Source organism: Streptomyces sp. ISL-11 (genome assembly GCF_018614525.1).
Classification (GTDB): Bacteria; Actinomycetota; Actinomycetes; order Streptomycetales; family Streptomycetaceae; genus Streptomyces.
Window position 1 is genome coordinate 1 of the sequence record NZ_JAGGOL010000029.1, and the last position, 56,145, is coordinate 56,145.

Here is a 56,145-nt window from a genome sequence, read left to right on the forward strand (position 1 = left end):
GGGCCGGTGGCCTGGCGCTGGCCGCGCTCACCGCGGCCGCCGCGCTCGCCGCCGGGAAAGTGCTCCGCCGCCCCTGGGTGTGCGGGGGCTGCGCGCTGATCCTGCTGGTCGCGGTCCTCCGCCCGGTCCCGCTGACCCGGGCCGTCACCGGCTGGCCGCCGCCCGGCTGGCGCTTCGCGGCATGCGCGGTGGGGCAGGGAGACGCCCTGGTGCTCGCGGCGGGCGACGGGACGGGCGTGGTCGTGGACGCGGGCCCGGAGCCGCGCGCGGTCGACCGCTGCCTGCGGACCCTGGGCGTCGAGCGGGTGCCGCTGCTGGTGCTCAGCCACTTCCACGCCGATCACGTCGACGGGCTGCCCGGTGTCCTGCGCGGCCGCGCGGTCGGGGCGATCGAGACGACGCCCTTCGCCGAACCGCCGGGCCAGGCCGCGTTCGTGCACCGCGAGGCGCGGCGCGCACACGTACCGGTCATCGAGGCCGTACCGGGGGAGCGGCGCGCCCTGGGAGACCTGTCCTGGGAGGTGCTGTGGCCGCCGCCCGCGGGCACGTCCGTCCTGGCCGAGGAGAGCCCCAACGACGCCAGTGTCACGCTCCTGGTGCACACCGCCGGTCTGACCCTCCTGCTCCTCGGCGACCTCGAACCCCCGGCCCAGCAGGCCCTGCTGGAGGCCCACCCCGCGCTGCCCCCGGTGGACGTGCTCAAGGTCGCCCACCACGGATCCGCCTATCAGGACCCCCAGTTGATACGGAAGCTCCACCCCCGGCTGGCCGTTGTCTCGGTCGGCGCCGACAACCCCTACGGCCACCCCTCGCCCCGTACGGTCGCCGCGCTCACGGCGCAAGCGGCGACGGTCCTGCGCACCGACACCGACGGCCCCGTCGCCGTGACCGACGACGCGGTGGCCGTCACGAACAGCCCCTGAAGGCACGTCATGTGAGGGATAACTGACTCATGAACGAGATCAACATCGATGCCTATCTCCGGCGTATCGACGCCGACCGCCCCACCGCCCCCGACCTGGAGGCACTCCGGGAGCTCCAGCTCCGCCACAGCCGCGCCGTTCCCTTCGAGAACCTGTCGATCCACCTCGGCGAGGAGATCGTGCTGGACGGCGAGGCACTCGTCCACAAGATCGTCGATCGCCGGCGCGGCGGCTTCTGCTACGAACTCAACGGCGCCTTCGCGGAGCTGTTGACGGCCCTCGGCTACCGGGTGACGCCGCTCGCGGGCCGGGTGCTGCTGCCGGAGGGATTCGGTGTGCCCTTCGACCATCTGGCGCTGCGAGTCGACCTGGACGACGAGCCCTGGCTGGTGGACGTCGGGTTCGGGCAGCAGAGCCACTATCCGCTGCGCCTCGCCGAGCGCGGCGACCAGGCCGATCCCGCCGGTACCTTCCGCATCGCCGAGGCGGACGAAGGCGACCTGGAGGTGATCCGCGACGGCAAGGTGCAGTACCGCCTCGAACAGCGCCCGCGGACCCTGGCGGACTTCGAGACCGGCTGCTGGTGGCACACCACCTCGCCGCGGTCCCTCTTCACCCGCTCGCTGATCTGCTCCCGCCCGACCGGGACCGGCCGGGTCACCCTCAGCGGCCGTACGCTCGCGACCACCGACGCGACGGGCCGGCGGGAACGGGAGCTGACCGAGGAAGAGATCCTGCCGGCCTACCGGACCCACTTCGGCATCGAGCTCGACCGCATACCCGAGGTCCGCGCCACGGCCACAGCCACAGCCACAGCCACGGCTACGGTTACGGCTATGGCTACGGAGGCGGCAGAGCCGGACGCGGAAGCGGCCAAGCCGGAGGCAGAGGCGGAAGCGACCAAGGCGTAGGCGGCAGAAGCGGAGACGGCGGCCACGACCACGGAAGCGGAGAAGGCCGAGAGTCCCCGCTGACTCATTCGGTCTCCAGCCAGCCCTCGTACTCCTCGGCGAGCTCGCGCAGCGCGTCCGCATCGAGGGTCCCGCGAGGGTCCTCCACGACCACGAGCCACTGGGCGTCCTCGGCGTCGTCCTCGCCCGCGAGCGCCTCGCGCACGATTTGCGGCTGTTCGCCGAGCCCGAACCGCTCGGCGGCCTCGTCCGCCGCCTCGCCGGCGGCGTCGCGGTCGGGGAGCACCAGCAGGTGCCGCACGGAATCGCCGACGTCGGAGGCGGGCGAGGAGGCCGGGTGCGGGGCCGGGTAGGAGGAGGAAGAGCTGCTCACCCGATCATTGTGCGGTACGCGTGGACGGCCGGGGGAAGGGGAGTGTCAGCGGGGCGTGGGATGCTGGACGCGATGGCCAGGAAGACTGCAACAGACGACCCGCTCGCTCCCCTCACGCTCGCCGTCGGCCAGGAGGATCTGCTCCTGGACCGTGCCGTGCGGGACGTGGTCGCGGCCGCCCGCGCCGCCGACGCGGACACCGACGTCCGCGACCTCACCCCGGACGCGCTCCAGCCGGGCACGCTCGCCCAGCTGACCAGCCCGTCGTTGTTCGCCGAGCGCAAGGTCGTGATCGTGCGCAACGCCCAGGATCTGTCCGCGGACACGATCAAGGACGTGAAGGGGTATCTCAGCGCGCCCGTCGAGGAGATCACCCTCGTCCTGCTGCACGCCGGTGGTGCCAAGGGCAAGGGGCTGCTGGACGCGGCGCGCAAGGCCGGCGCCCGGGAGGTCGCCTGCCCCAAGATGACCAAGCCGGCCGACCGCCTCACGTTCGTACGCCAGGAGTTCCGCGCGACCGGCCGGTCCGCGACTCCCGAGGCGTGCCAGGCCCTGGTCGACGCGATCGGCAGCGACCTGCGGGAGCTGGCGAGCGCCTGCACGCAGCTCGTCGCCGATGTCGAGGGCACGATCGACGAGTCCGTCGTTGCCCGCTACTACACGGGTCGCGCCGAGGCGTCCAGCTTCACCGTCGCCGACCGGGCCGTGGAGGGCCGGGCGGCCGAGGCCCTGGAGGCGCTGCGCTGGTCGATGTCGACCGGCGTCGCCCCCGTATTGATCACCAGCGCACTCGCCCAGGGCGTCCGCGCCATCGGCAAGCTCGCCTCCGCGCCGAGGGGCGCCCGCCCCGGGGACCTGGCCCGTGACCTCGGCATGCCGCCGTGGAAGATCGACCGGGTCCGGCAGCAGATGCGCGGCTGGTCGGCGGACGGCGTCGCGACGGCACTGCGGGCCATCGCGGAGGCCGACGCGGGTGTGAAGGGCGGCGGTGACGACCCGGAGTACGCCTTGGAGAAGGCGGTCGTGGCGGTGGCTCGGGCGGCTCGTAGTAGATCTTGATTCACCCCTGCCCGCCCTGTTCACCCCTGCCCCGCCCTGGTGGCCGGACGGCCCCTATCGAGCCCGGCCGGCGATTGAGGCCAGAGGGGGCCCGGGGGCCCGGGGGCCTGCCCCCAGCTGCGGGAAGGGGCGGGTCAGGGCAAACACAAAGGCCCCGCATCCACCCTGGGGAAGGGCAGGCACGGGGCCTTCGAGGTGATTCTGTGAGCCGTCAGGCTCATGCCGCACCCGCGTGGCGAACGACCGAGTGCGGCGAGGGGTGCCGGTCAGGAGCGGTAGAGAGGGTCCGCTGGGTCCTCACCGGCGAGGCCCGGGGCTCATGGCCCCGGAAACGCTTCAGCCCTTGAGGGCCGCGGCCTGCTTGGCCAGCGACGACTTCTTGTTGGCGGCAGCGTTCTTGTGCAGGACACCCTTGCTGGCGGCCTTGTCGAGCTTCTTGCCGGCCGCGGCGACGGCGGCGGTGGCCTTCTCGACGTCGCCGGCGAGCAGGGCGGCGCGGGCCGCGCGGACAGCGGTCTTGACCGAGGACTTGACGGCCTTGTTACGCAGGCGCGCCTTCTCGTTGGTCTTGTTCCGCTTGATCTGGGACTTGATGTTCGCCACGAAAGAGCCTTTTCAGGTTCGTTGGATTTCGATGAGTGCGCTCATACCGACTCGTACTCGCGACCTCGTACACGAGACACGCATACGAGAGGGCAGGAGGCACAGTGGACCAGGTTACCAGTAGCCACTCCGGCCGCCCAAACCGTACCGATGCCGCCGCTCGTGGGACGATGGGGGAGTCGTATACCCGACTCCCGCCGAGACCAGCGTTCAAACGCCGAAGTCACCGAATGGATCCTGCGTGCCCGCGACCCCTACCAACGTGCCGGAGCCGAGCCGTACCGACCCGGCTCTGATCCGTAACTTCTGCATCATCGCGCACATCGACCATGGCAAGTCGACGCTCGCCGACCGGATGCTTCAGCTGACCGGTGTGGTCGACTCGCGGCAGATGCGTGCGCAGTACCTCGACCGCATGGACATCGAGCGCGAGCGCGGCATCACGATCAAGTCCCAGGCGGTCCGTCTGCCCTGGGCGCCCACCGAGGACAAGAGCAACACCCACATCCTCAACATGATCGACACCCCCGGGCACGTCGACTTCACCTACGAGGTCTCCCGCTCCCTCGCCGCGTGCGAGGGTTGCGTCCTCCTGGTGGACGCCGCCCAGGGCATCGAGGCCCAGACCCTCGCCAACCTCTACCTGGCGATGGAGAACGACCTCACGATCATCCCGGTCCTCAACAAGATCGACCTGCCGGCCGCCCAGCCCGAGAAGTTCGCCGCCGAGCTGGCGCACCTGATCGGCTGCGACCCCTCCGAGGTCCTCAAGGTCTCCGCGAAGACCGGCGTCGGCGTGGACGCGCTGCTCGACAAGGTCGTCGCCGAGGTCCCGGCCCCGGTCGGCGTCAAGGACGCCCCGGCCCGCGCGATGATCTTCGACTCGGTCTATGACTCCTACCGCGGCGTGGTCACCTACGTCAGGGTCGTGGACGGCGAGCTGAAGAAGCGCGAGCGCATCAAGATGATGTCGACCGGCGCCACGCACGAGCTGCTGGAGATCGGCGTCTCCTCGCCCGAGATGACGCCCTCCGACGGCCTCGGCGTCGGCGAGGTGGGCTACATCATCACCGGTGTGAAGGACGTCCGGCAGTCCAAGGTCGGTGACACGATCACCTCGTTCGCCAAGGGCGCCACCGAGGCGCTGGGCGGCTACAAGGACCCCAAGCCGATGGTGTTCTCGGGCCTGTACCCGCTGGACGGCTCGGACTACCCCGAGCTCCGCGAGGCCCTCGACAAGCTCCAGCTCAACGACGCCGCGCTCGTCTACGAGCCGGAGACCTCGGCCGCCCTCGGCTTCGGCTTCCGCGTCGGCTTCCTGGGCCTGCTGCACCTGGACGTCATCCGCGAGCGCCTGGAGCGGGAGTTCGGCCTCGACCTCATCGCCACCGCGCCCAACGTGGTCTACCGGGTGAAGATGGAGGACGGTGTCGAGCACATCGTCACCAACCCGAGCGAGTTCCCCGAGGGCAAGATCGCCGAGGTGCACGAGCCGGTCGTGAAGTCGACGATCCTCGCGCCGAACGAGTTCGTCGGTTCGATCATGGAGCTCTGCCAGTCCCGCCGCGGCTCGCTGCTGGGCATGGACTACCTCTCCGAGGACCGCGTCGAGCTGCGCTACACCCTCCCGCTCGCCGAGATCGTCTTCGACTTCTTCGACCAGCTGAAGTCCAAGACCCGCGGCTACGCCTCCCTCGACTACGAGCCCACCGGCGAGCAGCAGGCCAGCCTGGTCAAGGTCGACATCCTGCTGCACGGCGACAAGGTGGACGCGTTCTCCGCGATCACGCACAAGGACAAGGCGTACGCGTACGGCGTGCGGCTCGTCGCCAAGCTGCGCGAGCTCATCCCGCGGCAGAACTTCGAGGTGCCGATCCAGGCGGCGATCGGCTCGCGGGTCATCGCCCGTGAGACGGTCCGCGCGATCCGCAAGGACGTCCTCGCCAAGTGCTACGGCGGTGACATCTCCCGTAAGCGGAAGCTGCTGGAGAAGCAGAAGGAAGGCAAGAAGCGGATGAAGATGGTCGGCAACGTGGAGGTCCCGCAGGAGGCCTTCATCGCGGTGCTGTCCTCGGACACCGACGCCGCCGACAAGAAGAAGTAGCACCGCCGGAAAGCAGTGGCGCCGCGGAGAACACAGCAGCGAACGAAGCGGCGAACGAGCGGCGCCACCGCGAGCGGCAAGCCCCGGGTAGATCCACAAGAGCGGGAAGTGGCCGCGTAGATCCACCCCGTACGGCCACCAGCGCCCGTCCCCGTCCCGGGGGCGGGCGCTCGCCGTTGGCGGAACGCCCAGCTCCGCCCGGGTATGTGTACTCGACACCTACGGTTCGGGTCACAGCTTCGACAAGGCAACTACAGACTCTTACGCAAGGGCCTCATGGGCCCTAGTCTGATCAAAGCTTCAAGGTTACTCGCGAGTCACCAGCAACGATCGGGCCCCGGAGGACGCCGTGACCGACACACAGGCTTTGATCGAGAACCGGCCGCCCTCCGTGGCGACCATCCTCCTGGAACGGGTCGAGGAGACGCCGGACGCCGACGCGTACCTCTATCCGGTCCCCCCGGCCTCCGGCCAGGGCCCCGACGACTGGGCCGCCCTGACCTGGCGCCAGGCGGCCGACCGCATCTTCGCCATCGCCGCCGGCCTCATCACGCTCGGGGTGCGCCCGGAGGAACGCGTCTCCCTGGCCTCCTCCACCCGCGTGGACTGGATCCTCTCCGACCTCGGAGTGCTGTGTTCCGGTGCCGCGACGACCACCATCTACTCCAGCACCAACGCGGAGGAGACGGCCTTCATCCTCGCCGACTCCGAGAGCCGGGTGCTGATCGCCGAGGACGCCGAGCAGCTCGCCAAGGCCCGTGAGCACCGCGCCGAGCTGCCCGGTCTCGTCCACGTCGTCGTGATAGACGCCGAGGGCGCCGTCCCCGCCGAGGACGACCCGGAGGGCTGGGTGCTCTCCCTCGCGGAGCTGGAGCGGCGCGGCGCCGAGCACCTGAAGGCCCACCCCGACGCCGTACGGGACCGGATCGGCGCCCTGCGCGCCGATCAGCTCGCGACCCTGATCTACACCTCCGGCACCACCGGCCGCCCCAAGGGCGTCCGGCTGCCCCAGGACGCCTGGTCCTACATCGCGCGCGCCGTCCAGGTGCAGGGTCTGGTGCTCTCCAGCGATGTGCAGTACCTCTGGCTGCCGCTCGCGCACGTCTTCGGCAAGGTGCTGACCGTCAGCCACATCAGCACCGGACACGTCACCGCCGTGGACGGCCGCCCCGACAAGATCATCGAGAACCTCCCGGTCGTCCGGCCCACCTACATGGCCGCGGTGCCCCGCATCTTCGAGAAGGTCTACAACGGCGTCGCCGCCAAGGCGCGCGAGGGCGGCAACGCCAAGTGCAAGATCTTCCACTGGGCCGCCGAGGTGGCCCGCGAGTACGCCAAGGTCTCCCAGGACAACTTCCACCGCACCGGCAACAAGTCCGTGCCGTTCGGCCTGGCCACCAAGCACAGGATCGCCGACGCGCTCGTCTACGCCAAGATCCGCGAGGCGTTCGGCGGCCGGCTGCGCGCCTGCGTCTCCGGCGCGTCCGCCCTCGCCCCCGACCTCGGCTTCTTCTTCTCCGGCGCCGGCATCCACATCCTGGAGGGCTACGGCCTCACCGAGACCAGCGCCGCCAGCTTCGTCAACCCCGGCGAGGCGTACCGCACCGGCACCGTCGGCAAGCCGCTGCCCGGCACCGAGGTCCGCATCGCCGACGACGGCGAGATCCTGCTCCGCGGCCCCGCCATCATGGCCGGCTACCACAAGCTGCCCGAGAAGACGGCCGAGGTCCTCGAACCGGACGGCTGGTTCCACACCGGCGACATCGGCGAGCTGTCCTCCGACGGCTATCTGCGCATCACCGACCGCAAGAAGGACCTGATCAAGACCTCGGGCGGCAAGTACGTCGCCCCGGCGGAGGTCGAGGGCCAGTTCAAGGTCGTGTGCCCCTTCGCCTCCAACGTCCTGGTGCACGGCGCGGACCGGAACTTCTGCACGGCCCTGATCGCGCTGGACGAGCCGAGCATCATGGTCTGGGCCGAGGAGCACGGCCTGGGCGGCAGGTCCTACGCCGAGGTCGTCGCCGCCAAGGAGACCGAGGAGCTCATCGAGGGGTACGTACAGCGGCTCAACGAGGGCCTCCAGCGCTGGCAGACGATCAAGAAGTTCCGGCTGCTGCCGCGCGACCTGGACGTCGAGCACGGCGAGCTCACGCCGAGCCTCAAGCTGAAGCGGCCGGTCGTGGAGCGCGAGTACAAGAACCTGATCGAGGAGATGTACGCGGGCACCCGGGAGGCCTGAGCAGGCCCGGGGCGGCAGGGAGGCGACGGCTCCGGGCGGCCGCCGCCGACGGGGGCGCGGGTTCCACCCGGCGATGCCGGACAATGGACCCATGCCTTCCGTACTGCCTGACGGCGAACCCATGCCCGAGGACGGGGCCCTGCCCCTCCACGCCCTGCGGGGCGCCGGGCAGCGGCCGCTCGGGTTCTACCTGCACGTGCCGTACTGCGCGACACGCTGCGGGTACTGCGACTTCAACACCTACACCGCGACCGAGCTGCGCGGCTCCGGCGGCGCCCTCGCCTCCCGGGACAACTACGCCGCGACCCTCGTCGAGGAGATCCGCCTCGCACGGAAGGTGCTGGGCGACGACCCGCGGCCCGTGGAGACCGTCTTCGTCGGCGGCGGCACGCCCACGCTGCTGCCCGCCGCCGACCTCGTACGGATGCTCGCCGCGATCCGCGACGAATTCGGCTTCGCCGAGGGCGCGGAGATCACCACCGAGGCCAATCCGGAATCGGTCGACCCGCGCTATCTGGCGGAGCTGCGGGAAGGCGGCTTCAACCGGATCTCCTTCGGCATGCAGAGCGCGCGACAGCACGTCCTGAAGATCCTCGACCGCACGCACACCCCGGGCCGCCCCGAGGCGTGCGTCGCGGAGGCACGGGCCGCCGGCTTCGAGCACGTCAACCTCGACCTGATCTACGGCACGCCCGGGGAGTCGGACGACGACTGGCGCGCCTCCCTGGAGGCGGCGATCGGCGCCGGCCCGGACCACGTCTCGGCGTACGCGCTGATCGTCGAGGAAGGCACCCAGCTCGCCCGCCGCATCCGCCGCGGCGAGGTCCCCATGACCGACGACGACGTCCACGCCGACCGCTACCTCATCGCCGAGGACATGCTCACGGCCGCGGGCTTCGGCTGGTACGAGGTCTCCAACTGGGCCACCACCGACGCCGGCCGCTGCCGCCACAACGAGCTCTACTGGCGCGGCGCCGACTGGTGGGGCGCCGGCCCGGGGGCGCACTCGCACGTCGGGGGCGTGCGGTGGTGGAACGTCAAGCACCCGGGCGCCTACGCGCAGGCTCTGGCCGAGGGCCGCTCCCCGGGCGCGGGCCGCGAGATCCTGCCGGAGGAGGACCGGCGGGTCGAGCGGATCCTTCTGGAGCTGCGGTTGGTGGACGGGTGCCCGCTGTCCCTGCTGAAGCCGGCGGGCGCGGCGGCGGCCGCGCGCGCCTTGGCGGACGGCTTGCTTCAGCCGGGGCCGTACGAGGCGGGACGCGCCGTGCTGACCCTGCGGGGGCGGCTGCTCGCCGATGCCGTGGTGCGGGACCTGGTGGACTGAGGCCCCGCCCCGGACCCCGCCCACCGGGTGGCTTTTTGGCTGCGGGCCGTCCGTGCCGCCTGCGGCGGCGGGCGCCCTTCGGGCGCGTCCTCAATCTCCCCCAGCTACCGCTGGGAGGTGCCCCCAGACGGGCTTGATGGGGCTGATCCGCCGGAACGGCCTAGGACACCGTCACGAAGTCGATCAGTTCCTCGACCCGCCCCAGAAGCTCCGGCTCCAGGTCCTTGTACGACCGCACCGACCCCAGGATCCGCTGCCACGCGGCCCCCGTGTTCTCCGGCCATCCCAGGGACCGGCACACCCCCGTCTTCCAGTCCTGCCCGCGCGGGACCCGCGGCCACCCGGCGATGCCCACCGAGGACGGCTTCACCGCCTCCCACACGTCGATGTACGGGTGCCCGACCACCAGCACGTCCTCGCCCGTCACCTCCGCCGCGATCCGCGATTCCTTCGAGCCCGGCACGAGGTGGTCGACCAGGACCCCCAGCCGCGCGTCCGGGCCCGGGGCGAAGGAGCGCACGATGGCCGGCAGGTCGTCGATGCCCTCCAGGTACTCCACGACCACGCCCTCGATGCGCAGGTCGTCGCCCCACACCCGCTCCACCAGCTCCGCGTCGTGACGCCCCTCCACATAGACGCGCCCGGCGCGCGCCACACGCGCCCGCGCACCGGGCAGCGCGATGGAGCCGGACGCGGTCCGCTGCGACGTGCGCGGCCCCTGCGCGCTCGGGCGTACGAGCGTGACGACGCGCCCCTCCAGCAGAAACCCGCGCGGCTCCATCGGGAACACCCGGTGCTTGCCGAAGCGGTCCTCCAGCGTGACGGCCGGTCCCTGCGCCGTCTTCTCGCAGCGGATCACCGCCCCGCAGAAGCCCGTGGTGACCTCCTCGACCACGAGATCCGGTTCGGCCGCGACCTCGGGAGCGGGGGCGTTCTTCTTCCAGGGCGGGGTGAGATCGGGCCCGTACTGTCTGCTGCGCATGCGAGCCATTGTGGATCACGACGGCCCGGCCGGGGGCGGCCTCACGACACGCCGAACCGCCTCGCCAGCGCGTCCCGCTGCGCCCGTACGAAGGCGGCGTCCACCACTGCCCCGTGCCCCGGCACGTACACCGCGTCCTCGCCGCCCAGCGCCAGCAGCCGGTCCAGGGCCGCCGGCCACTGGCGCGGGAGCGCGTCCGGACCCGCCTGCGGTTCGCCGGACTCCTCGACCAGGTCGCCGCAGAAGACGACCTCGGGTGCCCCACCCGCTCCCGTGACGAACACGGCCAGGTCGTGCGCGGTGTGGCCGGGCCCCAGGTTGGCCAGCAGCGCCTGCCGGCCGCCGCCCAGGTCGAGGGTGAGCTCGCCGGAGACGAGGTGGTGCGGACGGACGAGCAGTTCGGCGGCCTCGCCGGCGGCCGCGGGGTCCACCCCGTGCCGCACCGCGTCCCCGCACAGTTCCTCGCGCCCGCGCGTCAGCACGTCGTCGAGCCCCACGGCCCCGTACACCTCCACACCCGCGAACGCGGCCGTGCCGAAGACATGATCGAAATGGGGATGTGTGAGAGCGATATGCGTCACTGCGCGCCCGAAGACGCCGCGCACCTCCCGCCGTACCTCCGCGCCCTCCCGTACGGTCGATCCGGTGTCCACGAGCAGGACCCCCGTCGCACCCTCGACCACCCCGATCGTCGCGTCCCACACGGGCATTCTGCGGCGTGCGACCCCGGGCGCGAGCCGTTCCCAACGCGCGGTCGCCTCATGGTTTTCCATACCGGGACGCTAGCCGTGGCGCGGTACGGTTGCCCGCTCGGCGGGCATACGCCAGGTATGCGTCGGGCGCACGGCGGGGACGGCTCTTGCCGTCGGCGTGGTGCACGGCCGTACACTGGCTGGAGGGATCTGGCACTCGTGACCTTTGAGTGCCAGGGAAGGACCCCGTAAGACGGCTGGACTGGAGGTGCGCGCGGTGCTGAGCGAACGCAGGCTCGAAGTGTTGCGCGCCATCGTCCAGGACTATGTGGGCACCGAGGAGCCCGTCGGCTCCAAGGCCCTCACCGAGCGGCACCGCCTGGGCGTGTCCCCGGCCACGGTGCGCAATGACATGGCCGCGCTGGAGGACGAGGGCTTCATCGCCCAGCCCCACACGAGCGCCGGCCGCATCCCGACCGACAAGGGCTACCGCCTTTTCGTCGACAAGCTCGCGGGCGTCAAGCCCCTGTCGACGCCGGAGCGGCGCGCGATCCAGAACTTCCTCGACGGCGCGGTCGACCTCGACGACGTCGTCGGCCGCACGGTCCGGCTGCTCGCGCAGCTGACCCGGCAGGTCGCGGTGGTGCAGTATCCGTCGCTGACCCGCTCGACCGTGCGTCACGTGGAGCTGCTCTCGCTCGCACCCGCCCGCGTCATGCTCGTGCTGATCACGGACACCGGCCGGGTCGAGCAGCGCATGGTCGACTGCCCGGCGCCCATTGGTGAGACCTCGCTCGCGGATCTGCGGGCGCGGCTCAACAGCCGGGTGGTCGGGCGGCGGTTCGCGGATGTGCCGCAGCTGGTGGCGGACCTCGCCGAGTCCTTCGTGCAGGAGGACCGAGGAACCGTTTCGACGGTCCTCGCCACCCTGCTGGAGACCTTGGTCGAGGAGACCGAGGAGCGGCTGATGATCGGCGGCACCGCCAATCTCACCCGCTTCGGTCACGACTTCCCCCTGACGATCCGGCCCGTGCTGGAGGCGTTGGAGGAGCAGGTCGTCCTGCTGAAGCTGCTCGGCGAGGCCACTGATTCGGGCATGACGGTACGAATCGGTCATGAGAACGCTCATGAGGGGCTGAACTCCACATCGGTCGTCGCCGTCGGCTACGGTTCGGGCGACGAGGCAGTCGCCAAACTCGGCGTGGTCGGACCGACCCGCATGGACTACCCCGGAACGATGGGAGCGGTACGCGCAGTGGCACGTTACGTCGGACAGATCCTGGCGGAGTCGTAAGTGGCCACGGACTACTACGCGGTCCTGGGCGTACGGCGTGATGCCTCGCAGGACGAGATCAAGAAGGCATTCCGCCGCCTCGCCCGCGAGCTGCACCCGGACGTCAATCCGGACCCCAAGACGCAGGAGCGGTTCAAGGAGATCAACGCCGCTTACGAGGTGCTCTCGGACCCGCAGAAGAAGCAGGTCTACGACCTCGGTGGCGACCCGCTCTCCGCTTCCGGCGGCGGCGGTGGCGGTGGCGGCGCCGGTGGCTTCGGCGCGGGCTTCGGCAACTTCTCCGACATCATGGACGCGTTCTTCGGCCAGGCGTCGCAGCGCGGACCGCGCTCGCGCACCCGCCGCGGCCAGGACGCCATGATCCGTCTCGAAGTGACCCTCGACGAGGCCGCGTTCGGCACGACGAAGGAGATCCAGGTCGACACCGCCGTCGTCTGCACCACGTGCAGCGGCGAGGGCGCGGCCCCCGGCACCTCCGCGCAGACCTGTGACATGTGCCGCGGCCGCGGTGAGGTCTCGCAGGTCACGCGCTCCTTCCTGGGCCAGGTCATGACGTCCCGGCCGTGCCCGCAGTGCCAGGGCTTCGGCACGGTCGTGCCGACCCCGTGCCCGGAGTGCGCCGGCGACGGCCGCGTCCGCTCGCGCCGCACGCTGACCGTCAAGATCCCGGCCGGTGTCGACAACGGCACCCGCATCCAGCTCGCGGGCGAGGGCGAGGTCGGCCCCGGCGGCGGCCCCGCCGGCGACCTCTACGTCGAGATCCACGAGACCCCGCACCCGACCTTCCAGCGGCGCGGCGACGACCTGCACTGCACGGTCACCATCCCGATGACGGCCGCGTCCCTGGGCACCAAGGTGCCGCTGGAGACCCTGGACGGCGTCGAGGAGATCGACATCCGGCCGGGCACGCAGTCGGGCCAGTCGATCCCGCTGCACCAGCGCGGCGTCACGCACCTGCGCGGCGGCGGGCGCGGTGACCTCGTCGTCCACGTCGAGGTGCTCACCCCCAGCAAGCTCGACCCGCAGCAGGAGGACCTCCTGCGCCAGCTCGCGAAGCTGCGCGGCGAGGAGCGGCCGATGGGCGAGTTCAAGCCGGGGCAGCAGGGGCTGTTCTCGCGGCTGAAGGACGCGTTCAACGGGCGGTAGGCGTCGCTTGTTCCGACCGGATCGCCGGGTGGGCCGGATCATCGGCCCACCCGGCGATCCGTCGTTGGGAGCCGAGGGGCCATCCGGCGTTCGGGGTTACTGGCCCGCCGCCCGGCGATCTGCCGTCGGGGGCGTTCCCCGTCCGGTGGCCCGGTGGCCCGGCGGTCCGGCGGTCCGGCTCCACCGCCCCGGCAGCACCGCGCGAGCGATCTCCTCACAACAGCAAGCCCGACATCGTCTTGTGACACGATGTGGTCATGGCTTTTGAATCCAAGGGGGCCGCCGCGCTGAGGGGCCTTCACCGGCACCCGATCGTGCAGGCCCCCATGGCCGGCGGCGCCTCCGGCCCGCCGCTCGCCGCGGCCGTGTCCGAGGCGGGCGGCCTGGGCTGCCTGGCCGCCGGGTACAAGACGCCCGCGGCGATGTACGAGGAGATCAAGCAGCTCCGCGCCCGTACCGCCGCACCCTTCGGTGTGAATCTCTTCATGCCGCAGCCCCCGGCCGCCGACCCGGCCGCCGTCGAGGTGTACGCCGAGCAGCTGGCCGGCGAGGCCGCCTGGTACGAGACGCCGCTCGGCGACCCCGACCAGGGCTGCGACGACGCCTACGACACCAAGCTGGCGATCCTCCTCGACGACCCGGTCCCGCTGGTCTCCTTCACCTTCGGCTGCCCGTCCGCCGAGTCCCTCGCCTCGCTCGCCGAGGCCGGCACGCTGACGGTGGTGACGGTCACGTCGGCCGCCGAGGCGCTGGCCGCCGAGCAGGCGGGCGCGGACGCGGTCTGCGTCCAGGGCGTCGAGGCCGGCGGCCACCAGGGCACCCACCACGACGATCCGCACCTGGACGGCGCCGGCGCGGGCGTCGGCCTGCTGGCCCTGCTCGCCGAGGTCCGCGAGTCCGTACGGATCCCCATGATCGCGGCGGGCGGCCTGATGCGCGGCGCCCAGATCGCGGCCGTACTCGCAGCCGGCGCGTCCGCCGCGCAGCTCGGCACCGCCTTCCTGGTCTGCCCCGAGTCGGGCGCGCACGCCCTGCACAAGCAGGCCATGACCGACCCGCTGTTCGTCGGCACCGAGCTGACGCGCGCCTTCTCCGGCCGCCCCGCCCGTGGCCTGGTGAACCGTTTCATCCGAGAGCACGGTCCGTACGCGCCCGCCGCGTACCCCCAGGTCCACTACCTCACCTCCGGCCTGCGCAAGGCGGCCGCGGCGCTGGGCGACCCGCAGGCCATGAGCCTGTGGGCGGGCCAGGGCCACCGGCTGGCGCGGGCCCTGCCGGCCGGACGGCTGGTCGAGGTGCTGGCGGGAGAACTGGCCGCGGCGCGGGCATCGTTGACGTCCGGGCGGGACGAGTCTTCGACGCCGGTCATCCAGGATCAGTCATCGACGCCGGCCCAGGACCGGTCGTCGATGCCGGCGGTCCAGGATCAGTCGTCGATGCCGGTCCAGGACCAGTCTTCGACGCCGGCCCGGGACCAGTCGTCGGCGCCGGTCCGGGACCAGTCGTCGGCGCCGGTCCAGGACCGGCAGAGCAGTGAGCACCGAGGGAGCGAGTCATGACAGCGCCGGTCTTCCTGGTCGAGGAGGACGCCCTCACCGGCGTCTTCCCCGGCACCGTCTTCCCGCTCGCCGGCCCGGAGGGACGCCACGCGGTGTCCGTCCGCCGCTTGCGGGTGGGTGAGGAGATCGTCCTGACGGACGGCGCGGGCACCGGCGCGTTCGGCACCGTGGCCATGGTCGAGGGCAAGGACCGCCTCGACGTCGCGGTCACCTCCGTCCGCTCCGAGCCGCTGCCGGAACCTCACATCACCGTCGTCCAGGCCCTGCCCAAGGGTGACCGTGGCGAGCTCGCGGTCGAGACCATGACCGAGACGGGCGTCGACGCGATCGTCCCCTGGGCGGCGTCGCGCTGCATCACGCAGTGGAAGGGCGAGCGGGGCGCGAAGGCGCTGAGCAAGTGGCGTGCCACGGCCCGCGAGGCGGGCAAGCAGTCCCGCCGCCTGAGATTCCCCCCGGTCTCCGACCCGCTGACGACCAAACAGGTCACCACGCTGCTGGCCGACGCCGCCTTCGCGGCGATTCTCCACGAGGAGGGTTCCAGCACGCCCCTCGCCACCGCCGAACTCCCGCTGACCGGCAACATCGTCCTGGTCGTCGGCCCCGAGGGCGGCGTCTCCCCGGAGGAGCTCACGGCCTTCGCCGAGGCGGGCGCCAAGCCGTACCGCCTGGGCCCGAGCGTCCTGCGGACGTCGACCGCGGGCACGGCGGCGACGGCGCTGCTGCTGGGACGGACGGGACGATGGTCGTAGCAGTGGTGTGAGGGTGGCCGCGGTTGCGACCGTGGCGGGACTCATCGCAAGAAAGGGCCTGAACGGGGCGGGCGCCGGATCAAGGTATGCCGTTGTGGGGATGCACTGTTCATGTCGCACCTTCGTGCCCGGGACTACGAGCGCATGCTCGACCTCGCCGTCGCCGTCCTCGAAAGCGACGACCCCGACTCACTGCGGCAGCTGATCGCCGCGCACCTGCTGGAGACCTTCGGCTGCACCACGGTGATCCAGGTGAGGATCGACGCCCAGCGGCCGACGAGCGGCCGGGCCGACGGCTGGGCACCCGACTCGATCGGCCCGTCCGTGGAGACCCTCGTCCAGCGCCGCCGACGCCAGCGCCATCCGCTGCTCGACTACCTCCGCGTCGGCGGCGCCGAGCCGGTGACGATGAACCAGATCTGCGACGACTGGCGCAACACCGAGTGCTACAGCGAAGCGCGCCACGACTTCGGTACGACGCGACAGCTCGGCCTGCCACTGCCCCTGCCCACGGCCGATGGCGGCATACGGGCCATTTCGCTGGGCCGCAAGGGAAGGGACTTCAGCGCCCGCGAACTCGCCTTCGCTGCCCGCATCCAGCCGCTGCTGCTGAGCGCGGACAATCACGCGGAGGAACTGACGCGCCTGCGGGCCCCGGCCGCGGCCGGCACCGGCCTGGTGACCGCCACGGAACACGGCCTGACCCCGCGCGAGCAGACGGTGCTGGGCCTCGTCGCCCAGGGGCTGACGGCCGATGTCATCGGCCGCCGCCTCACGATCTCCCCGCACACGGTCAACCGTCACCTGGAGAAGATCTACCGCAAGCTCGGCACGAACAACCGGGTCTCGACGGTGGTCCAGGCCCGGCACGCGGGGCTGGTGCCGTAGGAAGTTCTTCCTATGGCGGCGCAGGGGGCTGATGGCGATGCTGTTCAGGAGACGACGCGCCGGCGCCGACCACGGGGGTGTGGGCGTCGGCGCGTGGCCTCAGCGCTGAATCTCCTGGTAGCAGAGGACGAGTGAGCCTCCACCGGTCTGCGTGACCGCGCCCGTGGCGCCCTCGACGCCCATGCACGCCAGGCTGGTGAGCCCGTCGTCGACCCTCTTCAGCACCTTGTACTCCGCCTGCGCGTCACCGCAGTCGCGCTTCTTGACGCGCGGCTTATCGGCGGACCCGGTGTTCTGGAAGCACTCACCGGCCACCAGATCGGTGTGGTCGTCCTTCTCCGGCAGGAACTGCTGGTTGATGACGAAGGCGGCACCGCAGCACACGATCAGCAATCCCATGATCACCCACCACCGCCGCAGCTGCTTGGCGGGCTGAACCGGGTCGCCCAGGGGCGGCAGCGTGTCCAAGGCGGGATCCCCGAATCGTTGTGCGAATATCTGATGTTGGCGTCGTACGGTAACCGATGACGTGACGTGAGATTGCGGTGGGGGAGGCGCGCGGCATGGGTGACAGCCGTGACAGTGGCAAGGTCCTGGACATCAAGACGGCCGACATCAAGTCGGCGGCGCCGACTTTTCACGAACAGAGCATCAAGCTGGGGGAAGCGCTCACCACGCTCATCACGACCCTGGACGGCCTGGGCAAGCCGTGGGGCAAGGACGACGCCGTCAAGGATTTCGCCAAGGAGTACCCCGAGCAGCAGAAGCTGATCGAGCGGTCGACCGGCACGCTCGTCCTGGGCCTGGTCAGCATCCATGAGGCGTTGACCGATATGGCGGACGGTCATGTCGACAACGAGACGCTGATCGCGGGCATGTTCACCAAGGAAAAGAACGGCAAGCACGAGGACAAGGGCCACAAGTGAGCGTCGCCGACGAGGCCAAGAACATCCTCGAAAAGCTGGGCCTCGACTGGCCGGACGGCGACCCGGACAAGCTCCGCCAGGCCGCCAAGGCGTGGAAAACCTTCGCCGACAGCGTCGACAAGGTGCGCATACCCGTGGACAAGACGGCGCGCACTCTCATCCACAACAACAAGGGTGAGGCGATCGAGGCATTCGAGACCTTCTGGCACCGCTACGTCAACGGCGACAAGGGCTGGCTCCACGACATCCCCAACGCGGCGCGCAAGATGGCGACGGCGCTGGAAGACGTCGCGAAGGCCATCGAGGACGCGGTCGACAAGCTGGAGAAGCAGCTCTGGATCGAAGCCGGCGTCATTGTCGCGGGCGTCGGCCTGGGCTTCCTCACCTTCGGCCTCACGACAGCGGCGTCCACGGCTGCCGCCACGGCGATGATCGAGCTCGGCGCCACCGTGGGCATCACCATCTCCACCGTGGTCGCCGAGGTCGCTGCCACCACCCTGGTCACGGCGGCGTTCGCCGGCGTGGAATCCGTCACCGTCGACCTGGCCGTGGCCCAGAACCTCAAAATCGCCACCGGTCTCCAGAAGGGAATCAGCCTCGACGACATCAACGCCGCCGCCAAGAACGGCATGGTCTACGGCGGTATCTTCGGCGGTTTCGGGTCTCTGGCGAAGAACGGCGCGAAGGTCGGGGGCATCGGCCCCCTCCTCAAGGGCGCGCGGCCCAACCTCCTTGAGGAGGGCCTGGTTGCCCGGCCCAAGGCGAACATCAAGGAATGCCAGGACCCGATCGACGTCGCGACCGGCACGATGATGCTGCCGCAGACCGACATCACCCTGCCCGGGGCCCTGCCGCTGGTCGTCGAGCGCACGCACCTCTCCTCGTTCCGGGCGGGCGGCTGGTTCGGGTCCACGTGGGCGTCCACCCTCGACGAGCGCGTACAGCTCGACGCCGAGGGCGTGGTGTTCGTAGCGGCCGACGGCATGCGGCTCGTCTACCCCGTACCGAAGCCGGGCGAGCCGACCCTGCCCGTCAAGGGCCCGCGCATGCCCTTGGAGTGGGACGGCCGTCCCGACGGCGTCATGACCGTCACGGATCCCCAGACCGGTGTCGTACGAACCTTCGGCAGCCCCGTGCCGACGGACGTGCCGGGCGCCGTCCAACTCCCCCTGGACAGCCTCCACGACCGCAACGGCGCGCGCATCGACATCGAGCGCACGGCGGGCGGCGTGCCCACCGCGATACGTCACTCCGCCGGCTACTACGTGGCGATCGACACGGAGGGCCCGCGCGTCAAAGCCCTGCGCCTCCTGGACGAGGCCCCGTCACCGTACGAGAAGCCCTGGTCGGCCGCCGTCGGCGGAACGGTCATCGTCCGCTACGGCTACGACGAGGCCGGCAACCTCACCGAGGTCGTCAACTCCCGCGGCGAGCCCCTGCGCTTCACGTACGACGCCGAGGAGCGAATAACCTCCTGGACCGACCGCAACGGCATGTCGTACGCCTACGTGTACGACGCGCGCGGCCGCGTCATCCGCACCGAGGGCCGCGACGGCTACCTGACGGGTGACCTGGCCTACGACGACGAGACCCGGACCACGACCGTCACGGACTCGTTCGGCCACGACCGCACGTTCCGGCACAACGCGGACGGCCTGGTGACGGAGGAGACCGACCAGCTCGGCAACGTCACGCTCACCCGCTGGGACGACCGAGGCGAGCACCCGTTGGCGGTCACGGACCCCCTGGGCCGCACGACCTCCTACGCGTACGACGACGCGGGCAACCTCACGGAGGTCACCCTCCCGGACGGCACGACCGGCCGGGCCGCGTACACCCCGCTGTGCCGCCCGGCGGAGGTCACGGAGCCGGGCGGGGCGACGTGGCGCCATACGTACGACGAGCGCGGCAACCTCCTCACGACGACGGACCCGGCGGGCGCGGAGACGCGCTACGCGTACGACGATCTCGGCCACCTGACATCGGTGACGGACGCACTGGGCCACACGAGCCTGATCACCTGCGACCCGGCCGGCCTGCCACTCGTCCTCACCGATCAGCTGGGCCACAGCACCACTGTCAGTCGGGACACCTTCGGTCGCATCGTCGAAGCGGTCGATCCGTTGGGCCACACGTCCCGCATGGGCTGGACGACGGAGGGCAAGCCGAGCTGGCGGGAACACCCGGACGGCACGTGGGAGACGTGGACGTGGGACGGCGAGGGGAACCTCCTGAACCACACGGACGCGGCGGGCAACGTCACCAGCCACGAGGTCACCGGCTTCGACCTGCCCGCGTCGAGCACGGGCCCCGACGGCACGACGTACACCTTCGCGTACGACACAGAACTGCGCCTGACCGGGGTCACGAACCCGCAGGGGCTGACGTGGTCGTACGGCTACGACGCTGCGGGTCGCCTCACGTCGGAGACGGACTTCAACGGGCGCGAGCTCGTGTACGCGATCGACGCGGCGGGTGAGCTGGTCTCCCGGACGAATGGAGCGGGAGAAACGATCCGCTTCATACGGGACCCGCTGGGTCGCACCACTGAGCTGCGTGACGATGCGGACGGTACGACGACCTTCGCGTACGACGTGACAGGTGCCCTGATCCGCGCGGCGAACGTGGACGCGGAGGTCGTCTACGAACGGGACGCCCTGGGCCGCGTCCTGTCGGAGACGGTCGACGGCCGGAGGATGACCTACGCGTACGACGTGCTGGGGCGCCGTACCCAGCGCATCACGCCGTCGGGGCTGACGACCGAGTGGACATACGACGCGGTGGGCCGTCCGACGGAGCTGCGCGGCGACGCGGGAGCGCTGGGCTTCAGTTACGACGCGGTCGGCCGGGAGACGGAGCGCCGCCTGGGCGAGGGCGTCAGCCTGACACAGGAGTGGAACGCGACCGATCGCCTCACGAAGCAGGTCGTGCGGGTTGGTGAACGCCTCCTCCAGCATCGCGAATACGCCTACCGCGAGGACGGTTACCTGCGGGAGATCCGCGAACTGACGTCGGGAACACGCCGCTTCGACCTCGACGAGACGGGGCGCGTCACGACGGTGAGCGCGCACGGCTGGACCGAACGGTACGCATACGACGCGGCGGGCAACCTCACCAGCGCGGTGGCCCCGGCACACGCCTCCGCCGGCCAGCGCGAGTTCGAGGGCACGGTGATCCGCCGCGCAGGTCGCACGACGTACGAACACGACGCGCAGGGCCGCATGACGCGCCGCACGCGCAAACTCCTCAACGGTCAGACGCAGACGTGGACGTACACCTGGGACGCGGATGACCGCCTGAGGGAGGCGGTGACGCCGGAGGGCGAGCGGTGGCGGTATGCGTATGACCCGCTGGGGCGCCGAATATCCAAGGGGCGGGTGGCGGATGACGATCAGATCGTCGAGGAGACGCTCTTCTCTTGGGACGGCACGCGCGTTGCCGAGCAGGTGGTGTCGAGCGGCAGAGTCACGACGTGGGATTACGCCCCGGGCACGCATCGTCCTTTGACGCAGACGGACCACAGACCGCTGGTCCGCGAGTCGGCCAAGTCATTGATCGAGGCATTCACCGATCAGGCGGCTGCCGATCACGCTACCCACTTCCACGCGATCATCACGGACGCGGTCGGCACCCCGACGGAATTGGTCACGTCAGGAGGGGCTCTGGCTTGGCAGCAGCGCACTTCACTGTGGGGGACGCGCCTTCCTGCTCCAGCCGATACTGCTGTCGACTGTCCCCTTCGTTTTCCCGGTCAATACCGTGACCTGGAGACAGGTCTGAATTACAATTATCAGCGCTACTACGACCCTGAGATTGCTCATTACCTCACTTCCGATCCGTTGGGCTTGGCGCCGGCGCCAAATTCAACTGCTTATGTTCATAACCCATTCGCATGGTCCGACCCCCTTGGGCTTTCCCCCTACGAGCGCTACAGGGCCGATGCACGTAGACCGGAACAGATATTCGAGGATGGATTCGCCCCGAAGGGGAATAATATGAGCCTCGAAGAGCATGTTTATGGCGTGGCCGGAGACTACACCCCACCGTCCGGATTTGTGGCTACGACGGACTCTTCCAATCACGCGTTCAGTCGCCTCAAGACTACTGATGGTCATGTGTATCTCATACGCGAGGGTGACAGTGGCATTGATGTGAATAAGGCCATACCGGATAACCCGTTGTCTCACGAGCGCGAGTTCGCCTACCCTCGGAAGATTGAGTCTGGGCAAATTGCTGGGGCGTGGGACAAGGATAAAAACTGGATTCCCAACCCGAATTATGGAGGGACGCCTTGAGCGGTTCTGTAGCAATTGACTGTGTGCGAGACGGAAGGGTTCTCGAGTCCATCGAGGTTAAAGCTTCTAGTGAACCGCCCTACGAGCTTGCGGTGCGTAGGGATGGGGGTGATGAAGTTGTGTACCCAGGTGACAACTTGTTTGCCTGCCTGATCAATCTCAGGCGTGATCTGGAGCGGGATGGGATCCTGCTGTGCTGTCAAGGGGCCCGGCGCGATGTAATCAACTCTGGATTGCAGGCGCAAATGACGGGCGGGAGGTTTGTTTATACCTCCAACGCGCTGTCGAGGACGGTTAACGAAGAGACTGTGGATATCTTGGCTCCCGCCCGTCCTGACGAGGTAGTCACCGTGGCTGAACAGCGGGCTGCTATTTTCGACTTCTTTGGTATCTCTGATCGTAGTGGAGAAGGTTGAGTCGTATCGCTGCGGTTGCAGGGTGACTAAACGAGTGGGTGCCAATGCGCTCTCTGAGCAGGAAGAGTTCCTACTCGTCAATGCCAGGTAGATGCCCGTCTGTGGTCAGTCTTCGCTGACTGGAGCGACAGCGAAGAGGGTTGGACTAGCTGGCCGTCGCCTCTGCTTTCGCCGAGATCATTGCTCGTTGGGAGAGGGACGGCTATGTCGCGGTCTATCGGGTGAGGAATGGCTGGCCCAGCAAGGCGGGGAGCGTGTGACCGGTGCGGCGCTTGGGGGAGTGCTCCGGCAACCGTCCACTTGGGAGTACCGGCAAGGTCCGCCTGTGATCAGTCTGGTGGCGGTGGAGGGAAGTGCCGCGCTGTATTCACCGCCTTCGCTGCCGCCGGCGGAGGACTGACGTCCCGGTGCTCATGGGCTTCACCGCCGAGTGAACGCGCCGTTCTTTATGTGGGCTATGAGGCTATGAGGGGGCGGAGTCTGTCGGGGGGTGGTGAGGACAGCCTCCGGGGTGTCGCTCTCGCGGAGGTGGGTGGTGTCGGTGGCGTTGTCGCCTGCCAAGTAGACGCAGGAAGAAGCTCCTTGACTGCTTGACTGTAGGAGGACTTCTGCCAGTTGAGGCTGTGCATGACCGTTCCCTCTCAGGTGTCTCTGGCGATGTTCTGGATGAGATCGCGTAAAGCATCCGGCGTTAGTGCCGCTACCTACTCGTGGTTATGTGCGCAGGGTGCATGAAGGGTGGCAGGTTGCGGTACAGGTCGCCACAGCCTGTCTCGCGAAGCGAGGCGGAGGCAATTTTCAGGTGCGGATCCGAGTCGGATATTTGCGAAACTCTGATAGCCGCTGCTCTGGCCAGCCCGGATAGGGACTGGATCGAGACTCATGTGGTCCGTTTTTTGCAGCACGACTCTGCGGAGATTCGAAGGTGTGCTGCTGTCTCGCTCGGCCATCTGGCGCGGATTCATGGAGTGGTGTCTTCGGAAGGTTTGGAGCGGCTTCGCGCTCTGCTGAGTGACGAGATCATGTCCGGCGCTGCAGAAGATGCGCTGGAAGATATCGAAATTTTCGTCCGCTAGATTCGGATTCCGCAGCGCATGCCGACGTACCACCGCCGCACGTGGTGGAGCTGAAGAGGCATGTGAATCCAAAGGTCGGAAAGGGTTACTGCAATTGAGGAAAGGCCAGGAGGAACTCGTCCAGACGGAAATCCCATCCCCGGCACCTAAGGAGGTGACTACCTGTGAATCCTGATGAATACCCAGAAATCAAATCGTGGATCGACGGATTTGAGGGGGGTAGTCGGCTGGGATTCGCCGACTTCCTCAGCGAGCATTGCACCGTCGGCATCTGGCTGGCCTTTTCGCACCTGATGAACCCTGAGTTCATCGAGGTCCAGGGGTGCATCATCAGGCGTAGTTCTTACGATCTGAAAAACTTCGAGGAGTGGCACCAGAATCTAGGTGGGGATGTTCACAGGATCGAGTCCGTACTGAACCGCTTCGTGGTGGGATACGCAATCGACTGCGGAAACACTCCCGAAGAGGAGGCGGCACTTGAAGATATTGCACAAGCCCTAGCCTATTCCTGGGAAGCCGCCCTTGCCCGCACCTTTCCGGGGAAGCGCTTCGAGGTGCGAGTTGCAGATACTGATGACGGGCCAACGGTCATTTTCCAGCAGATGCGACCCTCAGAATGAGACCACACGGCCTCTCTGCGGAAGAAGAGTGCGTGTTGGTCAACGCGAGAGAGATGTCTCCCTTGTGGTCGGTGCTTGCGGACTGGACCGGTAGCGAGGACGAAGCGGACTGGCAAGCGTTTGCGCCCGTCTTTGCTGAGGTCATCCGCCACTTCGAGAAGACGGAGCGCGTTCACGTCTACCGGGGTGAGGACTGGCCGGCTCATGAAGGCGGGGAGCGCGTCAGTGGTGAGCTCCTTGAGGCGTTGCTTCGTCAGCCGTCCACCTGGGCGTACCGGGAGGGTCCTCCGGTCATCGGCTTGCTGGCGGCAGCGGGAGTCGCGAAGGGGCCCAGTGTCCCGTCCCCTTGAATCTGCTCCACCCCCACGGCTGCGACCTGTGCAGAGCAGTTTCGGTGAGACAGACCGGTTTCGGAAGGTCTCACCGAAACTGCTCCGTTCGTGTCCCGTCTCATGCGAATTGGCCCCCGTCTCAGGCGATCTGGTCCGTTGGCTCTACTCATGTCACGCGAGACCTCGATCTGCGCGGCGATGACACCGCGGGGTCGCGGTGAACAGCACGGGTCACTATGGTGGGCCGATGGCGTCGATCATGAAGTTCCAAGTCACCTTCGACTGCGCAGAACCTGAGCGCCTCGCTCGTTTCTGGTGCGAGGTGTTGGGGTACGTCGTACCGCCGCCACCGGAGGGGTTTGCCACTTGGGACGATTTCAAGCGCTCGCTGCCACCTGAGCAGCAGGACGCAAGCTTTGCCTGCAGTGATCCATCAGGCGTGGGCCCGCGTCTGTACTTCCAGCGCGTTCCCGAAGGGAAGGCCGCCAAGAACCGGCTGCATCTTGACGTGCGGGTCGGGACCGGACTCGTGGGTGACGAGCGTCTCGCCGCACTTGAGGCCGAGTGCGCACGACTGGTCGCGCTCGGCGCGGTACACGTGCGAACGCTGCTTGCCGATGACGTCAACGAGTCGTGCATCCCGATGCAGGACATTGAGGGCAACGAGTTCTGTATCGACTGAGGGGCCGCGAACGAGTTCTCGCTCTGTCCCCATTGGCCAAGATGCGACGGGACAGTTCGGGATGTTCTCCGCTTCGTCTCACTGCATCTGCTCCATTCCGGCGGGCCCTGCTCCGGCACCTGCGCGCCTCGGAGTCCGGATCGTCCCGACGCGCCGAGCCGGTGTCAACGAATCTGCTCCGCGCCGTGCGGCTCGGCTTAGCTTCGGTGACACCGGAACAGGTCCGCTGAGACTGGACACCCAGGGTGCCGCTGACGGGTCGGTGATCGGATTCACCTCCGCGTGAGGGTGCCTCCCTTTATGCGGGATATCAGGTGGCGGAGTCTGTCGGGAGTAGTGGTGAGGATGGCTTCCGGGGTGTCGCTCTCGCGGAGGTGGATGGTGCCGGTACGGGCCTCTGCCAGGTAGATGCAGGACGACGCCGCTTCGCTGAACGACGACTTTTGCCACCGCAGGATGTTCAAGTCAATTCCCTTCAGGTGGATCGAGCGATCTGCTGGATGAGGTCTCTTGACGCATTGGGGGTTAGCGCGGCTTCTTCCATGCGGTCGAGCGTCAGGCCGTATCTCTTCACCTGAGCTGTTGTGTGGAGGGTTTCTCCTCCATGTGCGGTGTCGAGCTGGACGGTGTCCAGTTGGGTTACAGGGCCATAGAGGTAGTCGACCCCGTGCCCCGCGATGGGGAAGGACGTGCCGTCGAACGGGATAACCGCGATGGTGATGTTGTCGCGCTCGCCCATGTTGAGGAGGTGGGTGAGCTGGGCTCGGGCCGTCTCAGGACCGCCGAACTGCATCCTCAGTGCGGCCTCGTGAATGATCGCCGTGTATGACAGAGGCTCGTCCCGGAAGAGAATCTCCTGGCGTTTGATCCGATGGGACACCCGGTACTCCAGCTCATGTGGCTTGAGCGGTGGGACGAACTCCCGGAAGATGGCGCGGGCGTGCTCGGAGGTCTGTAGCAGCCCCGGGATGGTGACGACCTGGGCGACTCGCAGTGCCGTGGCGTAATGCTCGATCTCCGCAAGGTGCAGCAGGCTCGTGGGGAGCGACTCGCGGTACTCCTCCCACCAGCCCCGCTTCCGTTCCCCCGCCATCCCGACCAGAGCATCGATGAAGGCGCCGTCTGCGCAGGTGTAGTTGTGCGCCATCGCGCGGACGCGATCACCACTGACGCCCACGCGGCTCGACTCGATGTTGCTGATCTGGGCCTGGCTGGTGCCGAGTAGCCGGCCCGCTTCGGTCGAGGAGATGCCTGCGGCCTCACGGAGCTTGCGAAGCTCAAGCCCGAGGCGTTGTTGACGGGCGCTTGAGGTGTTTCTGACAGGCATCCGCGGTCTCTCCTCATTCGTACACGGTGTGCGCGTGTCGCCCGTGCGGGTGGCAAGTGAGTTATTTGGACCGCTCGGCGAATAAGTTATACGTCGAGTCGCTACGGTGTGACCCACGCCACTCCAGCGCGGCGCCGCGAACGCGGAAGCGCACCGCCCGTGTGACCGGCGGCAAGACACCGCTCGACGTTGCCTGAGTGATCCAACTCCACCTCCCGCCAGGAGACTTCCATGGCCACCGTAGCCAAACCTCAGCCCTGGGCGTACAACCTCGAACTGCCTCGCGATCCGCGGGCACCCGGCGTGGCCCGAAGTACTCTGCGGGCGGTTCTCGACAGGCACGGGATGGGTGAACTCGGCGATGTCGCCGAGCTGCTGGCGTGTGAGCTGGTCACCAACGCTTACGTGCACACCGACGGGCCCTGCTCGCTGCGGCTGCGTGGGCGGGAGGGCGGGCGGCTACGGGTGAGTGTGTGGGACTCCGGTCCGGAGGTTCCGGCGGCGTTCGGAGAAGCGGGGGAAAGCCTGCCCGGGACGGCAGGCGTCGAGGGCGGGCGGCGCGGGCTGTGGCTCGTTCGGCGGTGGGCCGACCGGTGGGGGAGTTACACGTTCGAACCGGAGCGCTATGGGTCGGCCGGCGGGAAGATGCTGTGGTTCGAGCTGGTGGCTCCCAAGCGGGCGTCCCCCGTGGGGTGTGAGGAGTGCGCCGCCCTGGAGGCCGTGCGGCGGCGCGTCACCGGTGAGGGTGATGAGGAGTACGCCATTGACGCCGCCATCGCCGTGCGCCGGCACTTCCGCAGCGCGCACCTTCTGCCCGAAGGGGCGGTCTGGTGACGATCAAGCCCTCAGCGCCGCCTCCACCGCCGCCTCCGCGTGCAGTCTCGCCGTCGGGAAGACCGGCACGGGGCTGTCCTCCGTGCCGATGAGCAGCTCGATTTCCGTGCAGCCCAGGATGATGCCTTCCGCGCCCGCCGCGACCAGGTCTTTGATGACGCTCTGGTAGGCGGCGCGTGAATCCTCCCGTACGACGCCCAGGCACAGCTCCTCGTAGATCACGCGGTGGACGAGGGCCCGGCCCTCGGTGTCCGGGACGAGTACGTCGAGCCCGCCCGCCGCCAGGCGGCCCCGGTAGAAGTCCTGTTCCATGGTGAACGCGGTGCCGAGCAGCCCGACCCGGCGCAGGCCCGCTGCCCGTACCGCGTCCGCCGTGGCGTCGGCCAGGTGCAGCAGGGGGATCGAGACCGCCGCTTCGACCTGGTCGGCCACCTTGTGCATGGTGTTGGTGCAGATCAGCACCATGTCGGCGCCGGCCGCCTCCAGCGACCGGGCGGCCGTGGCCAGGATTTCGCCGGCCTCCGGCCAGCGGCCCTCTGCCTGCAGTCGCTCGATCTCCGCGAAGTCGAGCGAGTACAGCACACAGCGGGCCGAGTGGAGACCGCCCAGCCGGTCGCGCGTGCGCTCGTTCAACAGCCGGTAGTACTCCGCCGTCGACTCCCAGCTCATGCCGCCGATCAAGCCGATCGTCCGCATCGCTTCCCCTCTCCCCGTGCCGGCTGCCGCGCTACCAATGGCGGATCAGCAGCATCATCCCTGCCAAGGTCATGATGAGTCCAAAGGGAATCATCACCGCGCCCAGGAATCGGAGATAGCCCGCTGTTCCGGTGATGGGGATGAACGTGGGGCCGAGGCGGCCGCTCGCCAGATGGTTGAGTTCCAGCTTCCTGTGGAGGCGCTGCACGCGGCGGGTCACAATGCCGCGCACGTTGAAGGCATTGATGACGCCGAACACCACCGCGCAGATGCCGAGCAGGGTCATGAGGACGTTTATCAGAGAGGGCATCGCGCGATCTTATCCGTGGCGTGGCCCCCCTCTGGCTTCCCGTCGGACGCCTTCGGCCGGAACCTGACGGTTCAGTTCACGCCCGGCACTGGCAAGTGCGTGGCCTCTGTGTCCAGATGGTCCCCAGCACAGTCGCCGCTGCCTCGTCGGCGCTCGGTGGCGGTACGTCAGTACGTTCCGTTCCGTACCTGAGAAATGAGGGCGACCATGCAGAACACGCAGAAGACGCGGAAGGCCCGCATGGGGCTCGGCATCGCCGCGGGCCTGGGTGCCGTGGCGTTCACGCTGGGAGCAGCGGCAGGGGCCCAGGCACAGGGCCCGCTCACCGGACCCGCCGCCGGCAAGAGAGTGGTGGACATCAGATCCGCCGACCAGCTTCCCGGCGTCGGATCGTCCGCCAAGCCCGCCGCGGACGTCGTCTACCGCACTCCCGCGTTCACCAACCATCTCGGTAATCAGTGTCTGGACGGGGACCGGAACACCATCCCCAATAACGGCGCCGTCGTTCAGCTCTGGGGCTGCAACAACTGGGACAACCAGAGCTGGTACTGGACGCCGGCGCCCGGACAGCCCACCGGGAACTACACGATCCAGAACGGATACCGGTCGCAGTGCCTGGACGGGGACACCAACACCATCCCCAATAACGGTGCCAAGGTGCAACTGTGGGCGTGCAACGGCTGGACGAACCAGATCTGGTCGTGGAACGGCACCAACCTCCAGAACCGTCTCGGTTCCCAATGCCTCGACGGCGACACCAACACGATCCCCAATAACGGGGCGAAGGTGCAGCTGTGGGGCTGCAACGGCTGGACCAATCAGAAGTGGACGTTCAACCGCTAGCCGGCGGGGAAACAGCCGTCGGCCCGCCGTTCCGCGGGCCGACGGTTTCGCTGAACCGCTATCCCGCCCACTCGATCGTCCGCCACGGGCTTTCCGGCTCCGACATCAGCACGCGGTGCGCGGTCAGTACGTTCTCGTACCACTCGCCGAATTCCTCCGTGTCGAAGCGGAGCACCCGCCCCACCGCGTAGCCCGCCGAGAAGTCCGCCCAGGAGTCGTAGGCGGTCCGGCACAGCGCGCCCGCGCGGAGGATCGCGCCTTCGGCGGCCTCCGCCGGGCACAGGCGGGCGCTCAGGCCCCAGCGGGCGAAGCCGACCGCGCGGCCGTAGTCGTAGCCGACGGCGCTGCGGACGTAGCCCTCCGGCGGGAGGAGGCCGTCGGCGCGGAAGCGGGCCTCGTAGCGGAGGATGCGGCCGATCAGTTCCTGGATCTCTCCGTCGGCCTCCGGTGGTGCGTCCAGGTCGGCGAGCAGGGCCGTGCACGCGCGGCGCCATACGTACGGGCGGAGCGGGACTCCGGATTCGCGTGAGAGCTCACGGCGGACGCTGAGGGCGAACTCGGGGCCCACGGGGCTGTTGTCGGCCGCCAGGAGCGCGTTCATCTCCCGCTGCCAGTCCTGGGGCGTACTGGTGCCCCACGACTCCCTCAGCAGCCGTACGTCCATTTCGTAGTCGTGATAGACGTCCGCTATCTCGTTCCACAGCACGCCATTGGTCACGGACAGATGCGCCCCGCAGCCGAGCGCGTGGGCGAGATCACCGGCGCGCGGGCCCGTGTACTTGGTGAGCAGGGTGACCGCGTCCGCCTCCCGTGCGATCCGCTTCCAGCGGCGGCGGTCCCAGGCGCGTGCCCGCAATCGCATGCCCGCCGGCGAGTTGGGATTCACGTAGAGGGAGAAGCGGGCGTCCGGCCAGTGCTCGGCCAGCGTCCGCAGGGAGGTGCGGGAGGCGACGAGACGGGCCCGGCGAGGCGGGCGTTCGCCCGTCGTGCACACGGCGATGCACCAGTTGCCCAGTTCGTCGTCGAAGGTCTTCCACGTGGAGCTGCCGCCCGCGTCGACGTCCTCCTTCGGCAGGTAGATGTAGAGGTCGGCGTCCGCGAGGGCGCGCAGGTACCCCTTCTCGTCCCCCTTCGCCGCGGCCTCGCGCAGCCGCTCCTCGATCCTTGTCGCGGGTTGCCATGGGCGGCTCGCCGCCATCGCACGTGGTCTTGAGGTCCTCACCGGATCACTCTAGGACGGACGTACGCGCCGGGACGCGCCACGCGTCGGGAAGGGGCGTGCCCCGGGGGCGCTCGGGGACGTGTCCGGTGCCGCCCTTCCGTGGCGGCCGTGCCAGTGGGACGCTGTCCTCTATGGGTGCATTGCGGCGCCTACGGGCCCGGCAAGTCCTGTACGCGGCGGGGGTGACGGCGCTCCTGGGTCCCGCCGTGATGATGCTCACCGGCTGCGAACCGGGCGTGGGCGGTCTCGACTCGGTCATCGTCGCCGTCACCACGGACCAGCGCGCCACCGCGCGCCTCCAGCAGGAGGGCTATTACGTGCAGTGGCTCACCTGCATCGGCACGGCCGAGCAGGGCGGTACGACCGACAAGGGTTCGCCCCGTCCCGTGACGGCCGTCGGTGTCGACTGCGAGGGCAGGACGGGCGGCAACCAGAAGATCATCGTCTACGGGCGGGTCACCGGGATCCACGGCCAGTCCTGCGTGCGGGGGCGGCTGACGGCCAAGGTCGACGGGAAGACGGCCTTCACCGCGAGTGTGCTCGGGGAGTGTTCGGGCGAGGGCGTCACCGGTGGTGGCGACAGCAAGCCGGACCAGCCGCCGAAGTCGCAGACGCCGCCGAAGACGCAGAAGCCGGGTGACCACGACAGCCCCGCGAAGCCCGGGCGCACCACCCGTCCGCCGACCGGCCCTTCACCCTCACCGGACTGCACCGACAAGCCTGCCGACAAGCCCGCCGACAAGGCCACGGACAAGCCCGGAGGCAAGTAGGAAGGCACGGCCGCGCCCCGCATAGGCTGGGGGCATGTCCGACGAGTCCCTGCTCATCAAGAGCCTGCGCACGGCGGTGGACGCCGCCCCCGACGACGTGCCCCTGCGCCTGCACCTCGCCCAGCTTCTGCTCGACGGGGGACACGCTCAGGACGCCATCGCCCATGTCGCCGCCGCCCTCCAGCGTGAACCGGGCAACACCGAGGCGCACACGCTCATCGCGCGCGCCGTCGCACCCACCGCCCCGAGCGCCCCGGCACAGAGCTCGATGCAGAGGCCGACTCAGGCACCTGCCCAGGCACCGACTCAGGCACCGGCCCAGGCACCGACCGCCCCGGTCCAGCCCCCCGCCGTCGTCCCCGCCGCCCCGCGGCCGCCGGACGGCGCGTACGACTGGAGGAGCGCCGAGAGCGAGCTCTCCGAGGTCATCCCGCCCCGCTTCGTCCAGCCCCCGCGCCAACCGGAGGAAGAGGAACAACCCCAGACACCCGAGCCGCCCCTCACCACCGACGGCACCGGCACCGGCTCCGACGACGACTCCTCCCTCTGGGAGGTCGAGACCGGCAGCATCACGCTCGCCGACGTCGGCGGCATGCACGAGGTCAAGGAGCGCCTGGAGGCCGCCTTCCTCGCCCCCATGCGCAACCCCGAACTGCGCAAGCTCTACGGCAAGAGCCTGCGCGGCGGACTGCTGATGTACGGGCCGCCCGGTTGCGGCAAGACGTACATCGCCCGCGCCGTGGCCGGCGAGCTCGGCGCCCGCTTCATGTCGGTCAGCATCAGCGACGTCCTCGACATGTGGATCGGCAACTCCGAGCGGAACCTGCGCCAGCTCTTCGAGACCGCCCGCCGCAACGCCCCCTGCGTCCTCTTCCTCGACGAGATAGACGCCTTGGGCGCCAAGCGCAGCCAGATCCGCCACAACGGCATGCGCAACACCGTCAACCAGCTCCTCACCGAGCTCGACGGCGTCGACGGCACCGCGAACGAGGGCGTCTTCGTCCTCGCCGCGACCAATCACCCCTGGGACGTGGACACCGCGCTGCGCCGCCCCGGCCGCTTCGACCGGATGCTGCTCGTCCTGCCGCCCGACAGGACCGCCCGCGAGGGGATCCTCCACCACCACCTCAAGGACCGGCCCGTCGCCGGCATCGACCTGGGCAAGCTGGCCAAGCGGACCGACGGATTCTCCGGCGCGGACCTGCGGCACCTGTGCGAGTCCGCGTCCGAACGGGCCCTGCTCGACTCCGTCCGCACCGGCCGCGCCCGCCTGATCGAGATGTCCGACCTCCTCGCCGCGCTCGACCAGGTGCGGCCCTCCACCGGACCGTGGTTCTCCTCCGCCCGCAACGTCGCGCAGTTCGCCAACGAGGGCGGCTTGTACGACGAACTCCTGGCGTATCTGAAGCGGAAGAAGATGCTGTGAGCGAGACCGTCCACCCCGTCCTGGCCCGCGCCATGGCGCTGATGGAGGTGAACCGCCGGGACCAGGCGCAGGAACTGCTGGTGCGCCATGTGGCGCAGGAGCCGGACGACGCCTTCGCCTGGGAGCGGCTCGCCGCCTGCCGCAACTCCGCCGAGGACTTCACGGGCGCCATGGAGGCGGCGAACGAGGCACTGCGCCTCGACCCGTACCGGGGTGACGCCCACCTGCGCCGCAGCGACTCCTTCCGCTTCCGGGGCCTGGTGTACGACGCGGCCGACGCCGCCCGCGAGGCCCGCCGCCTGCTCCCGCAGGCGGCGGCGCCGCGGGTGGCGCTGGCGAAGGCGCTGCGGATGATGCCGGACGAGGCCGGCCTGGAGGAGGCGTACGACGTCGCCCTGGAAGGGATTTCCCTCGATCCGGAGCTGCTCGGCGCCCACTCCACGCTCTACTACATCGCCCGCGACATGGACCGGCCGGACATCGCCGAGCAGGCGCTGCACACCGTGCTGCGCCTGGAACCCACCGACGCCTGGGCACGCGCGGAGCTCGCGCGCATGAAGGACGAGGCGAACGAGGCGAAGCTCCCGCAGCTGGCCAAGGAGTACAGCGAGGCGCTCGGCGCCGATCCGGACGCCGACCACATCGAGGGCAGACTGCACGGCGTCGTCTACCGGCTGCTGCGCCGCACCCGCTGGTTCGCCCTGCTCTGCCTGCTCATCGCGACGCTCGACGCCCGGGTGTTCCCGACGGGTGACGACCCGACGGGCCTGCCCGCGCCGTGGCCGACGCGGATGTGGGGGCTGGTCCTGATGGCCGTGGTGTGGGCCGTGGGCGCGTGGCGCATCTACCGCAAGCTGCCGCGCGGCGCCCGGATGAGCACGCGCCTGCTGCTGCGGCGCTTCTTCTGGGCGCGCCTGGCCGTCGGGCAGGCCCTGTGGGGGATGCTCTTCGCGGTGGTGGCCCTGACGGCGCCGTGGACGGACCGGGGCGTGCTGCGCACGCTCGTGCTCGTGGGCGCCGTCCCCCTGGTGCTGACCATCTGGTTCGAGCGCGCCGCCATGCGGTCGGCGGACTGATCACCGGCGCGCGGGGGCGGGCGGGTAGCATCCCGGACGTACGAGCCGACGACACGAGGAGCCACCGGTGGCGGGAGAACCGCAGGCCGACTGCCTGTTCTGCAAGATCGTCGCGGGGGAGGTGCCGGCGACCGTCATCCGCGAGAGCGAGACGACCCTGGCGTTCCGCGACATCAACCCGCAGGCGCCCACCCACGTCCTGGTGATCCCCAAGGTGCACCACCCGGACGCGGCCTCCCTCGCGGTCGCAGAGCCGCAGATCGCCGCGGACATACTGCGTGAGGCCGGCGAGGTCGCCGCGCAGGAGGGTGTGGACGCCAAGGGCTTCCGCGTCGTCTTCAACACCGGCAGCGGCGCCGGGCAGACGGTCTTCCACGCGCACGCGCACGTCCTGGGCGGGCGCGGCCTCAACTGGCCGCCCGGTTAAGCCGTTGTCCGTACGGGAGCTCGTCGTCCTCGGCACCGCCAGCCAGGTGCCGACACGACACCGCAATCACAACGGCTACGTCCTCCTCTGGGACGGCGACGGCCTGCTCTTCGACCCCGGCGAGGGCACCCAGCGGCAGATGCTGCGCGCGGGGGTGGCCGCCCACGACCTGAACCGGCTGTGCGTCACCCACTTCCACGGTGACCACTCCCTCGGGCTCGCCGGCGTCATCCAGCGCATCAACCTCGACCGGGTGCCGCACCCGGTCACCGCGCACTACCCGAAGAGCGGGCAGCGCTTCTTCGACCGGCTGCGGTACGCCACGGCCTACCGCGAGACGGTGCCGCTGGCGCAGGAGCCGGTCTCCGGCGCCGGCGGGGTGCTGGCCAGGACCCCGTCGTACGAGCTGCGGGCGCGCCGCCTCTCGCATCCCGTGGAGTCGTACGGCTACCGCCTGACCGAGCCCGACGGGCGGCGGATGCTGCCGGAGCTGCTGGCGCGGCACGGGATCGGCGGGCCGGACGTGGGGCGTCTGCGGAAGGAGGGCTCGCTCGGCGGCGTCACCCTGGAGGACGTGAGCGAGGTGCGGCGCGGGCAGCGGTTCGCGTTCGTGATGGACACCCGGCTGTGCGAGGGCGTCCAAGAGCTGGCGGACGGCTGCGACATGCTCGTCATCGAGTCCACGTTCCTGGACGAGGACGAGGCCCTGGCGGTCGAGCACGGGCACCTGACGGCGGGCCAGGCCGCCCGGGTGGCCGCCGAGGCGGGTGTGCGGCACCTGGTGCTGACGCACTTCTCGCAGCGCTACGACGACCCGGAGGTCTTCGAGCGGCAGGCCCGGGCGGCGGGCTTCGACGGTGAGCTGTCCGTCGCCCGGGACCTGATGCGCGTTCCCGTTCCCAAGCGCCGGTGAGCCGGCGCGGGGACCGCGCGGTGGATTACGGCAGGTAGTACATCGGGTTCGGCAGCTTGTATATGCGGTCGGCGTAGCCGCCCTGGAGGTCGCTGTACTGGTCGCCGAGGTTGGCGACGATGTCGTAGCCCTGGGACTCGATGTGCTTGCGGGTGCCCGACTTGTACTCGACCGTGGTGCAGGTGGCGCCGCAGGGCAGGTACGCCGGCGGGGTCTGCTTGTTCTTGAGGAAGAAGTGCGCGGTGTCGGCGACGGGCTTGTAGCCGACGTTCTTGAGGTTGCGCGCGCTCCACTCGCGCTGGTGCTCGCCGCGGCCGGTGACGTAGAAGACCGTCACGCCCTTGGACTGGGCCCAGTTGACGAGCTGGGGCATGCCGAAGACCGCGGCCATGTCGGTGGACTTCAGGTACGCGTCCTGCGACTCGGGCGTGAAGTGGAAGCCCTGCTGGAGCTCGTAGTTGTAGGTCAGCAGGGTGGTGTCGTCGAGGTCGACGACGATGGCCGGCTTGCCCTTGAGGTGCTTGCCGTTCTTCACGGCGCGGTCGATCTGGGCCTTGGCCTTCTTCTCGATGTCCGCGACCTGCTTGGCGTAGTTGCTGTCGGGCGAGGCGTAGTGCTGCCCGGACTTGTCGACGGTGTCGCCGTAGAACGCCTTGATCTTGTCCTGGACCTGGGTGAGGTTCGGGATCTCCTTGTCCGTGCGGGGCACGGAGTGGTCGGCGCTGGCCGCGCCCGCCGCGTAGAGACCGCCACCGACGGTGAGGGCCGCGGTGGCGGCGGCTATTCGGATGCCCAGGCGCTTCGAGGGCTTGAGGGACATCGGGAACTTCGAGGACTTCGGCGGCACGTTCGTACTCCTGAGTAACAAGGTGGGTGCAGCGCGAAGCTAGAGGGTGCCGCACCACCTGGTCAAGAGCTGTCTACGCGCGCAGAGCCGGGGAGTCCGCCGCCCGCTCCAGGATGCGGGCCGCCACCGCCGGGGAGTCGACGAGCGGGTGCAGCGCCAGCGCGCGCAGCGCGGCACCGCGGTCTCTGAACACGGCCGCCTCGATCGTGGCCCGCTCGACCGCCTTGAGCTGGAGCATCAGCCCGAGCTGGTCCTCCCGCAGGGGGGCGCACGCGAGCGGCCGGGCGCCGCGCGCGTCCACCTCGCACACCGTCTCGATGACGGCCCCGGGGGCCAGGGCGGGCACGGTCGTGCCATTGGCGACGTTCAGTACGAGCCGGGTGCTGACGTCGCCCGAGATCGCCCGCATCAGCGCGAGCGCCACCCGGTCGTAGCCACCGCCGTCCAGGTCGCAGGAATCGCGCTGCCAGCCGCCGCTCGCCGCCCGGCTCTCCGCCATGTAGGTCTCCTCCCGGCGGCGCCGGGTCCGCTCCCACAGCTCGTACGCCTTGTCGAGCGCGGCCGCCGCCGTGCTGAAGAAGTGGCCCTGCTGCTGGTCGAGGAACTCGCCCCGGGTCTCCACCGAGTCCAGCACCGAGCGCAGCGTCTCGCGGCGGAAGTAGTAGTAGTGCAGGTACTCGTTCGGCAGCGCGCCCAGCGCCTGGAGCCACTCCGCGCCGAAGAGCTTGCCCTCCTCGAAGGAGGTCAGCAGCTTCTCGTCGCCCAGCAGCCCCGGCAGCAGGTCCTTGCCCTGGTGCGTCAACGAACGGAGCCACCCGAGGTGGTTGAGGCCCACGTAGTCGAAGTGCGCCTCGTCCGGGTCCGCGCCCGCGGCGCGCGCCGCGCGCCGCACCAGCCCCACGGGTGAATCACAGATGCCGATCACCCGGTCGCCCAGCACGGTCCGCATGGCCTCCGTCACCATGCCCGCGGGGTTGGTGAAGTTGATGACCCAGGCGTCCGGGGCGACCGCCGCGACCCGCTCGGCGATGTTCAGCGCGACCGGGATCGTCCGCAGCCCGTAGAGCACACCGCCCGCGCCGACCGTCTCCTGGCCCAGCACGCGCTCGCCGAGCGGAATCCTTTCATCGCGCACGCGTCCGGCGGTGCCACCCACCCGGATCGCGGAGAAGACGAAGTCCGCGCCGCGCAGCGCCTCGTCCAGCTCGCGGACCACCCGCACCACCGGCGCTCCCGGCACGTCCGCCGCCTGCGCGGCCAGCACCGAGCCGATCACCTTCAGCCGGACGGGATCGGTGTCGTACAGGACAAGTTCGGTGCACCGCCCCGGGGCGGTGCGTCGCGCGTCGTCCAACAGGGCCCGGTGCACGAGGGGAACCCGGAATCCGCCACCGCCGAGAATCGTCAGCCTCATGGAACGGAACGTATCGCAGCATCGGGCAGACTGTCCGGACCCGCACCCGTGAGAGGAGTAGCGAGCGAGCATGACGATCTTTTCGCCTCATGCGACACCGCCGTCGGCCTTCCCTGGTGAGCGCTTCGGGGACACGGCAGGCGCCGAGGGATTCGCCGGGGCGGCGCCCGTCCTCGACCCGCTGGCCGAGGTCCGTGCCGAGGGCGACCCCCAGACCGACGTCTACCTGACCGGCACTGTTTTCCTCGACATCATCTTCACCGGCCTGGACTCCGCCCCCGTGCGCGGCACCGAGTCCTGGGCCCGGGGCATGGGCTCCAGCCCCGGCGGCATCGCCAACATGGCCACCGCCCTCGCCCGGCTCGGCCTGCGCACCTCCCTCGCCGCGGCCTTCGGCGACGACATGTACGGCGAGTACTGCTGGGACGCGCTCTCCCGCGGCGAGGGCATCGACCTGGGCCTCTCGCGCACCGTCCCCGGCTGGCACTCCCCGGTGACCGTCTCCATGGCGTACGAGGGCGAGCGCACGATGGTCTCCCACGGCCACGAGGCCCCGCCGCCGCAGGAACCCGCCCCCGAGTGCCCGCCGCCCGCCCGCGCCTGCGTCGCCCTGCTCGTGCCCGGCCGCCAGGAGGAGTGGATCGCGCACGCCGCCCGCCGGGGCAGTCGGGTCTTCGCCGACGTCGGCTGGGACGAGACCGGCCGCTGGGACCCCGCCGACCTCGCCGACCTGGAGCACTGCGAGGCCTTCCTGCCCAACGCGGAGGAGGCCATGCGCTACACCCGCACCGACTGCCCGCGCGCCGCCGCCCGCGCCCTGGCCGAGAAGGTGCCGCTCGCCGTCGTGACCATGGGCGAGAAGGGCGCCTTCGCCGTCGACAGCCGCACGGGCGAGAGCGCCGAGGTCCCGGCCATCGCCGTCGAGGCACTCGACCCCACGGGCGCCGGCGACGTCTTTGTCGCGGGCTTTGTCACCGGCACGCTCGCCGGCTGGCCGCTCGCGGACCGGCTCGCCTTCGCGGGGCTGACCGCCGCCCTGTCCGTGCAGGAGTTCGGCGGGTCGCTCTCCGCGCCCGGCTGGGTGGAGGTCGCCGCCTGGTGGAAGCACGTACGAACCTACGACGACCAGACGCCGGCCGCGCTGCGCAGCTACGCCTTCCTCGACAACCTGCTGCCCGCCGCCGCCCGGCCCTGGCCGCTGCGCCGGGCCGTCCCCACGCTCGGATTCCGCCAGCCGTAAAACCCCTCGGGCTTGTCGGTGCACCGTCGTACCCTGGATATCCGGGCAGGTGGACGCGGAAACGCGGCCCCGGACCGCTGCGCACAGAGCCGAACAGAGGCATACGGACCCAGTCAGTCAGACACGGAAAGAGGGATGAGCAGGCCCCAGTGCCGGCCCATGACTCAGACACCCACACGACCGCAGGCGACAGCCCGCTGGACCGTCCCGGCCAAGCACCCCATGGTGACGGTCCTGGGCTCGGCGGACGCCCTGCTGCACGTGATCGAGAAGGCCTTCCCCGCCGTCGACATCCATGTCCGCGGCAATGAGGTCAGCGCCACCGGGGAGCAGCGGGAAGTCGCCCTCGTGCAGCGCCTGTTCGACGAGATGATGCTGGTGCTCCGCACCGGACAGCCGATGACGGAGGACGCGGTGGAACGGTCGATCGCGATGTTGCGCGAAGAAGGCGGCGAGGGAGCGGGCACCGAGACGCCCGCCGAGGTCCTCACCCAGAACATCCTCTCCAACCGCGGCCGCACCATCCGCCCCAAGACGCTCAACCAGAAGCGCTATGTCGACGCCATCGACAAGCACACGATCGTCTTCGGCATCGGCCCCGCCGGCACCGGCAAGACCTACCTGGCCATGGCCAAGGCCGTACAGGCCCTGCAGTCCAAGCAGGTCAACCGCATCATCCTGACCCGGCCGGCCGTCGAGGCGGGCGAGCGGCTCGGCTTCCTGCCCGGCACGCTCTACGAGAAGATCGACCCCTACCTGCGGCCGCTCTACGACGCCCTGCACGACATGCTCGACCCGGACTCCATCCCGCGCCTGATGGCCGCCGGGACGATCGAGGTCGCGCCGCTGGCCTATATGCGGGGCCGCACGCTGAACGACGCGTTCATCATCCTCGACGAGGCGCAGAACACCAGCGCCGAGCAGATGAAGATGTTCCTCACCCGCCTCGGCTTCGACTCCAAGATCGTCATTACGGGTGACGTCACCCAGATCGACCTCCCGGGCGGCACCAAGAGCGGCCTGCGCCAGGTCGTGGACATCCTGGAAGGCGTGGAGGACGTCCACTTCTCGCGGCTCACCAGCACCGATGTGGTCCGGCACAAGCTGGTCGGCCGTATTGTCGACGCGTACGAGCAGTTCGACGAGCGCAATGGAAAGTAAGTAACCGAAGACGATGGCTATCGACGTCAACAACGAATCCGGCACGGACATCGACGAGCAGGCGATCCTCGAGGTCGCCCGCTACGCCCTGGCCCGGATGCGCATCCACCCGCTCTCCGAACTCTCGGTCATCGTTGTCGACGCCGACGCCATGGAGCAGCTCCACATCCAGTGGATGGACCTCCCCGGGCCCACCGACGTCATGTCCTTCCCGATGGACGAGCTGCGTCCGCCGGCCAAGGACGACGACGAGCCGCCGCAGGGCCTGCTCGGTGACATCGTGCTCTGCCCCGAGGTCGCCGAGAAGCAGGGCCAGGACGCGCCGACCGGGCACTCCATGGACGAGGAGCTCCAGCTCCTGACCGTCCACGGCGTCCTGCACCTCCTGGGCTACGACCACGAGGAGCCGGACGAGAAGGCCGAGATGTTCGGCCTCCAGGCGGCGATCATCGACGGGTGGCGTGCCGAGCGCGGGATCGAAGGGCCCTCCCCGGCGCCGACGATCACGTGACCGGTCAGCTGATCGCCGTCGCGGTCCTGCTGCTCGTCATCGCGTGGCTGGCGGCCTGCGCCGAGGCCGGCCTGGCCCGGACCACCCGGTTCCGCGCCGAGGAGGCCGTACGGTCCGGCCGGCGCGGCAGCGCCCGGCTGATGGCCGTCGCGGCCGACCCGACCCGCTATCTCAACGTGGCGCTGCTCGTGCGCGTCGCGTGCGAGATGGCGGCGGGCGTCCTCGTCACCTACGTCTGCCTGCGCGAGTTCGAGGCCACCTGGCAGGCGCTGACGGTCGCCGTCGCCGTGATGGTCCTCGTCAGCTACGTGGCCGTCGGGGTCTCCCCGCGCACCATCGGCCGCCAGCACCCCCTCAACACCGCGACCGCCGCGGCGTACGTGCTGCTGCCGCTGGCCCGCGTCATGGGCCCGGTTCCGCAGCTGCTGATCCTCATCGGCAACGCCCTCACCCCCGGCAAGGGCTTCCGCAAGGGTCCCTTCGCGTCCGAGGCGGAGCTGCGGGCCATGGTCGACCTCGCGGAGAAGGAATCGCTCATCGAGGACGACGAGCGCCGCATGGTGCACTCCGTCTTCGAGCTCGGCGATACGCTCGTACGCGAGGTGATGGTGCCCCGCACCGACCTGGTCGTCATCGAGCGCGGCAAGACCATCCGCCAGGCGCTGACGCTGGCACTGCGCTCGGGCTTCTCCCGCATACCGGTGACCGGTGAGAGCGAGGACGACATCGTCGGGATGGTCTACCTCAAGGACCTCGCCCGCAAGACGCACATCAGCCGGGACGCCGAGTCCGAGCTGGTCTCGACGGCCATGCGGCCCGCCGTCTTCGTGCCGGACACCAAGAACGCCGGTGACCTGCTGCGCGAGATGCAGCAGCAGCGCACCCACTGCGCCGTCGTCATCGACGAGTACGGCGGCACGGCCGGCATCGTGACGATCGAGGACATCCTGGAGGAGATCGTCGGCGAGATCACGGACGAGTACGACCGTGAGCTGCCGCCCGTCGAGGAGCTCGACGAGGGCCGCCACCGGGTCACCGCCCGGCTCGACATCGGCGACCTCGGCGAGCTGTACGGCCTGGAGCTGGACGACGAGGACGTGGAGACCGTCGGCGGACTGCTGGCCAAGTGGCTGGGCCGGGTCCCGATCGCCGGCGCGACCGCGGAGGTCGACCTCCTCGCGTACGGGCTCTCCGTGCCGGGCGGCCTGCGGGCGCTGCGCCTGACCGCGGAGTCCGCGGCCGGGCGCCGCAACCGCATCGTGACGGTGCTGGTGGAGCCGGTGTGGGAGGACGCGCACGGCGGCGAGGGTGCGGGGGAGTAGCCGCCCGGACGTGTGCGGAAGCCGCCCGAGGGGGATCTCTCGGGCGGCTTTTTCGCATGGCGTCCGACGCCGGCGCGAGCCGTGCTCCCGTCAGGCGGCGCGTGCCGCGCGCGCCCGGCCCAGGCCGACCGCCACCAGCACGGCGACGGCCGCGACGACGGCCGCGTCGACGCCCAGGCCCAGCCGGATCCCGCCGAGCGTGGCCTCCGCGAAGCCCGTACCGCCGTCCCGCAGCGAGGCGATGTGCGCCGAGGACAGCGCGCTGAGCAGCGGGATGCCGATGGTGATGCCGAGCTGCTGAGAGCTGGTCACCAGGCCGGTCGCCAGGCCCTGTTCGCCGTCGGGCAGGCCGGAGGTGGCGGTCACGCCGTAGGCGACGATCGCCCACAGATGGCCCACGCAGGCGAGGGACGCGGCCGCCAGGGCCAGCCAGGCGCCGGCGGAGCCCAGGCCCAGGCCCAGCAGCGCGGCGGTGGTGACCGCCTGGAGGAGCAGCCCGGCCACCAGCGTGTCGCGGGCGCCGAAGCGGGCGATGACCTTCGGGGCGGTGATTCCGGCGACGGCGGCGAAGACGCCCTGCACACCGAAGATCAGGCCCGTGGAGAAGGCCGAGAGGTCCAGGACCTCCTGGAGGTAGAGGGTGAGCAGGAAGACGACGGTGGTCATCATGGAGAAGGTGACCAGACCGGCCAGGTTCCCCCAGGCGACCGACCGGCGCCGCAGCATCGGCAGCGACACGAGCGGCTCGGCGGCCCGGGACTCGATGAGGACGAAGGCGACGAGCAGGACGATGCCGGCGATCAGGGTGCCGAAGACGTCGGCGCCGCCGAACCCCCGCTGGGCCGCCGTCGACAGGGCGTAGATGAGGGCCAGCAGGCCGCCGGTCACGGTCGCCGCGCCCGGTGCGTCCAGGCGGGGGCGGTCGGCGCGGCGGGACTCGGTCAGCAGGCCGGGGGCCACGGCGAGGACGGCCACGCCGGCCACGGCCAGCAGGCCCATCGTGGAGCGCCAGCCGAGGGTGTCGGTCATGACGCCGCCGAGCACCATGCCGATGGTGAAGCCGAGGGAGAGGAGGGTGGCGCTGATGCCGAGCGCGCGTTCGCGCTGCGGGCCCTCGGTGAAGGTCGTCGTCAGCAGGGACATGCCGGTGGGCACGATGACGGCGGCGCCGAGGCCCTGGAGGGCGCGGCCGGCGAGGAAGGCCGCGGGGTTCCAGGCGAGGGTGGCGAGCACGGAGGCCACGGCGAAGAGGGCCAGGCCGGTCAGGAAGAGCCTGCGCCGCCCGTAGAGGTCGGCGATCCGGCCGAAGAACAGCAGGAAGCCGCCGGACGGCAGCGCGAAGGCGGTGACCGCCCACTGGAGGTCGGCCTGGCCCATGCCCAGGTCGTCGCCGAGTACGGGCAGCGCCACGTTCAGGATCGAGAAATCGAGCGCGACGATGAACTGCGCGGCGCACAGCACCAGCAGGATCAGTTTCGCGCGGGCGGACATGCGGGCTTCGGCGGCCGTGCCCGGGGCCGGTGCGGAGGACAGGGAGGAAGGGGAGGGGGAGGTGTCGAGCGCCATGGTCATCACCCTCGGACAACCGGAATAGCCGTGGGGAGACAGTGCTTATGGTGGTGGTCGTACCACCAGGCAAGGGGGACCGTTGACCGTCAGCCGGAGCGAAGCGAGCGCGACACCGGGCGCTGCACACACGACCACGGCGCTCACGACAGCGGGCACGACGCCGCGGGCGCGGGCGGGAGGGAAGCCGCGCCGCCGTCAGGAACTGCGTGACTTCCTGGTGAGCCGCCGGGCACGGGTGAGCCCGGCCGAGGCGGGGCTGCCGGACGGCGGGGCCCGCCGCCGCACGCCCGGCCTGCGCCGGGAGGAGGTCGCGGTCCTGGCCGGAGTGGGCGCCTCCTGGTACCAGTGGCTGGAGCAGGGGCGTGACATCACCGTCTCCCCGCAGGTGATCGACGCGGTCGCGCGGGTGCTGAGGCTGACCGGTCCGGAGCGCCGCCACCTGTACGTCCTGGCGGGGCTGAACCCGCCACTGCCGGAGTCCGCGGAGGACCCGGAGTACCTGTGCGACGGGCTGCACCGTCTGATCGACGCCTGGATGCCCTTCCCGGCGCACATCATGGACCCGTACTGGAACACGATCGCCTACAACGAGTCGGCCGCCATGGTCATGGGCTTCCGCCCGGAGACCGTGCAGAACTGCCTGGTCACCTTCTTCACCGACCCCGTCTACCGCTCGCGCGCCGCGAACTGGGAGGCCAACGCGGACCGCGTCGTCGCCCAGTTCCGCGCCGCCTGTTCGGAGCACCCCGACGACGAGGGCTTCGAGACGATCGTCGCGGAGCTGTCCGAGGAGAGCGCGGAGTTCGCGGAGCTGTGGGCACGCGGTGACGTGCGGGCGGGCGGCCAGCTGGTGAAGGAGCTGGAGCACCCGCTGGTCGGCGCCCTGTACTTCGAGAGCACCCAACTGCGCGTACCGGCCCGGCCGGACCTGACGATCGTGCTGCACAATCCCGTGGCGGAGTCGGGCACGGCCGCGAAGGTCGAGTGGCTGAACTCCCCGGAGGGCCGGCGCGGGGGGATGTATTCGGTGGCGGGCTGAGACGCGGGCCCCGGTGAGGGTTCGTACGGGCACTGCATATGCTCGCCCCTATGACCGAGACCACGCTCGATCCCGAAGACCGCAAGATCATCACGCTGGCTCGTTCCGCGCGGGCTCGTAACGGGGTTCCCGAGGGGGCCGCCGTGCGGGACGAGACCGGGCGGACGTACGTCGCCGGGACGGTGGCGCTCGAGTCGCTCGAGCTCAGTGCCCTGCGGACCGCCGTCGCCATGGCCGTCGCCAGCGGGGCGAAGTCGCTGGAGGCCGCGGCCGTGGTCTCCGAGGAGGCGGCCGTCCCCGACGCCGACCGGGCGGCCGTACGGGACCTGGGCGGTCCGGAGACCCCGGTGTTCCTCGCGGGCCCGGACGGGACGCCCCGCGCCACGCTCACCGCAGGATGAGCGACGGCAGCGGCAGCCGGCCGGCGGCCCTGCTGAGCTGGGTGATGCTGATCGGGGGGACGGTTCTCGCGATCGGGGTCGGCGTCGACTGGGCGCGTGGCACGGGCTTCGACCGGGTGACCTCGGCCTGGCTGCTGGTGCTGTGGCCGCAGGGGCTGCGTCAGCTCCTGCTCGTACGCGGCCGGGCCCGGGCCGCCACCCGCGCCAGGACCATCGGCAACTGGTGCGTACCACCGGCAGCGGCCCTGCTGTGGACCTCGCTGATCGACGGCCGGGCACGCGGCGCGGGCATGGACTGGCTCGTGGTCACCAGTGCCGTACTGCTGTCGCTCGCCACGGTCCCGATGGTGGTGGGCCTGATCGCCCGGCGCCGCGCGGAGTGCTGACGCGGCCCCTGGGCCCCTGATCCGGGACCGCTGGTCGGCGGGGGCCGGGGGATCGGGGAGAATGACGAGTATGGACAGTGCTGCCTCCCCCTCCCAGGCCCCTCACCGCGCGGGCTTCGCGTGCTTCGTCGGCCGGCCCAACGCGGGCAAGTCGACCCTGACCAACGCACTGGTGGGGACGAAGGTCGCGATCACCTCCAACCGCCCGCAGACCACCCGGCACACCGTGCGCGGCATCGTGCACCGCCCCGACGCCCAGCTCGTGCTGGTGGACACCCCCGGTCTGCACAAGCCGCGCACGCTGCTCGGCGAGCGCCTCAACGACGTCGTGCGGACCACCTGGGCCGAGGTCGACGTGATCGGCTTCTGCCTGCCCGCCGACCAGAAGCTCGGCCCGGGTGACAAGTTCATCGCCAAGGAACTCGCCGGGATCAAGAAGACCCCGAAGATCGCCATCGTCACCAAGACGGACCTGGTCGACTCCAAGCAGCTCGCCGAACAGCTCATCGCGATCGACCAGCTCGCCGTGGAGCTCGGCTTCGAGTGGCAGACGATCGTCCCCGTCTCGGCGGTCGGCGACAAGCAGGTCTCGCTGCTGGCCGACCTGATCGCCCCGCTGCTCCCCGAGAGCCCGCCGCTGTACCCCGAGGGCGACCTCACGGACGAGCCCGAGCAGGTCATGGTCGCCGAGCTGATCCGCGAGGCGGCGCTGGAGGGTGTCCGGGACGAGCTGCCGCACTCGATCGCCGTCGTGGTCGAGGAGATGCTGCCCCGCGAGGACCGCCCGGCGAACAAGCCGCTGCTGGACATCCACGCGAATGTCTACATCGAGCGCCCCAGCCAGAAGGGCATCATCATCGGCCCGAAGGGTGCCCGGCTGAAGGAGGTCGGGATGAAGTCGCGCAAGCACATCGAGGCGCTCCTCGGCACCCCGGTCTACCTCGACCTGCACGTGAAGGTCGCCAAGGACTGGCAGCGCGATCCGAAGCAGCTGCGGAAGCTCGGCTTCTAGCGGGACGTCCTCCGTCGGCCGGAGGCCGGCGCAGTCGCCCGAAGCCCGGGAGGCTTCCCGGGGCCGAGCGGTGCGAGGGTGGCAGAGGGAGTGGTTCCGAAGCAGCTCCGCAAGCTGGGCTTCTGAGCCGTCCGCCGGCCGGCCGCACGCTTCCTGACCCCGCGCTGCCGGGCCCTTCCCTCACGCGCCTTCCTTCAGCACGAGCGTGATCAGCTCCCGCTGCTCGGGCGTGAGGTTCGGGTCCGCGCAGTGGACCGTGCGGCCGTCCACGGTGATCTCGTAGTGGAAGGCGTCCGGCACCCCGCGCGGCGACGTCGTCCCGCACCCCGGGCCCGTACCCGGGGTGTGACCGACCGCCCGGTGTGCCAGCGCCTGCACGTGCACCGCGTCGGGCCGGCCGGTGGTATCCAACTCGGCCCGGCGCTCGATGCCCGCGAAACCGCCTGTTCGGGTGATGGCAATACGCATACCGCCATCCTTACCCCGTCCGCTCCGCTCTACGAGGTGGGAACCCCCACCCGGGACCACGCCTTGAGAACGGCCTGAATCTCGTCCCCGTCGCCGTACAGTCCCCGGGCCGACGCCGCCGTCAGCCGCGCGAACTCCGCGAAATCGGCGTCCGAGGCCAGCTCACCGCCGGTCAGCGTGGCGTACCAGATCTTGCCCGCCCGCTCCCAGGCGTTGCCGCCCAGGTCCGTGGCCAGGAGGTAGAAGGCGTGGTTGGGGATGCCGGAATTGATGTGCACGCCGCCGTTGTCGCGTGAGGTGCGGACGTAGTCGTCCATGGTGGCGGGCTGCGGGTCCTTGCCCAGCACGTCGTCGTCGTACGCCGTCCCCGGCGCCTTCATCGAGCGCAGCGCCTCGCCGCGGTCCACGTTGGGGCCCAGCAGGCCCGCCCCGATCAGCCAGTCGGCCCGGTCGGCGGACTGCCCGAGCGCGTACTGCTTGATGAGCGAGCCGAAGACGTCCGAGAGGGACTCGTTCAGCGCGCCCGACTGGCCGTAGTACTCCAGATTCGCGGTGTGCTGGGTCACTCCGTGGGTGAGCTCGTGGCCGATCACGTCCACCGGGATCGTGAAGTCCAGGAAGAGATCGTTGTCCCCGTCCCCGAAGACCATCTGGGAACCGTCCCAGAACGCGTTGTCGTAATTCTCGCCGTAGTGCACGGTGGCATCCAGCGGCAGCCCGGAGCCGTCGATGGAATGCCGTCCGTAGACCTTCAGATAAAGATCGAAGGTGGCGCCCAGACCGGCGTGTGCGCGGTTGACCGTGGCGTCCTTGGCCGGCTGGTCGCCCTCGGAGTGCACCTTCTTCCCCGGCGCGACCTCCCGGTGTCCGGCGTCGAAGATGGTGCGCCGCGGCGTGTCGGACGGGGTGCCCGTCGGTGCGACGGCGCCGCGGACCGCCGTGATCCGGCGGCGGGTGCGCTGGAGGGAGTCGTGTTCGAGGGTGCGTTGCGCGGGCTCGCGGATCGCGGGGTCGTCCGACTGTGCGAGCTTGTCCAGGACGTGCGGAGGCACGATCGTGCAGAAGACCGGGTGCATAGCGGGTTTCATCCGAGCAATGTGGCACCCGGCCTCCGCCTTGTCACTGCTTGCCGTCATGATTAATGAAATCGAGTGGTTGTCTGCTATTTGAGGGACGGCAATTCCGTATTTCCGCTCCACTCTTCCCGGCCCGCTTCGGGGCGCCGGTGTCCCGCATGCTGATACGGGGGTCCTGCGCCGCGGCCGTCTCGGTTAGGGTTCTGGACATCATGCGTTACGGGCTGCTTCTTCTTAGCTGCCGCGGCGAGGGCCTGTAGTCGTAGGCCGACCCCCTCCCCGCGGAGTTCGGTGTTGCGGTCACCCGCCGGTGATCAGCCCCGTCGGCCGTCCCAGTGGACACACGAGGAGCCCTACGCAGATGCCCGAGCCCCGCACTTTCGAGACCGTGGCCGTCGGCCGCCCCACGCCCGTCACCGCCGCGACCGTGCGGCAGCGCCCCTCCGGGATGCCGGTCCACAAGTACGGCCGCTACGAAGCCGTCGAGATCCCCGACCGTGCCTGGCCCGACCGGCGCATCACCGCCGCCCCGCGCTGGCTCTCCACCGACCTGCGCGACGGCAACCAGGCGCTGATCGACCCGATGTCCCCGGCCCGCAAGCGCGAGATGTTCGACCTGCTGGTCCGCATGGGCTACAAGGAGATCGAGGTCGGCTTCCCCTCCTCCGGGGCCACCGACTTCGACTTCGTACGGTCGATCATCGAAGAGGGCGCGATCCCCGAGGACGTGACGATCTCCGTCCTGACCCAGGCGCGCGAGGAGCTGATCGAGCGCACGGTCGAGTCCCTGCGCGGCGCGCACCGGGCCACGGTCCACCTCTACAACGCCACCGCCCCCGTCTTCCGCCGCGTCGTCTTCCGCGGCTCCCGCGAGCAGGTCAAGCAGATCGCGGTCGACGGCACCCGGCTGGTCGTCGAGTACGCCGACAAGATCCTCGGCGACGAGACGATCTTCGGCTACCAGTACTCGCCGGAGATCTTCACCGACACGGAGCTGGACTTCGCCCTGGAGGTCTGCGAGGGCGTCATGGACGTCTGGCAGCCCGAGCCCGGCCGGGAGATCATCCTCAATCTGCCGGCGACCGTCGAGCGCTCCACGCCCTCCACCCACGCCGACCGCTTCGAGTGGATGTCGCGGAACCTGTCCCGGCGTGAGTACGTCTGCCTGTCCGCGCACCCGCACAACGACCGGGGCACGGCCGTCGCCGCCGCCGAGCTGGCGGTCATGGCGGGCGCGGACCGTGTCGAGGGCTGCCTCTTCGGCCAGGGCGAGCGGACCGGCAACGTCGACCTGGTCACCCTGGGCATGAACCTCTTCTCCCAGGGCGTCGACCCGCAGATCGACTTCTCGCAGATCGACGAGGTCCGCCGGACCGCCGAGTACTGCAACCAGATGGAGGTCCACCCGCGCCACCCCTACGCGGGCGACCTGGTCTACACCGCCTTCTCCGGCTCCCACCAGGACGCCATCAAGAAGGGCTTCGAGGCGATGGAGGCCACCGCCACCGCCGCCGGGAAGACCGTCGACGACATCGAGTGGGCCGTGCCGTACCTGCCCATCGACCCCAAGGACGTCGGCCGTTCGTACGAGGCGGTCATCCGCGTCAACTCCCAGTCCGGCAAGGGCGGCATCGCCTACGTCCTGAAGAACGACCACAAGCTGGACCTGCCGCGCCGGATGCAGATCGAGTTCTCCCGGATCATCCAGGCCAAGACGGACGCCGAGGGCGGCGAGGTCACCCCGCAGGAGATCTGGTCGGTCTTCCAGGACGAGTACCTGCCCGTGGGCGACAACCCCTGGGGCCGGATCGCCCTGCGCTCGCACCAGACCTCGACCGCCGGCGAGGGCACCGACGCGCTGACCGTCGAGGCCGTCGTGGACGGCGCGGAGACGGTGCTGGCCGGTACCGGCAACGGTCCGATCTCCGCCTTCTTCGACGCGCTCGCCGCCATCGGCGTCGACGCCCGCCTGCTGGACTACACCGAGCACACGATGAGCGAGGGCGCCGGCGCGCGGGCCGCCTCGTACATCGAGTGCGTGATCGACGGCAAGGTGCTGTGGGGCATCGGCATCGACCCCAACACCACGCGCGCCTCGATCAAGGCCGTGGTCTCGGCCGTCAACCGCGCCTACCGCGGCTGAATCCGAGCGCCTGAATCCGAACAGCCGTCAAGCGACCGCCGCCGAATCCACCGTATCCGGTGGCTCGGTGGCGTAATCGCCCAACTGGCGCCCGGACTCTGCGCACGGGGTACTGACGCCGCATCATCGATGTGGCTAACATCACGTCAACGCGGCGACGAGGCCGTGGCGTTATGGAGGTGCGCCGTGATGCACGCGCAAGGCCGATCCGGTCCGGACCGGTGTGTGGTGGGCGTACGCACCGTGTGGCGGACCGTCGGCGACGGCGAGTTCTACTGCCCCGGGTGCGGCGGCGACCGCAACTACCGCCGTCGTACCGGGCGCCGTCGGCTCGTCGTGTTCGGGGTCCCGCTGCTGCCGCGCGGGCCGGCCGGCCCCGTCGTCGAGTGCACCGCCTGCCGCGTCCACCACCAGGTGGACGTCCTCGACCACCCCACGACCACGCGCTTCTCCGCGATGCTCCGCGACGCCGTCCACACCGTCGCCCTCGCCGTCCTCGCCGCGGGCGGCACCGAGGCCCGTACGGTCCGCAGGGCCGCGGTGGGCGCGGTGCGCGCCGCCGGCTTCGTCGACTGCAGCGAGGAACAGCTGATCACCCTGATCGAGGCGCTCGCCGCGGACACGGGCCGGCTGCCGGGCATGTACGCGGGCGGCACGGGACTGGGCGGCGGCTGCGGCCGCGACGGGTTCGACCCGCGCGGTACGGCGCTGGCGATCGAGCTGCACGAGGCGCTGGAGCCCCTGGCCCCGCACCTCCAGCCCGCCGGGCGGGAGTCGATCCTGCTGCAGGGCGCGCGGATCGCCCTGGCGGACGGCCCGTACCGCCCCGCCGAGCGCGAGGTGCTCGCCACGGTGGGCCGGGCGCTGCTGATCTGCCCGGAGGACACGGACCGCCTGCTGGCGGCGGCCAGGACGCAGTCCTAGGCCGTGTCCGGCGGGTCTTCTTTGCCGCCTGCGGCGGCGGGCGCCCTGCGGGCGCGTCCTCAAACGCCGGACGGGCTTGATTGCGGCTGAGCTCAGCCGCAATCAAGCCCGTTGGGGGCACCCCCAGCGGTAGCTGGGGGAGATTGAGGACACCGCCGCGCAGCGGTGGTGCGCACGATACGGCCCTGCGGCCGCCCGCTCACGTGATCCGCCGGACACGGCCTAGGCGGAACGTCTCCCCACCGGTGCATCGCTCCCGTGGGCCGGGTCTCAGGCCCGGACGCGGGTCCTCACATGCCGGGCACGTGTCCCGGCCGAGCCCGGCGGCCGCCGCCGGAGGGGCCGGGAGAGGGCGAAAGCGGCGAGGGCGACGAGGACCGCGCCGCTGCCGGTGACGAGCAGGGCCGTGGAGGCCGTGTCCGTCATGATCGGGGAGAAGACGGCGAGCAGGGAGAGGACCAGCCCCGACGTCAGTCCGAGGGTGAGCCGCCAGGGGTCCAGCGCCGGGTCGCGAGGGGCCCGGCGGCACGTCCAACGGGCGAACCAGAGGCCCGTGGTGCCCAGGCCGAGCAGGCACAGGCCGGCGCCCAGCGGGAAGCGGTAGGCGTCCTTGGGCTCGTCGGCCTCGTACTGCCGCATGCCCCGGAACTCGACGTAGCGGACCTTGCCGCGCCACAGCGTCGCGCTCACCCGGTCACCGGCCAGGACGGCGCCGAAGACCGGGCCCGGCCCGCTCAGCTCCACCTGGTGGGTGGCGCCGCCGCCCTCGGCGAGGGTGAGCCAGTAGTACGTCGCGTCGGCGTCGGAGGTGGTCCGGATCTTCTTGACGGTGGTGTCCACCGTCTTCCTGCAGTCCGTGGCGGGCTCGTCCGCCACGCAGGCGGACGCCGTCGCGAAGGCCCGGCCGGTGGCCTGCCGGTCGGGCACGGTGACGAACAGCAGGAAGCCCGCCGTCAGGACCAGGGCGAGACCGGCCACGGCCGAGGAGACCGCCGACAGCGGGTACCGGCGCGGTGGGCGTGCCGCGCTCACCGCGTGCTCACGGGGGAAGGGAAGATCAGCATGGGGGTCATTGTGCCCTCGCGCGGAGGGCCCCCGTCCACCTCCGCGGCGGTCCGTCCCACGCCGCCCGTACGGGACAATGGCTCCATGAGTCTGTCCCGCGACGACGGCATCGTCCTCCGCACCCAGAAACTGGGCGAAGCAGACCGCATCATGCTGGGTTCTCCCGGGGGACAACCCCCGTACCCCCGGCCGGACACCCATGGGGGCGGGCGATGAGTCTCTTCCGCGACGACGGCGTCGTCCTCCGTACCCAGAAGCTGGGCGAAGCAGACCGCATCATCACGCTGCTCACCCGCGGTCACGGCCGCGTCCGTGCCGTCGCCCGAGGCGTGCGGCGTACGAAGTCGAAGTTCGGGGCGCGGCTGGAGCCGTTCTCGCACGTCGACGTGCAGTTCTTCGCGCGCGGCGGCGAGCTCGTCGGGCGCGGGCTGCCGCTGTGCACCCAGAGCGAGACCATCGCCGCCTACGGTGGCCCGATCGTCACCGACTACGCCCGCTACACCGCCGGCACCGCCATGCTGGAGACCGCCGAGCGGTTCACCGACCACGAGGGCGAGCCCGCCGTGCAGCAGTACCTACTGCTGGTCGGAGGGCTGCGCACGCTCGCCGGGGGCGAGCACGCCCCGCACCTGATCCTGGACGCGTTCCTGCTGCGCTCGCTCGCCGTCAACGGCTACGCGCCCAGCTTCGGGGCGTGCGCGAAGTGCGGTATGCCCGGACCGAACCGGTTCTTCTCGGTGGCCGCGGGCGGCGTCGTGTGCGGTGAGTGCCGGGTGCCGGGAAGCGTCGTACCCTCCTCGGAGTCGATCGAGCTTCTCGGCGCGCTGCTGACCGGGGACTGGGCGACGGCGGACGCCTGCGAGGCGCGCCATGTCAGGGAGGGCAGCGGCCTGGTGGCGGCGTATCTGCACTGGCACCTGGAGCGGGGACTCCGCTCCCTCCGTTATGTAGAGAAGTAACCGGTATCGAGGAGAAGTGGCACCCATGGCACGACGCGGGATTCTTGGCCGTTCCCGACGCGAGTACCTCACCCCCGAGCCGCACCCGTCCGGGGCGCGTCCGCCGAAGATCCCCGGTGAGCTGGTGCCCAACCACGTGGCGATCGTCATGGACGGCAACGGCCGCTGGGCGAAGGAGCGCGGCCTGCCGCGCACCGAGGGCCACAAGGTCGGCGAGGGCGTCGTCATGGACGTGCTCAAGGGCTGTTTGGAGATGGGCGTCAAGAACCTCTCCCTGTACGCCTTCTCGACCGAGAACTGGAAGCGCTCGCCCGAGGAGGTGCGCTTCCTGATGAACTTCAACCGGGACGTCATCCGCCGCCGCCGCGACGAGATGGACGAGCTGGGCATCCGGGTCCGCTGGACCGGCCGGATGCCGAAGCTGTGGAAGTCGGTGGTCGAGGAGCTCCAGGTCGCGCAGGAGCAGACGAAGAACAACGACGCCATGACCATGTACTTCTGTGTGAACTACGGCGGCCGCGCGGAGATCGCCGACGCCGCGGCGGCCATAGGGCGGGACATCGCCGCGGGCAAGCTCGACCCGTCGAAGGTCAATGAGAAGACCTTCGGGAAGTACCTCTACTACCCGGACATGCCGGACGTCGACCTGTTCGTACGCCCGTCCGGCGAACAGCGCACGTCCAACTACCTGATCTGGCAGAGCGCTTACGCCGAGATGGTCTTCCAGGACGTGCTCTGGCCGGACTTCGACCGCCGTGACCTGTGGCGGGCGTGCCTGGAGTACGCCCAGCGCGACCGCCGGTTCGGCGGAGCGGTGCCGAACGACGGGCAGGGCGGCGTGTGAGCGAGGCGACGACGGCGCCGGTTTCGGACGGTTCCCTGACGTTCGAGTACGAGCTGACGGCCGCCGACATACGGTCCGGGCTGCGCGCCCGTACCCGCTCCGTCCCCCGGGCGCGTGCGCTGAGGGTGCTGCTGCCGCTCGCCTACGTGGTCTTCGCGACCCTCCTCCTCGTCGCCGCGGGCGGGCCCGGCGGGCTGCGGGGGAGGGACTGGGGCCCGCTGGGGGTCGGCGCCTGGTGCGTGCTCGCCGTGCTGTTCCTCCCGGTCCTGCAGGCTCGCGCCTTTCACCGGACCGCGCGGCTGCAGGGGCCGACGCGCACCACGGTGGCCGCCGGGGGGATCGCCGGAGCGTCGGCGCGGTCGTCCCAGTCGATGGCGTGGTCGCTCTTCGCCCGCTATGCCGAGACGAAGGACGTCTTCATGCTCCTGAGCGCCGACAAGGGCGGCAACTGCCTTGTCGTCCTGCCCAAGCGCGCCCTCACCGCACCGGGAGACGTGGACCGGCTCCGGGCGCTGCTGGACGCCCATCTGCCCCGCGCGTAAGCCGCGCGCACACGTCGATGCCCCGGGTGCCGTCCGGCACCCGGGGCATTCGCCTGCCGGATCAGCGCGCCGCCGCGCAGTCCCCGCAGGTGCCGAAGATCTCGATGGTGTGGGCGACGTCCACGAAGCCGTGCTCGGCCGCGATCGAGTCCGCCCACTTCTCCACGGCCGGGCCCTCGACCTCGACGGCCTTGCCGCACTGCCGGCACACCAGGTGGTGGTGGTGACCGCTGGAACAGCGGCGGTAGACCGCCTCGCCCTCGCTGGTGCGCAGCACGTCGACCTCGCCGGCGTCGGCCAGGGACTGGAGCGTGCGGTAGACGGTGGTCAGACCGACCGAGGCGCCGCGGTGCTTGAGCATGTCATGGAGTTCTTGCGCGCTCCGGAACTCATCCACCTCGTCGAGCGCGGCCGCGACCGCGGCCCGCTGCTTGGTGGACCGGCCGCGTACCGGGGGACCCGCGGTCGCCACAGTTGCCTCCAAAAGCTCGCCTGAACACCCATCCGCACGTGTCGCACGGCCAATTGTGCCAGTCCGAGCGACCGGGCGGGTAAGCCCGGACCGCCCGGTGCGACCTTTACGGATCTTTACGGCGCGCCGCCGCCGGGTGGCTCAGACGTGGACGTCGTCGCCGGCGGGGCGGCTCTCGGGCACCGGGAGCGTGCACTCCTCCCGCCCGGCGGTCCGCCGGGCGCGTTTCCTGGCCAGGGGCGCCGCGAGCGCCGTCAGCGCGATGAAGACGCCGATCGCCAGCAGCACGATGGTCGCGCCGGACGGCACGTCCACGTAGTACGAGGTGGCCGTGCCGGAGACGGCGACCACCACGCCGATGCCCATGGCCAGCGCGAAGGTCGTCGCGAAGCTGCGCGAGATCGCCTGCGAGGCGGCGACGGGGATCACCATCAGGGCGCTGACCAGCAGCAGGCCGACGACGCGCATGGCGACGGTGACGGTCACCGCGGCCGTGATCGCGACGAGCAGGTTCAGCAGCCGCACCGGCAGGCCGGTGACCCGGGCGAACTCCTCGTCCTGGCAGATGGCGAAGAGCTGCCGCCGCAGGCCGATGGTGACCAGGATCACGAACGCCGCCAGCACGCAGATGGCGGTCATGTCCTGTTCCGACACGGTGGTGATCGAGCCGAAGAGGTACGAGACCAGGTTGGCGTTGGAGCCGGCGTCCGACAGGCTCGTCAGCATCACGCCGCCGGCCATGCCGCCGTAGAAGAGCATGGCGAGCGCGATGTCGCCGCGCGCCTTGCCGTACGAGCGGATCAGCTCCATCACGACGGCGCCGACCACGCACACGGCCGTCGCGATCCACACGGGGCTGGTGTTGAGCAGGAAGCCCAGGCCGACGCCGGTGAGGGCGACGTGGCCGATGCCGTCGCCCATCAGCGCCTGCCGGCGCTGGACGAGGTAGGTGCCGATGGCGGGGGCGGTGAGGCCGACGAGCAGCGCGGCGAGCAGGGCCCGCTGCATGAAGGCGGGTTCGAGGATGTCCATCAGGTCAGCAGCCCTGTCCGAATCGGTTCCGCTGCCGGGCCGGCGTGCGGGTGTACATGGTCGTGGCCGGGATGGGGGCACCCCCTGCACGAACGGAGCTGAGTGCTTGGGGGAGCGTGCTGGCCCACGGCCTCGGGCGGCGGGCCGTCGTGGACGACGCAGCCGTCGCGGAGCACGACCGCGCGGTCGATGAGCGGCTCCAGCGGGCCGAGCTCGTGCAGGACGACCAGGACGGTGGCGCCCCGGGCGACCTGGGCGCGCAGGGCGTCCGCGAGGACCTCCTGGCTGGCCAGGTCCACGCCGGCCATCGGCTCGTCCATGATCAGCAGTTCGGGTTCGCCGGCCAGCGCGCGGGCGATGAGCACCCGCTGGTGCTGGCCGCCGGAGAGCGCGTCGACGGAGTCCCTCAGCCGGTCGGCCATGCCGACGAGCTCCAGGGCCCGTACGACGGCCGCGCGGTCGGCCTTGCGCAGGAAGCCCAGCCGGGTGCGGGCCAGCCGCCCGGCGGAGACGACCTCGCCCACGGTCGCGGGCACCCCGCCGGCGGCGGTGGTGCGCTGCGGTACGTACCCGACGCGCGCCCAGTCGCGGAAGCGCCGCCGGGGCGTGCCGAAGAGCTCCAGCTCGCCGCCGGTGAGCGGCACCTGGCCGACGACGGCGCGCACGGCCGTGGACTTGCCG

At 70.2% G+C, this 56,145-nt stretch carries 56 protein-coding genes (1 of these 56 only partly in view); 37 read left to right on the forward strand and 19 right to left on the reverse strand.

The features are described from left to right. Both J7E86_RS07775 and J7E86_RS07780 read left to right on the forward strand, forming a co-directional pair. Positions 1-923 (forward strand): ComEC/Rec2 family competence protein (locus tag J7E86_RS07775; protein ID WP_215080790.1); only part of this gene is annotated, 923 nt, incomplete at its 5' end. Between the two features lie 29 nt (positions 924-952). Then, on the forward strand, positions 953-1,834 hold the full coding sequence (locus J7E86_RS07780; RefSeq protein WP_215080791.1) for an arylamine N-acetyltransferase: 882 nt from the start codon (positions 953-955) through the stop codon (positions 1,832-1,834). Between the two features lie 64 nt (positions 1,835-1,898). On the opposite strand, the gene J7E86_RS07785 is transcribed toward J7E86_RS07780, so the two are convergent. Continuing rightward, positions 1,899-2,135, reverse strand: a complete 237-nt coding sequence (locus tag J7E86_RS07785) for a hypothetical protein (protein ID WP_215080979.1) — start codon at positions 2,133-2,135, stop codon at positions 1,899-1,901. A 144-nt stretch (positions 2,136-2,279) separates the two neighbouring features. Between J7E86_RS07785 and holA the strand changes: the two genes are divergently transcribed. Then, the gene (holA, locus tag J7E86_RS07790) at positions 2,280-3,266 is read left to right on the forward strand and encodes a DNA polymerase III subunit delta (RefSeq protein ID WP_215080792.1); all 987 of its coding nucleotides are present in this window, start codon (positions 2,280-2,282) and stop codon (positions 3,264-3,266) included. Between the two features lie 336 nt (positions 3,267-3,602). On the opposite strand, the gene rpsT is transcribed toward holA, so the two are convergent. After that, positions 3,603-3,869: a 30S ribosomal protein S20 gene (rpsT, locus tag J7E86_RS07795; protein WP_215080793.1), complete on the reverse strand. Its 267-nt coding sequence runs from the start codon at positions 3,867-3,869 to the stop codon at positions 3,603-3,605. A 241-nt stretch (positions 3,870-4,110) separates the two neighbouring features. On the opposite strand from rpsT, the gene lepA reads away from it, so the two are divergent. The 3 genes from lepA (at position 4,111) to hemW (ending at position 9,536) form a co-directional block, all read left to right on the forward strand. Then, positions 4,111-5,973: a translation elongation factor 4 gene (lepA, locus tag J7E86_RS07800; protein WP_215080794.1), complete on the forward strand. Its 1,863-nt coding sequence runs from the start codon at positions 4,111-4,113 to the stop codon at positions 5,971-5,973. 349 nt (positions 5,974-6,322) lie between these two features. Continuing rightward, the gene (locus J7E86_RS07805) at positions 6,323-8,212 is read left to right on the forward strand and encodes a long-chain fatty acid--CoA ligase (protein WP_215080795.1); all 1,890 of its coding nucleotides are present in this window, start codon (positions 6,323-6,325) and stop codon (positions 8,210-8,212) included. A 91-nt stretch (positions 8,213-8,303) separates the two neighbouring features. Then, positions 8,304-9,536, forward strand: a complete 1,233-nt coding sequence (gene hemW / locus J7E86_RS07810; protein ID WP_215080796.1) for a radical SAM family heme chaperone HemW — start codon at positions 8,304-8,306, stop codon at positions 9,534-9,536. A gap of 160 nt (positions 9,537-9,696) precedes the next feature. Here hemW and J7E86_RS07815 read toward each other — a convergent pair whose 3' ends face one another. After that, positions 9,697-10,518: a DUF3097 domain-containing protein gene (locus J7E86_RS07815; protein WP_215080797.1), complete on the reverse strand. Its 822-nt coding sequence runs from the start codon at positions 10,516-10,518 to the stop codon at positions 9,697-9,699. Positions 10,519-10,559: 41 nt separating this feature from the next. Next, positions 10,560-11,291 carry an MBL fold metallo-hydrolase gene (locus J7E86_RS07820; protein WP_215080798.1) on the reverse strand — a complete coding sequence of 244 codons (732 nt, stop codon included), beginning with the start codon at positions 11,289-11,291 and terminating at the stop codon, positions 10,560-10,562. A gap of 196 nt (positions 11,292-11,487) precedes the next feature. Here J7E86_RS07820 and hrcA point away from each other — a divergent pair, with 196 nt between their 5' ends. From hrcA to J7E86_RS07845, 5 genes are all read left to right on the forward strand, one after another. Then, positions 11,488-12,504, forward strand: coding sequence for a heat-inducible transcriptional repressor HrcA (gene hrcA, locus J7E86_RS07825; protein ID WP_215080799.1), 1,017 nt, complete (start codon positions 11,488-11,490; stop codon positions 12,502-12,504). Beyond that, on the forward strand, positions 12,505-13,650 hold the full coding sequence (gene dnaJ / locus J7E86_RS07830) for a molecular chaperone DnaJ (protein WP_215080800.1): 1,146 nt from the start codon (positions 12,505-12,507) through the stop codon (positions 13,648-13,650). 257 nt (positions 13,651-13,907) lie between these two features. Further along, complete coding sequence (locus tag J7E86_RS07835; protein ID WP_251018810.1) at positions 13,908-15,209, forward strand: nitronate monooxygenase; 1,302 nt, start codon at positions 13,908-13,910, stop codon at positions 15,207-15,209. After that, the gene (locus tag J7E86_RS07840; RefSeq protein ID WP_215080801.1) at positions 15,206-15,958 is read left to right on the forward strand and encodes a 16S rRNA (uracil(1498)-N(3))-methyltransferase; all 753 of its coding nucleotides are present in this window, start codon (positions 15,206-15,208) and stop codon (positions 15,956-15,958) included. The genes J7E86_RS07835 and J7E86_RS07840 overlap by 4 nt, the downstream gene beginning before the upstream one ends. Before the next feature lie 111 nt (positions 15,959-16,069). Next, positions 16,070-16,846 (forward strand): response regulator transcription factor, encoded by a 777-nt coding sequence (locus J7E86_RS07845; protein ID WP_215080802.1) that lies wholly within the window; start codon positions 16,070-16,072, stop codon positions 16,844-16,846. A gap of 99 nt (positions 16,847-16,945) precedes the next feature. Here J7E86_RS07845 and J7E86_RS07850 read toward each other — a convergent pair whose 3' ends face one another. Then, positions 16,946-17,314, reverse strand: coding sequence for a hypothetical protein (locus J7E86_RS07850; protein WP_215080803.1), 369 nt, complete (start codon positions 17,312-17,314; stop codon positions 16,946-16,948). A gap of 95 nt (positions 17,315-17,409) precedes the next feature. Here J7E86_RS07850 and J7E86_RS07855 point away from each other — a divergent pair, with 95 nt between their 5' ends. The 5 genes from J7E86_RS07855 (at position 17,410) to J7E86_RS07880 (ending at position 25,193) form a co-directional block, all read left to right on the forward strand. Continuing rightward, positions 17,410-17,772: a hypothetical protein gene (locus tag J7E86_RS07855; protein WP_215080804.1), complete on the forward strand. Its 363-nt coding sequence runs from the start codon at positions 17,410-17,412 to the stop codon at positions 17,770-17,772. Next, a complete protein-coding gene (locus J7E86_RS07860) occupies positions 17,769-22,067 on the forward strand; it encodes a DUF6531 domain-containing protein (RefSeq protein ID WP_215080805.1) in 4,299 nt (1,432 codons plus the stop codon). Before J7E86_RS07855 ends, J7E86_RS07860 begins: the two co-directional genes overlap by 4 nt. Continuing rightward, complete coding sequence (locus J7E86_RS07865) at positions 22,064-22,483, forward strand: hypothetical protein (RefSeq protein WP_215080806.1); 420 nt, start codon at positions 22,064-22,066, stop codon at positions 22,481-22,483. The genes J7E86_RS07860 and J7E86_RS07865 overlap by 4 nt, the downstream gene beginning before the upstream one ends. Positions 22,484-23,723: 1,240 nt before the next feature. Beyond that, positions 23,724-24,179 (forward strand): hypothetical protein, encoded by a 456-nt coding sequence (locus J7E86_RS07875; protein WP_215080807.1) that lies wholly within the window; start codon positions 23,724-23,726, stop codon positions 24,177-24,179. Between the two features lie 579 nt (positions 24,180-24,758). Beyond that, positions 24,759-25,193, forward strand: a complete 435-nt coding sequence (locus J7E86_RS07880; RefSeq protein WP_215080808.1) for a VOC family protein — start codon at positions 24,759-24,761, stop codon at positions 25,191-25,193. A gap of 272 nt (positions 25,194-25,465) precedes the next feature. Here J7E86_RS07880 and J7E86_RS07885 read toward each other — a convergent pair whose 3' ends face one another. Together J7E86_RS07885 and J7E86_RS07890 are read right to left on the reverse strand one after the other, a co-directional pair. Then, on the reverse strand, positions 25,466-25,657 hold the full coding sequence (locus tag J7E86_RS07885; RefSeq protein WP_215080809.1) for a DUF397 domain-containing protein: 192 nt from the start codon (positions 25,655-25,657) through the stop codon (positions 25,466-25,468). 11 nt (positions 25,658-25,668) lie between these two features. Then, positions 25,669-26,520: a helix-turn-helix transcriptional regulator gene (locus tag J7E86_RS07890; RefSeq protein ID WP_215080810.1), complete on the reverse strand. Its 852-nt coding sequence runs from the start codon at positions 26,518-26,520 to the stop codon at positions 25,669-25,671. A 231-nt stretch (positions 26,521-26,751) separates the two neighbouring features. Between J7E86_RS07890 and J7E86_RS31805 the strand changes: the two genes are divergently transcribed. Further along, positions 26,752-27,354: an ATP-binding protein gene (locus J7E86_RS31805; RefSeq protein WP_215080811.1), complete on the forward strand. Its 603-nt coding sequence runs from the start codon at positions 26,752-26,754 to the stop codon at positions 27,352-27,354. A 3-nt stretch (positions 27,355-27,357) separates the two neighbouring features. Here the strand turns inward: J7E86_RS31805 and J7E86_RS07900 are convergent, their stop codons facing one another. Both J7E86_RS07900 and J7E86_RS07905 read right to left on the reverse strand, forming a co-directional pair. Then, positions 27,358-28,050, reverse strand: coding sequence for an aspartate/glutamate racemase family protein (locus tag J7E86_RS07900; protein ID WP_215080812.1), 693 nt, complete (start codon positions 28,048-28,050; stop codon positions 27,358-27,360). A 31-nt stretch (positions 28,051-28,081) separates the two neighbouring features. Next, positions 28,082-28,336 (reverse strand): hypothetical protein, encoded by a 255-nt coding sequence (locus J7E86_RS07905; protein ID WP_215080813.1) that lies wholly within the window; start codon positions 28,334-28,336, stop codon positions 28,082-28,084. A gap of 231 nt (positions 28,337-28,567) precedes the next feature. On the opposite strand from J7E86_RS07905, the gene J7E86_RS07910 reads away from it, so the two are divergent. After that, the gene (locus J7E86_RS07910; protein ID WP_215080814.1) at positions 28,568-29,203 is read left to right on the forward strand and encodes an RICIN domain-containing protein; all 636 of its coding nucleotides are present in this window, start codon (positions 28,568-28,570) and stop codon (positions 29,201-29,203) included. A 58-nt stretch (positions 29,204-29,261) separates the two neighbouring features. On the opposite strand, the gene J7E86_RS07915 is transcribed toward J7E86_RS07910, so the two are convergent. Beyond that, on the reverse strand, positions 29,262-30,401 hold the full coding sequence (locus J7E86_RS07915; protein ID WP_215080815.1) for a DUF1266 domain-containing protein: 1,140 nt from the start codon (positions 30,399-30,401) through the stop codon (positions 29,262-29,264). Positions 30,402-30,556: 155 nt separating this feature from the next. Between J7E86_RS07915 and J7E86_RS07920 the strand changes: the two genes are divergently transcribed. The 5 genes from J7E86_RS07920 to J7E86_RS07940 all read left to right on the forward strand — a co-directional run bounded on the left by J7E86_RS07920 (position 30,557) and on the right by J7E86_RS07940 (position 35,037). After that, entirely contained in the window at positions 30,557-31,195 is a 639-nt protein-coding gene (locus J7E86_RS07920) for a hypothetical protein (RefSeq protein ID WP_215080816.1), read from the forward strand. Positions 31,196-31,229: 34 nt separating this feature from the next. Beyond that, positions 31,230-32,621: a 26S protease regulatory subunit gene (locus J7E86_RS07925; protein WP_215080817.1), complete on the forward strand. Its 1,392-nt coding sequence runs from the start codon at positions 31,230-31,232 to the stop codon at positions 32,619-32,621. Then, positions 32,618-33,697, forward strand: a complete 1,080-nt coding sequence (locus tag J7E86_RS07930) for a lipopolysaccharide assembly protein LapB (RefSeq protein WP_215080818.1) — start codon at positions 32,618-32,620, stop codon at positions 33,695-33,697. The genes J7E86_RS07925 and J7E86_RS07930 overlap by 4 nt, the downstream gene beginning before the upstream one ends. A 67-nt stretch (positions 33,698-33,764) precedes the next feature. Further along, on the forward strand, positions 33,765-34,124 hold the full coding sequence (locus tag J7E86_RS07935) for a histidine triad nucleotide-binding protein (RefSeq protein WP_215080819.1): 360 nt from the start codon (positions 33,765-33,767) through the stop codon (positions 34,122-34,124). A 4-nt stretch (positions 34,125-34,128) separates the two neighbouring features. After that, the gene (locus J7E86_RS07940; protein ID WP_215080820.1) at positions 34,129-35,037 is read left to right on the forward strand and encodes a ribonuclease Z; all 909 of its coding nucleotides are present in this window, start codon (positions 34,129-34,131) and stop codon (positions 35,035-35,037) included. Between the two features lie 25 nt (positions 35,038-35,062). Here J7E86_RS07940 and J7E86_RS07945 read toward each other — a convergent pair whose 3' ends face one another. Together J7E86_RS07945 and J7E86_RS07950 are read right to left on the reverse strand one after the other, a co-directional pair. Beyond that, on the reverse strand, positions 35,063-35,857 hold the full coding sequence (locus J7E86_RS07945; protein ID WP_215080980.1) for an HAD family acid phosphatase: 795 nt from the start codon (positions 35,855-35,857) through the stop codon (positions 35,063-35,065). A 100-nt stretch (positions 35,858-35,957) separates the two neighbouring features. Continuing rightward, positions 35,958-37,298: a 6-phospho-beta-glucosidase gene (locus tag J7E86_RS07950; RefSeq protein ID WP_215080821.1), complete on the reverse strand. Its 1,341-nt coding sequence runs from the start codon at positions 37,296-37,298 to the stop codon at positions 35,958-35,960. 70 nt (positions 37,299-37,368) lie between these two features. Here J7E86_RS07950 and J7E86_RS07955 point away from each other — a divergent pair, with 70 nt between their 5' ends. The 4 genes from J7E86_RS07955 (at position 37,369) to J7E86_RS07970 (ending at position 41,532) form a co-directional block, all read left to right on the forward strand. Next, the gene (locus tag J7E86_RS07955) at positions 37,369-38,538 is read left to right on the forward strand and encodes a carbohydrate kinase family protein (RefSeq protein WP_215080822.1); all 1,170 of its coding nucleotides are present in this window, start codon (positions 37,369-37,371) and stop codon (positions 38,536-38,538) included. 159 nt (positions 38,539-38,697) lie between these two features. Then, entirely contained in the window at positions 38,698-39,699 is a 1,002-nt protein-coding gene (locus J7E86_RS07960) for a PhoH family protein (RefSeq protein ID WP_215080823.1), read from the forward strand. Positions 39,700-39,712: 13 nt separating this feature from the next. Then, positions 39,713-40,210 carry an rRNA maturation RNase YbeY gene (ybeY, locus tag J7E86_RS07965; protein WP_215080824.1) on the forward strand — a complete coding sequence of 166 codons (498 nt, stop codon included), beginning with the start codon at positions 39,713-39,715 and terminating at the stop codon, positions 40,208-40,210. Then, positions 40,207-41,532 (forward strand): hemolysin family protein, encoded by a 1,326-nt coding sequence (locus J7E86_RS07970; protein ID WP_215080825.1) that lies wholly within the window; start codon positions 40,207-40,209, stop codon positions 41,530-41,532. Before ybeY ends, J7E86_RS07970 begins: the two co-directional genes overlap by 4 nt. 90 nt (positions 41,533-41,622) lie before the next feature. Here J7E86_RS07970 and J7E86_RS07975 read toward each other — a convergent pair whose 3' ends face one another. Continuing rightward, entirely contained in the window at positions 41,623-43,098 is a 1,476-nt protein-coding gene (locus J7E86_RS07975; RefSeq protein WP_215080826.1) for an MFS transporter, read from the reverse strand. 205 nt (positions 43,099-43,303) lie between these two features. Here J7E86_RS07975 and J7E86_RS07980 point away from each other — a divergent pair, with 205 nt between their 5' ends. From J7E86_RS07980 to era, 4 genes are all read left to right on the forward strand, one after another. Further along, positions 43,304-44,140, forward strand: a complete 837-nt coding sequence (locus J7E86_RS07980; RefSeq protein WP_251018831.1) for a helix-turn-helix transcriptional regulator — start codon at positions 43,304-43,306, stop codon at positions 44,138-44,140. Between the two features lie 50 nt (positions 44,141-44,190). Beyond that, complete coding sequence (locus tag J7E86_RS07985) at positions 44,191-44,541, forward strand: cytidine deaminase (protein ID WP_215080828.1); 351 nt, start codon at positions 44,191-44,193, stop codon at positions 44,539-44,541. Next, the gene (locus tag J7E86_RS07990) at positions 44,538-44,927 is read left to right on the forward strand and encodes a hypothetical protein (RefSeq protein ID WP_215080829.1); all 390 of its coding nucleotides are present in this window, start codon (positions 44,538-44,540) and stop codon (positions 44,925-44,927) included. The genes J7E86_RS07985 and J7E86_RS07990 overlap by 4 nt, the downstream gene beginning before the upstream one ends. A gap of 70 nt (positions 44,928-44,997) precedes the next feature. Further along, positions 44,998-45,939: a GTPase Era gene (era, locus tag J7E86_RS07995; RefSeq protein ID WP_215080830.1), complete on the forward strand. Its 942-nt coding sequence runs from the start codon at positions 44,998-45,000 to the stop codon at positions 45,937-45,939. A 180-nt stretch (positions 45,940-46,119) separates the two neighbouring features. Here the strand turns inward: era and J7E86_RS08000 are convergent, their stop codons facing one another. Together J7E86_RS08000 and J7E86_RS08005 are read right to left on the reverse strand one after the other, a co-directional pair. Next, positions 46,120-46,407, reverse strand: a complete 288-nt coding sequence (locus J7E86_RS08000; RefSeq protein WP_215080831.1) for a protealysin inhibitor emfourin — start codon at positions 46,405-46,407, stop codon at positions 46,120-46,122. 29 nt (positions 46,408-46,436) lie between these two features. Further along, positions 46,437-47,495 (reverse strand): M4 family metallopeptidase, encoded by a 1,059-nt coding sequence (locus J7E86_RS08005; RefSeq protein ID WP_215080832.1) that lies wholly within the window; start codon positions 47,493-47,495, stop codon positions 46,437-46,439. 349 nt (positions 47,496-47,844) lie between these two features. On the opposite strand from J7E86_RS08005, the gene leuA reads away from it, so the two are divergent. Next, a complete protein-coding gene (leuA, locus tag J7E86_RS08010; RefSeq protein ID WP_215080833.1) occupies positions 47,845-49,626 on the forward strand; it encodes a 2-isopropylmalate synthase in 1,782 nt (593 codons plus the stop codon). A 189-nt stretch (positions 49,627-49,815) separates the two neighbouring features. Next, complete coding sequence (locus J7E86_RS08015) at positions 49,816-50,550, forward strand: TerB family tellurite resistance protein (protein ID WP_215080981.1); 735 nt, start codon at positions 49,816-49,818, stop codon at positions 50,548-50,550. 270 nt (positions 50,551-50,820) lie between these two features. On the opposite strand, the gene J7E86_RS08020 is transcribed toward J7E86_RS08015, so the two are convergent. After that, the gene (locus tag J7E86_RS08020; protein WP_215080834.1) at positions 50,821-51,582 is read right to left on the reverse strand and encodes a hypothetical protein; all 762 of its coding nucleotides are present in this window, start codon (positions 51,580-51,582) and stop codon (positions 50,821-50,823) included. A gap of 117 nt (positions 51,583-51,699) precedes the next feature. On the opposite strand from J7E86_RS08020, the gene J7E86_RS30875 reads away from it, so the two are divergent. Genes J7E86_RS30875 through J7E86_RS31810 form a run of 4 tightly spaced genes read left to right on the forward strand, consistent with a single transcriptional unit; the run spans position 51,700 to position 53,960 of the window. After that, complete coding sequence (locus tag J7E86_RS30875) at positions 51,700-51,831, forward strand: recombination protein O N-terminal domain-containing protein (protein ID WP_251018811.1); 132 nt, start codon at positions 51,700-51,702, stop codon at positions 51,829-51,831. Further along, on the forward strand, positions 51,828-52,574 hold the full coding sequence (gene recO / locus J7E86_RS08030; RefSeq protein WP_215080835.1) for a DNA repair protein RecO: 747 nt from the start codon (positions 51,828-51,830) through the stop codon (positions 52,572-52,574). Before J7E86_RS30875 ends, recO begins: the two co-directional genes overlap by 4 nt. Positions 52,575-52,599: 25 nt before the next feature. Then, on the forward strand, positions 52,600-53,418 hold the full coding sequence (locus tag J7E86_RS08035) for an isoprenyl transferase (protein ID WP_215080836.1): 819 nt from the start codon (positions 52,600-52,602) through the stop codon (positions 53,416-53,418). After that, entirely contained in the window at positions 53,415-53,960 is a 546-nt protein-coding gene (locus J7E86_RS31810; protein WP_215080837.1) for a YcxB family protein, read from the forward strand. Before J7E86_RS08035 ends, J7E86_RS31810 begins: the two co-directional genes overlap by 4 nt. 61 nt (positions 53,961-54,021) lie before the next feature. On the opposite strand, the gene J7E86_RS08045 is transcribed toward J7E86_RS31810, so the two are convergent. From J7E86_RS08045 to J7E86_RS08055, 3 genes are all read right to left on the reverse strand, one after another. After that, positions 54,022-54,432 carry a Fur family transcriptional regulator gene (locus J7E86_RS08045; protein WP_215080838.1) on the reverse strand — a complete coding sequence of 137 codons (411 nt, stop codon included), beginning with the start codon at positions 54,430-54,432 and terminating at the stop codon, positions 54,022-54,024. Positions 54,433-54,573: 141 nt separating this feature from the next. Further along, positions 54,574-55,464 (reverse strand): metal ABC transporter permease, encoded by an 891-nt coding sequence (locus tag J7E86_RS08050; protein ID WP_215080839.1) that lies wholly within the window; start codon positions 55,462-55,464, stop codon positions 54,574-54,576. Continuing rightward, positions 55,464-56,145, reverse strand: the 3' portion of a protein-coding gene (locus J7E86_RS08055; RefSeq protein ID WP_215080840.1) for a metal ABC transporter ATP-binding protein. Its footprint extends 128 nt past the window's final position; the window shows 682 of its 810 coding nt (coding positions 129-810); its start codon lies beyond the right edge, outside the window — the gene reads right to left on this strand; the stop codon is at positions 55,464-55,466. The genes J7E86_RS08050 and J7E86_RS08055 overlap by 1 nt, the downstream gene beginning before the upstream one ends.

Bases quoted from the DNA above. Each gene is read 5' to 3' on its own strand.
- J7E86_RS07780 (WP_215080791.1), top strand. From the start codon at position 953: ATGAACGAGATCAACATCGATGCCTATCTCCGGCGTATCGACGCCGAC.
- holA (WP_215080792.1), top strand. From the start codon at position 2,280: ATGGCCAGGAAGACTGCAACAGACGACCCGCTCGCTCCCCTCACGCTC.
- hemW (WP_215080796.1), top strand. From the start codon at position 8,304: ATGCCTTCCGTACTGCCTGACGGCGAACCCATGCCCGAGGACGGGGCC.
- J7E86_RS07815 (WP_215080797.1), bottom strand. From the start codon at position 10,518: ATGCGCAGCAGACAGTACGGGCCCGATCTCACCCCGCCCTGGAAGAAG.
- J7E86_RS07820 (WP_215080798.1), bottom strand. From the start codon at position 11,291: ATGGAAAACCATGAGGCGACCGCGCGTTGGGAACGGCTCGCGCCCGGG.
- J7E86_RS07835 (WP_251018810.1), top strand. From the start codon at position 13,908: ATGGCTTTTGAATCCAAGGGGGCCGCCGCGCTGAGGGGCCTTCACCGG.
- J7E86_RS07840 (WP_215080801.1), top strand. From the start codon at position 15,206: ATGACAGCGCCGGTCTTCCTGGTCGAGGAGGACGCCCTCACCGGCGTC.
- J7E86_RS07845 (WP_215080802.1), top strand. From the start codon at position 16,070: ATGTCGCACCTTCGTGCCCGGGACTACGAGCGCATGCTCGACCTCGCC.
- J7E86_RS07855 (WP_215080804.1), top strand. From the start codon at position 17,410: ATGGGTGACAGCCGTGACAGTGGCAAGGTCCTGGACATCAAGACGGCC.
- J7E86_RS07880 (WP_215080808.1), top strand. From the start codon at position 24,759: ATGGCGTCGATCATGAAGTTCCAAGTCACCTTCGACTGCGCAGAACCT.
- J7E86_RS07890 (WP_215080810.1), bottom strand. From the start codon at position 26,520: ATGCCTGTCAGAAACACCTCAAGCGCCCGTCAACAACGCCTCGGGCTT.
- J7E86_RS31805 (WP_215080811.1), top strand. From the start codon at position 26,752: ATGGCCACCGTAGCCAAACCTCAGCCCTGGGCGTACAACCTCGAACTG.
- J7E86_RS07900 (WP_215080812.1), bottom strand. From the start codon at position 28,050: ATGCGGACGATCGGCTTGATCGGCGGCATGAGCTGGGAGTCGACGGCG.
- J7E86_RS07905 (WP_215080813.1), bottom strand. From the start codon at position 28,336: ATGACCCTGCTCGGCATCTGCGCGGTGGTGTTCGGCGTCATCAATGCC.
- J7E86_RS07910 (WP_215080814.1), top strand. From the start codon at position 28,568: ATGCAGAACACGCAGAAGACGCGGAAGGCCCGCATGGGGCTCGGCATC.
- J7E86_RS07915 (WP_215080815.1), bottom strand. From the start codon at position 30,401: ATGGCGGCGAGCCGCCCATGGCAACCCGCGACAAGGATCGAGGAGCGG.
- J7E86_RS07920 (WP_215080816.1), top strand. From the start codon at position 30,557: ATGGGTGCATTGCGGCGCCTACGGGCCCGGCAAGTCCTGTACGCGGCG.
- J7E86_RS07925 (WP_215080817.1), top strand. From the start codon at position 31,230: ATGTCCGACGAGTCCCTGCTCATCAAGAGCCTGCGCACGGCGGTGGAC.
- J7E86_RS07945 (WP_215080980.1), bottom strand. From the start codon at position 35,857: ATGTCCCTCAAGCCCTCGAAGCGCCTGGGCATCCGAATAGCCGCCGCC.
- J7E86_RS07950 (WP_215080821.1), bottom strand. From the start codon at position 37,298: ATGAGGCTGACGATTCTCGGCGGTGGCGGATTCCGGGTTCCCCTCGTG.
- J7E86_RS07955 (WP_215080822.1), top strand. From the start codon at position 37,369: ATGACGATCTTTTCGCCTCATGCGACACCGCCGTCGGCCTTCCCTGGT.
- J7E86_RS07960 (WP_215080823.1), top strand. From the start codon at position 38,698: ATGACTCAGACACCCACACGACCGCAGGCGACAGCCCGCTGGACCGTC.
- ybeY (WP_215080824.1), top strand. From the start codon at position 39,713: ATGGCTATCGACGTCAACAACGAATCCGGCACGGACATCGACGAGCAG.
- J7E86_RS07975 (WP_215080826.1), bottom strand. From the start codon at position 43,098: ATGGCGCTCGACACCTCCCCCTCCCCTTCCTCCCTGTCCTCCGCACCG.
- J7E86_RS07985 (WP_215080828.1), top strand. From the start codon at position 44,191: ATGACCGAGACCACGCTCGATCCCGAAGACCGCAAGATCATCACGCTG.
- J7E86_RS07990 (WP_215080829.1), top strand. From the start codon at position 44,538: ATGAGCGACGGCAGCGGCAGCCGGCCGGCGGCCCTGCTGAGCTGGGTG.
- era (WP_215080830.1), top strand. From the start codon at position 44,998: ATGGACAGTGCTGCCTCCCCCTCCCAGGCCCCTCACCGCGCGGGCTTC.
- J7E86_RS08000 (WP_215080831.1), bottom strand. From the start codon at position 46,407: ATGCGTATTGCCATCACCCGAACAGGCGGTTTCGCGGGCATCGAGCGC.
- J7E86_RS08005 (WP_215080832.1), bottom strand. From the start codon at position 47,495: ATGAAACCCGCTATGCACCCGGTCTTCTGCACGATCGTGCCTCCGCAC.
- leuA (WP_215080833.1), top strand. From the start codon at position 47,845: ATGCCCGAGCCCCGCACTTTCGAGACCGTGGCCGTCGGCCGCCCCACG.
- J7E86_RS08015 (WP_215080981.1), top strand. From the start codon at position 49,816: ATGCACGCGCAAGGCCGATCCGGTCCGGACCGGTGTGTGGTGGGCGTA.
- J7E86_RS30875 (WP_251018811.1), top strand. From the start codon at position 51,700: ATGAGTCTGTCCCGCGACGACGGCATCGTCCTCCGCACCCAGAAACTG.
- recO (WP_215080835.1), top strand. From the start codon at position 51,828: ATGAGTCTCTTCCGCGACGACGGCGTCGTCCTCCGTACCCAGAAGCTG.
- J7E86_RS08035 (WP_215080836.1), top strand. From the start codon at position 52,600: ATGGCACGACGCGGGATTCTTGGCCGTTCCCGACGCGAGTACCTCACC.
- J7E86_RS08050 (WP_215080839.1), bottom strand. From the start codon at position 55,464: ATGGACATCCTCGAACCCGCCTTCATGCAGCGGGCCCTGCTCGCCGCG.